The following is a 56083-nucleotide window of genomic DNA, read 5'->3' as shown; positions in this document are numbered from 1 at the left end:
GTGCGCAACGCCTGGCGTGACATCTGGATCAAGCGCCACTACACCGAATTGTGGATGCGCGCCAGCGACTGGCGCACCGGCGAAATGGCCAACCCGCGCCGGCCGGCGGTGGAACGGCGGCGGCATGCGCGCCGCCGCCTCGATTGATGGCCGCGGCGCTATCGACTACCTGGACTACCTGGACTACTGCCAGTTCATCAGGCACGGCGGCACCAGCAGCGCCAGCGCCAGCACCGCGTAGATCAGTTGCAGCGGAATCATCCACTTGGCCCAGGTGATCCATGGAATGCGCGCCAAGGCCAGCACGCCGACGGTGATGCCGGAGGTCGGGATCATCGGCGTGGTGAACTCGCCGAATTGGAACGCCAGGATCGCGGTCTGGCGCGTCACGCCCACCAGATCGGCCAGCGGCGCCATGATCGGCATGGTCAGCGCGGCCTGGCCGCTGCCCGAATGGATGAAGAAGTTGATCACGGTCTGGATGCCGAACATCTTCCACGCCGCGAACACCGGATGCGCCGACTGCACCAGCGGCATCAGCTCATGCAGCATGGTATCGATGATGTGCGCATCGCGCGCCAGCACCAGGGTGCCGCGCGCCAGCGCGATCACCAGCGCCGTGCCCACCAGATCGCGCGCGCCCTGCATGAAGCCCTCGACGATCTGGGTCGAATCGAGCCGCCCCACCAGCCCGATGACGATGGCCATGGTCAGGAACAGCGCGGCGATTTCATCGATATACCAGTCGTAGTGCACCACCCCGGCCACCATCACCACCAGCGCGCCGGCGAAGATCCACAGCACCAGCTTGTGGCGCGCGGTCATACCGTGGAAGTCGGCCACGCCGCCCGCCGGCAGGTCCTTGCGCTTTTCCAGGTCCAGCGCATAGGTCGGGCTGAGCGCGGGATTCTTCTTCACGCGCGCCGCGTACCACATCAGGAACAGCACGGTCACCGTGGTGGCGATGGCCCACACGATCAAGCGGTAGCCCCAGCCGGAAAACACCGGCACGCCGGCGATGCCCTGGGCGATGCCGACATTGAAGGGATTCAGAAACGCCGCCGAAAAGCCCACCTGCGAGCCAAGGAAGGGAATCGAAACGCCGGTCACGGTGTCATAGCCCAGCGCCAGCGCCAGCGGCACGAAGATCAGAATAAACGGTATGGCCTCCTCGTTCATGCCGAAGGTGGCGCCGCCGATCGAGAACATGGTGACGAACACCGGAATCAGCGCCTTCTGGATGAAGACCGAACTTTCGTGCGCCTTGGCCAGCGACTTGATCATCGAGTCGATGGCCTCGGTCTTTTGCAGCACGGCAAACGCACCGCCGACGATCAGCACGAAGCCGATGATCTGGGCGGCCTCGACGAAGCCCTTGATCGGCGCCTTCATCAGCGCCACCAGTCCCTGCGGCGCGCTGGCGATGTAGTGGAAGCTGTCCGGGTTGATCAGCTGCTTGCCGTTGACCAGATGCGTGTCGTACTTGCCGCCCGGCACCAGCCACGTTGCCGTGGCAATCAGCGCCAGAATAATAAACAGCAGAACAAAGGTATGCGGGAGTTTGAATTTTTTATTAGTCATCATGCGCTCAGCAGGTCGCCCTCACGATAAGCCTTGGCGCCGGCGACCTTGCCGACGTTCATGCCGCGGATCACATGGCGGTGCGCGCTGCGCGCGAAGAACACGCCGTCCACCGCCGCGCGCAGCACCGTGGTCTCGCCGCTGACCGGGTCGATCAGGTCGGCCAGCGCATCGCCGGCCGCCACTTGCGCGCCCAGTTCGCGCGTGTAGATCAAAATGCCGGCATGCGGCGCGTACACCGGCTCCACGCCTTCGAGCGGCGTGGCCGCGCACAGCGGCGCCGGCAGCACGGCGGCGGCGGCCTGCGCGGCGGCGTCGCCCGCGTGCAGCACGCCTTGCAGCGTGAGGAATTGCAGCAGGCCCGCGGCGTCCTTGCGCGCCAGCTCGTAGCTGACCTCCATCTCGCCGCGCAGCTCGACCGTGGTCGACAGGCAGGCCGGCGGGATCGGGAACTGATGTTCAAAGTGCTTGTCGAGATCCCACCACAGGCGGCTGCAGGCTTCGTCGAACGGTTCGCCGCCGGCCTCGAACGCCAGCAAGGTGGCGTGCGAGCCGAGGATGGCCGACAGCGGCGCGATGGCCTCGGCCAGCGGCGTCCCGGCATAAATATGCAGCACCGCCTCGTTGTCGCAATGCAGGTCGAGCACGATGTCGGCGTCGATCGCCAGGGTCATCAGGGTTTTCTTCAGCGTTTCCGCGTCGGTGGCCGGCTTCCAGTCGGCGATCGAAGCGCGTGCGTGCTCGCGGATCAGCGCCACGTTGGCGGCCGCGTCCTGCGTCAATTTGCCTTCGAGCGACTTCTTGAGGTCGTTCGCCACGTGCTTGTAGGCGCGGTTGAAGTTGACGCCGGTGGTCAGGTCGAAGCGGCCGAAGGCGGCGCCGTGGATGGCCTGCGCCAGGCCGATCGGATTGGCCGCCGGCACCAGGATGATCTCGCCTTTGATCTTGCCGGCCGCCTCCAGCGCCGTCAGCTCGGTGCGCAGGAATTGCGCCACCAGCATGCCCGGCACCTCGTCGGCGTGCAGCGAGCCCTGGATATACACCTTCTTGCCGGCGCCCGGCGTGCCGAAGTGGAAACTGGTGAGCGCATACGCGGCGTTGGCGTGCGCGCCCGAGAGCGGATGAGTGATGGCTTGCATGGCGTGCCCTGCGTGTTCGTAAAGCATTGAGTATGTAGCACTATTTTCACAAAGTAAATCGTCCACTGGCGAAAGGCGGCGTGCTTTCTTGAGTTTTAGGCTACATGTGCGTACAGTTAGCTGAAATGAATTATTTACATATCGAACATCGGGGAGAGAATATGGGTGCAATGCGGAACATCACCATGCGGCGCGCGGTGCGCCTGGCGCTCGGCGCCGGCCTGGCGGCCGGCGTCTTCGGCCTGTCCGGCCAGGCGGCCGCCCAGAGCAACGACAGCGCCGTGGCCGCCGTGCCGGCCGCGCCGCTGCCGCGCGTGGAAATCACCGGCTCGGCCATCAAGCGCATCGAGTCGGAAACCGCCTTGCCGGTGCAGGTCATCACGCGCGAGGAGATCGACAAGGTCGGCGTCACCACCGCCAGCGAAATCCTGGCCCGGCTGTCGGCCAACGTCGGCGGCCTGACCGACGGCGTCTCGATCACCGACGGCAAGGACCAACGCGGCTTCAACAGCGCCAACCTGCGCGGCATCGGCACCTCCTCGACCCTGGTGCTGCTGAACGGCCGCCGCATGGCCAACTTCGCCTCGCCCGGCGACGACACCGGCGTCGACCTCAACAACATCCCGGCGGCCGCCATCGCCCGCGTCGAAGTGCTGCTCGACGGCGCCTCGGCGCTGTACGGCACCGACGCCATCGGCGGCGTGATCAACTTCATCACGCGCAAGGACTTCCAAGGCGTCGAAGTCAACGCCTACGGCCTGAAAACCCGCGAAGGCGGCGCCGGCAAGCGCACCGCCAGCCTGACCGCCGGCACCGGCGACCTGTCCAAGGACGGCTACAATGTGTTCGCCGTGCTCGACTTCCAGCGCACCGACGCCCTGAGCACGGCCCAGCGCAGCTTCATCAACGACCTGCACATCGCCGAGCGTCTGCCGCACCTGCTGTCGGGCATCACCTCGCCGGCCAACATCCGCCTCACCAGCGGCCAGCGCGACTACCTGAACGACCACGGCTTCACCCTCAACGGCAAGCCGCTGACCAACCGCACCATCAACCTGTCGATCCCGACCTGCTCGGCCCCGGCCAACGTCTACCTGCCCAACGGCACCGGCGGCGTCGACGCCTGCACCTACAACTACATGGGCGACACCGAGCTGTATCCGAAATCGGAAAAGGCCAACCTGCTGTCGCGCGGCGTGCTGCAACTGAACAGCGAGAACCAGCTATACGCCGAAGTGGCGCTGAGCCGCTCGAAAACCTGGTACGCGGCCTCGTCGGCGCGCATCAACGGCGTCTACATCGACTACAGCCGCATCCCGGCCCTGGCCGGCTACGACCTCGGCGGCGAGGAGGCCGGCGACGACGGCGAAGTCGAGCTGCGCCTGCGCCTGAGCGAGGCCGGCCGCCGCACCTCCGAGCTGATCAGCGAAAGCCAGCGCTACGTGCTCGGCTGGACCGGCAGCCACAACGGCTGGGACTACGACGTCGGCTTCAACCACAGCGTCAACGTGGTCAAGGACCGCGACACCCACGGCTACCTGCTGCGCGACAAGCTCGAAGAAGGCATCCAGAGCGGCCTGATCAACCCGTTCGGCCCGTCCAGCCAGGCCGGCCTGGACTTGATCAACAGCATCCAGGTCAACCAGGAAGTGCGCCACGCGCGCGGCACCATGGACTCGCTCGACGGCAAGCTGTCGCACGCGGTCGGCACGCTGGCCGGCGGCGATGCCATGCTGGCCGTCGGCGCCGAGGTGCGGCGCGAGAAGACCGACTACAACCCGTCGGCCCTGCTGATGAGCGACAACATCAACAACGACCCGGCGCCCGACGGCGGCCAGGCCACCAGCTACGCGCGCAACGTCAAGGCGGTGTTCGGCGAACTGCTGCTGCCGCTCACCAAGCAGATCGAAGCGCAGGTGTCGGCCCGCTACGACCACTACCAGGTGGTGGGCGGCGCGGCCAGCCCGAAAATCGGCCTCAGCTACATGCCGACCAAGAGCATGCTGTTCCGCGCCTCGGCCGGACGCGGCTTCCGGGCGCCGTCGATGACCGACCTGTACCGCCCGATGCAGGTGCGCGGCATGGCCATCCTGCCCGACCCGGTGTACTGCGCCACGGTCGACAACAACTACGCCGACTGCGCCGAGGCGTGGGAGACCCACCGCTACTCGAACCCCAACCTGAAACCGGAGCGCAGCCGCCAGGCCTCGGTCGGCATGGTGCTGCAGCCGAGCAAGCAGGTGATGCTGTCGCTCGACTACTGGACCATCAAGCGCACCGACCTGATCGCCGAAATCGGCGACGACGTGCTGCTGGCCAACACCACCAAGTACGCCGACCTGATCCACCGCGACGAAGACCTGTACATCGAGTACATCGACCTGTACAAGGAAAACCGCGGCGCCCAGAAGGCTTCGGGCCTGGACTTGACGATCGACTACAAGGGCGTGAAAACCTTCCTCGGCAACTTCGGCGGCCGCCTGTCGGGCACCTACGTCACCGATTCCAAGCTGCAGAACGAGAAGGGCGGCGCCTATATCAGTAACCTGGGCCGCTTCGTCACCGACGGCGTGGTGCAGCGCTGGCGCCATTCGATCAACCTGGACTGGGACTACGGCCCGTTCGCCGCCACCCTGGCCAACACCTATTCGAGCGGCTACCAGGACCAGAACTCGGCCATCAACCTCGACGACGGCAGCGTGGTCGCGCCCAACCGCGTCAGTTCCTACTCGCTGTGGGACCTGACCGGCAGCTGGCAGGCGACCAAGGCGATCAAGGTGCGCGCCGGCGTGCAAAACCTGGCCGACAAGGCGCCGCCGTACTCGAACCAGGCCTACCACTTCATTTCCGGTTACGACCCGACTTACACCGATGTGCGCGGCCGCCGCCTCTACGCCAGTGTCAATTACGCGTTCAAGTAATTACAACGCGGTAATTTACACCGCAAGTAATGCGGTTTTAAGCAATTGCTTGGTATCATCTGGCATTGGGCAGGCATCATCGGAAGGGGAACATGAAAGTAACGGGTTTGACGCTGGTGCGACTGGGCATGCGCTGGTGCATGCTATGGCTGCTGCTGGCGGCCGGCGCCGCGCAGGCGGCCACCACCACGCCGGTGACGCCTGTCCCCAAGGTCGTGGTGCCGGGCAAGAGCATCAAGCCGGCCAAGGCGGTGCCGCCACCGAAACCGGTGCTGGCGCCGCCGGCGGGCAATCTGGTCATCATCGGCGGCGGCCTGCGCACCGAGAACGCCGAGGTCTGGCAGCGCATCGTGCAGCTGGCCGGCGGCAAGGGCGCGCGCATCGGCGTGTTCGGCTCGGCCTCGATCAACCCGGAAAACGCGGCCCAGGCCACGGTCAACAAGCTCAACCAGTACGGCGCCCAGGCCTTCGCCATCCCGCTCGGCGTCACCTGGCCCAATAGCGACTACCGCAAGGCCGCCGAAGACCCGGAAGTGGTGGCGGCCATCCACTCGGCCACCGGGATTTACTTCACCGGCGGCGACCAGGCCCGCATCACGCGCGCGCTGGTGCGCCCGGACGGCAGCCACACGGCCGCGCTGGACGCGGTGTGGGACGTCTACCGCGACGGCGGCGTGCTGGCCGGCTCCTCGGCCGGCGCCGCCATCATGAGCACCACCATGTTCTACGACGCCAAGTCCACGCTCGACATGCTGAAACAGGGCGTCAACGACGGCCACGAGATCGCGCCAGGCCTGGGCTTCATCGGCGAGGACGTGTTCGTCGACCAGCACTTGCTGGTGCGCGGCCGCTTCGCGCGCATGATCCCGGTGATGCTGAAGAAGGGTTACCAGGTCGGCCTCGGCATCGACGAAAACACGGCGATGATCGTCAACGCCCGCCGCGACGTCGAGATCATCGGCTACAGCGGCGCGCTGCTGCTGGACTTGTCGGCGGCGATCACCGATCGCGGCATCAAGGGCTTCAATATCTCCAACGCCACCATCAGCTACCTGGACCGGGGCGACAAGTTCAACCTGGTCACGCGCGAATTCACGCCGTCGCCGGACAAGGCCGACAACAAGCTCGACCCGAACCAGCCCGACACGCGCGAGCCGGTCTACACCAACGATATTTTGGGCAACAACGCGGTGCTGGACCTGATGGTCAACCTGATCGACAACGCCCAGCAGGACGCCATCGGCATCGCCTTCGGCAACCCGCGCGACTTCAACCCGGAGCTCGGCTTCGAGTTCCGCTTCAGCAAGACCATCAACAGCGTCGGCTACAGCTCGACCGAGGTCGAGGCGTATTCCGTGCTCAAGCTGCGCATGGACATCCGGCCGATCCAGCTGCAGCAGCCGCTGTACCGCTACCGCTAGCGTGGCTTGAGGTATATTAACGGGACGGCGCCGCAGCATGCGGGCCGTCCCGTTTTTCTTTGGAGCCCGTTATGCGGATGCTGTTCCGATTCCTGTTCCACGCCGCGCTGATGCTGGCCGTGCCGCTCGGCGCGGCCGCCGGCCCCACGGCCGCCAAGCCGGCGCCGACGGCCGCTGCGCCGGCGACGCCCGCAGCGGCTGCAAGCGCGACGAAAGCGGCGACTGCGACGACGACGGCCGGCGCAGCCACTGCGTCCGGCGTAAGCGCTGCGGCGCCGGCCGATGCCGCGCGCGGCGCACTCGTCATCATCGGCGGCGGCCTCAAGCCCGACAACGACGCGGTCTGGCAGCGCATCGTCCAACTGGCTGGCGGTCCCGGCGCCAGGATCGCCGTGTTCGCCTCGGCGGCGGCCGATCCCGCCCCGGTGGCGGCCGCCATCGTCGGCTATTTGAACCGCTACGGCGCCGACGCCTTCCAGATCCCGCTGGCGGTCAAGCTGGCCGACAGCGACTACCGCAAGGCCGCCGACGACCCGCTGCTGGCCGACGCCGTGCGCGGCGCCGGCGGCGTGTACTTCTCCGGCGGCGACCAGGCCCGCATCACGCAAGCACTGGTGCGCGCAGACGGCAGCCGCAGCGCCGTGCTGGACGCCGTGTGGGAGGTCTACCGCAAGGGCGGCGTGGTGGCTGGCAACAGCGCCGGCGCCGCCGTCATGAGCAGCACCATGTTCTACGCGCCGAAAACCGTGTTCGCCACCCTGCGCGGCGGCGTGCGCGAGGGCGAGGAAATCGCCCCCGGCCTCGGCTTCATCGGCGAAGACGTGTTCGTCGACCAGCACTTCCTGGTGCGCGGCCGTTTCGCCCGCATGATCCCGGCCATGCTCAAGAAAGGCTATAAATATGGCCTCGGCATCGACGAAAACACCGCCATGGTGATCGACGCCGGCCGCCGGGTCGAAATCGTCGGCAGCAAGGGCGCGCTGCTGGTCGACCTCACGCGCGCCACCACCGACGCCGCCAGCGCCGGCTTCAACGTCAGCAACGCCGTCATCAGCTATCTCGACCGGGGCGACCTGTACGACCTGAATACGCATATTTTCACACCGTCCGAGGCCAAGGCCGCGGGCAAGCTGGGCGCGCGCCGCGACCTGGTGGCCGACCCGGTGTTCTCGTCCGACATCCTGGGCCGCAACGCGCTGGTGGAGCTGATGGAAAGCCTGATGCACAACCGCCGCAGCGAAGCGATCGGCATCGCCACCAGCGGCCGCAACTCGCCGCTGCCGGAGCTGGGCTTCCAGTTCACGCTGAGCAAAACGCGCGACAGCGTCGGCTACGCGGCGGTGGCGCCGTACAGCACCTCCATCCTGCGCATGCGGCTCGACATCCGCCCGCTCGACATCGGCCAGTCGCTCGGCACGCACTAGGCCGGCCCGCCACCGCCCACCGCCGCCTGGCACCGTCCGCCGCCGCCGCCGCCGCCGCCGCCGCCGCCGTCATTCCCGCGCAGGCGGGAATCCATAGACCGCCTGCGTACCCGCTCAGCATGGGCTCCCGCCTGCGCGGGAGCGACGCGGCGGTTTACAATGGCGGTCACTTTTCAACCGACCGCAGGACTCCCATGATCCGTCACCTTGTCTCGCTGCTCGCGCTGTGCGCCTGCACCGCCTCCGCCCTGGCCGCGCAGCCGGCGACCATCCGCCTCGACTACCTCCACAGCGGCAACGCCCTCGACGAGCACTACGCCATCGAACGCGTGGTGGTCGAACCGCTGCCATGGCCCGGTAACATGGCCCAGACCATCGACACCAGCAATCGCGGCAACAACATGGTCGAAGTGGTGGACGCCAAAACCGGCAAGCTGCTCTACTCGCGCGGCTTCTCGACGATTTTCGCCGAATGGCGCAGCACCGAGGAAGCCGCGCGCACCAATCGCGGCTTCCAGGAATCGGTACGCTTCCCGCGCCCCGAGCAGCCGGTCAAGGTCCGCATCCTCAAGCGCGATGAACGCAACCTGTTCTCGGTGGTCTGGACCGCCGACGTCGACCCCAACGCCATGGACGTGATCCGCAAGCAGCCGCCGGCGCCGGTCAAGCCGATCGGCATCCGCGTCAACGGCCCATCTGAAGACAAGGTCGACCTGCTGATCGTCGGCGACGGCTACACCAAAGCCGACATGAAAAAATTCGAAGCGGCCGCGCGCCGCCTGGCCGACCACCTGTTCGACACCTCGCCGTTCAAGGAGCGCGCCAAGGACTTCAACGTCTGGGCCATCGCGCTGCCGACCAGCGAATCGGGCGTCTCGCGTCCCTCGACCGGCAGTCACAAGGAATCGGCGCTGGGCACCCGCTACGACATCTTCGGCAGCGAGCGTTATGTGCTCACCACCGACAACCGCGCCCTGCGCGAGCTGGCGCAATACGCGCCGTATGAATTCATCGAAATCCTGGTGAACAACGACACCTACGGCGGTGGCGGCATCTTCGGCCAATTCAGCACGGCGGCGGCCGACAACGACTGGGCCAACTACCTGTTCGTGCACGAATTCGGCCACCACTTCGCCGGCCTGGCCGATGAGTACTACACCTCGCCCGTGGCCTACGCCACCGGCGGCGAGCGCCGCGAGCCGTGGGAGCCCAACGCCACCGCGCTGCAAGACCCGGCCAATCTGAAATGGAAAAAATTCACCAAGGCCGGCACGCCGCTGCCGACGCCATGGCCGAAAGCGACCTATGAGACGGCCTCGCGCGCCTACCAGAAGGAACGCGCCGCACTGCGCGCCAACAACCGCCCGGAGTCGGAGATGAGCGCCCTGTTCCACAAGGATCTGCAGCAGAGCAGCGCGCTGTTCTCGGCCGATCCGCACCGCCATGAGGTGGGCGCCTTCGAAGGCGCGAACTACGAAGCGACCGGCTACTACCGGCCCGAGATGCAGTGCATTATGTTCGACCGCAGCGATAAATTCTGCTCGGTGTGCGCGGACGCCATCACCACCATCATCGACCTGTACTCGCAGCCGAAAAAATAATCAGCGCTTGCGCGGCGCCGCGCGGGCCTGCAACAGGTGCGCGCTGGCGCGGCGCACCATGTCGCAGAAATATTCGGCCGCCGGCGTCAACGGCAAATCGCCGCGCCGCACGATGCAGATCGGCGCCGCCGGCAACGGCTCCTTTACCTTGATGATATCGAGCGCATTGCGCGTGATCTCGAAATCTGCCCACTGCACCGGCAGCATCAACAGCAGATCGGAATAGGCGATGGCGGTGATATACGTCAGCGTCGAATGCGCGCGCAGCACCAGTTTAGGCGCCGGCAGCCCATGCTGCGCAAACAGCGGCCCCAGTTCCTCGTAGGCCTTGTGCGTGACCGAGGTGGTGGCCCATTCCGCATCCTTCAAATCCTTCAACGACTTCGCCCCGCTCAGCGGATGGCCGCGCCGGCACATGATCACGCGCGTGTTGTCGAACAGCTTCTCGACGATCAGGTCCGAGCCGGGCGGCAGGTCCGGCGCCGGGCCGATGTAGCAATCGAGCGTGCCGCTCTTCAGCAGCGGCTCGGCGTTGGGGAACACGCCGTCGCGCAAATCCATCACCACGTGCGGATAGCGCGCGCGGAACTCCTTCAGCGCATACGGGAACAGCGCGATGTGCGGCACGGTCGACATGCACACCTGCAGCGTGCCGGCGGTGTCGCCCTGCAGCTGGGCGATCTCCTCGTGCGCGCGCCGCACCTCGCTGCTGATGGTGCGGGCGCGCACCAGGAAGCGCTGGCCGGCCTGGGTCAGCACCACGCCGCGCGCGCCGCGCTCGAACAGCGTCACGCCCAGTTCGTGCTCCAGCTCCTGCATGCTGCGGGTGAGCTGCGGCTGGCTCACGTCGAGGTGGCGCGCGGCCGCGCGCACGCTGCCCTGGTCGGCGATGGCCAGCAAATTGCGGATTTGATGTAATTTCATGGTGATACGATTCTAGTATCACTCGCCACATTTTGTCATCTTTTGTGATCGCTCCCCGCTGGCTAGACTTGGTTTCATAAGAGCTAGCAAGGAGACACACATGCAACAGGCAAGCACATATTCGACCGAAGTGCTGATTATCGGCGCCGGGCCGGCCGGACTGGCGCTGGCGATCGAACTCGGTTCGCGGGCGATTTCCTGCATCGTCATCGAGCGCAATGAGCGCGTCGGCGCCGCGCCGCGCGCCAAAACCACCAACGTCCGCACCCGCGAACACCTGCGCCGCTGGGGCATCGCCGGCAAGCTGGCGGCGGCTTCGCCGCTGGGCCTCGACTATCCGTCCGACGTGATGTTCGTGACGCGGCTGGGCGGCTATCCGCTGGCGCGCTTCGACAACGCCTTCAACTGCGCGCCGGAGCGCAATGCCCTGTATTCCGAACACGCGCAGTGGATTCCGCAGTACACGCTGGAGAAGGTGCTCAAGGAGCATGCGCAAAGCCTGCCCGGCGTGCAGTTCCGCTTTCTCACCGAGCTGGAATCGTTCGAGCAGGATGGGCGCGGCGTGCGCGCGGTGGTGCGCAGCGTGGGCGCAGGTGGTGGCAACGGCGACGGCGGCGGCGAGCGCCGCGAAACCATCACCAGCCACTACATCGTCGGCGCCGACGGCGCCCGCAGCACGGTGCGCACGGCCATCGGCGCCAAGATGGAAGGCAGCTACGGTCTGTCGCGCAACTACAACATCGTGTTCCGCGCGCCGGGCCTGGCGGCCGCCCATCCGCACGGCAAAGCCATCATGTACTGGCAGATAAACGCCGACACGCCTAGCCTGATCGGCCCGATGGACGTCGACGACACCTGGTTCTTCATGCCGACCGGCGTGCCGAACGACTTCAAGGTCACCGACGCCGAAGCGGCGGCGCTGATCCGCAAGGCCACCGGCATCGACCTGCCGTACGAAATCAAGAGCACCGACGAATGGGTGGCCAGCCGCCTGATCGCCGACAAGTACCAGGACCGGCGCGCGCTGCTGGTGGGCGACGCCTGCCACCTGCATCCGCCGTTCGGCGGCTACGGCATGAACATGGGCGTGGCCGACAGCGTGGACCTGGGCTGGAAGCTGGCCGCCGTGCTGCGCGGCTGGGGCGGGCCGGCGCTGATCGGCAGCTATGAAGCCGAGCGCCGTCCGGTGCACCAGCGCGTGATGGACGAAGCGGTGGCCAACCATGCGGTGCTGGGCAAGCAGCTGACGCAGGACGGCAGCGAGGACGACGGCCCGCACGGCGTCAAGCTGCGCGCCCAGATCGGCGCCGCCATCCGCGAGGTGAAAGGGCGTGAATTCAATACGCTGGGCGTGGTGCTGGGCTCCCACTATCACGGCTCGTCCATCGTGGTCGCCGACGACAGCGCGCCGCCGCCGGCGCAGGTGCACCAGGCCACGCCGTCGGCCTGTCCCGGTTCGCTGGCGCCGCACGCCTGGCTGGCCGACGGCAGTTCGCTGTACGACGGCTTCGGTCCCGGCTACTCGCTGCTGGCCACCGGCGGCTGGAACGCGGCCGACCTGCTGCAAGCCCGGCGCGACGCCGCCGACACCGGCCTGCCGCTGACGGTGTGCCAGCCCGGCGCCAATGCCAACAGCGACGCCGCCGCGCTGCCCGAACTCTATCAAGCGCGCCTGGTGCTGATCCGCCCGGACCAGCACGTGGCGTGGCGCGGCGACATCTGGCCGCACGACGGCAAGGCGCTGCTGCGCACCATCTGCGGCTGGTAAGCCGCTTCTCAACTCTCAACTGGAAGACACATCATGAAACTGTTACGCGTGGGCGCAGTCGGCGCCGAAAAACCTGCGGCCCTTGACGCACAAGGCGGCATCCGCGACCTCTCGGCACTGGTGCCGGACCTGACGCCGGAATGGATGTCGCCGGAGCGCCTGCGCGCGCTGGCCGCCATCGACCTGGCGCAGCTGCCGCTGATCGACGCCGGCGTGCGCATCGGCGTGCCGGTGGCCGGCATCCGCCAGTTCGTCGCCATCGGCCTGAATTACCGCAAGCACGCGGAGGAAGCGGGCTTGCCGCTGCCGGCCGAACCGATCGTCTTCACCAAGGCCATCACCTCGCTCTGCGGCGCCAACGACGACATCGTGATGCCGCGCGGTTCCGAGCAGACCGACTGGGAGATCGAGCTGGCCATCGTCATCGGCAGCACCGCGCGCAGCGTGGCCGAAGCCGATGCGCTCAGCTACGTGGCCGGCTACTGCGCCGCCAACGACGTGTCGGAGCGCCACTGGCAGATCCACCGCAACGGCCAGTGGGGCAAGGGCAAGAGCTTCGACAGTTTCGGCCCGGTCGGCCCGTGGCTGGTGACGGCCGACGAGATTCCCGATCCGCAGACCCTGGACATGGAGCTGAGCGTGAACGGCGTGACCAAGCAGGCCAGCAACACTTCCGACATGATTTTCTCGGTGGCGCAGATCGTCTCGTATCTGAGCCAGTTCATGACGCTGCTGCCGGGCGATGTGATCGTCACCGGCACGCCGGCCGGCGTCGGCCTGGGCATGAAGCCGCAGCAGTTCCTGAAGAAGGGCGACGTGGTCACGCTCAGCATCGCGCAGCTCGGCGCGCAGACGCAGCGCGTGGTGTGAGGCCGTCATGAGCGCGCTCCACGCCGTCCATGCCGTCCACTCCGTGCATGAATTTGTTTTCAGCGTCCCGGACCTGCAGGCCGCCGCGCACTTTTATTCCAGCTTCGGCCTGGACGTGCGGCGCGAAGAGGGAGGGCTGGGACTGTACACCGACGGCCATCCGCATCGCTGGGGCAGGGTGCTGGAGGGCGGCCGCAAGAAGCTGTTGTGGCTCACGCTGGGCGTGTATGCCGACGATCTGGCGCCGCTGCTGCAGCGCTGCGCGGAGCGCGGCGTGCTCACGGCCGTGCGGCCGCATGCGCTGGCGCCGGACGGTGTCTGGCTGGCGGCGCCGGACGGCGTGGCGATTTGCCTGCAAGTGGCGGACAAGTGTTCGCCCAGCGTCAAGGCGCCGCGCGAGTTTGCGCCGGAAAGCGGCAACGCCGGCCGCGCGCCGTGCCGCAGCGCCATCCGCCAGGTGCGGCCCACGCATCTGTCGCATATTTTGCTGTTCACGCCGGACGTCGGCGCCGCCGTGGCCTTTTATTGCGAGGCGCTCGGGCTGCAGCTGTCCGACAGTTCCGGCGATGTCATCGCCTTCGTGCATAGCCCGCACGGCAGCGACCATCACCTGATCGCCTTTGCCAAGTCGCTTGCGCCGGGCCTGCACCACACCAGCTGGAACGTGAATTCCTTCGACGCCGTCGGCCTCGGCGCGCAGCAGATGGTGCAGGCGGGTTACGCGCACGGCTGGGGCGTGGGCCGGCATGTCCTCGGTTCCAACTACTTCCGCTACGTGCGCGATCCGTGGGGCAGCTACGCCGAGTATTCCTTCGATATCGATTTTATTGCGGCCGGCGTGCAGTGGCCCGCCGCCGACTATCCGCCCGAGGACTCCCTGTATGTGTGGGGCCCGGAACTGCCGGCGGATTTCATCACCAATCATGAGGTTCCAGTCATGTAATGCAGTGCTTTTAAAACTAAAAACTACGGAGACAAAAAATGAACAAAAAGTTCACAGCAGCGCTGATCCTGTCGGCGCTGGCGCCTGCGGCCGCCCTGGCGCAAGGCAGCAATATCACTTTTTACGGCAAGCTCGATGTAGCGTTCGACAGCGTGCGCTTCTCGGCCGCACCGGGCAAGGCCGCGTCGTCGGCGCGCTATCTTTCCAACGACATTTCCTACTGGGGCCTGCGCGGCAGCGAAGACCTGGGCGACGGCACCCGCGCCTACTTCAAGCTGGAGTCGGGCTTCAGCGCCGACACCGGCGTCAGCTCCGGCGGCAACCAGTTGTTCGACCGCGAGGCGCTGGTCGGCTACGGCGGCAAGTGGGGCTCCTTACAGGTCGGCAGCCAGTACGCGCCCAGCCTGTTCGTGCAGGCGCGCAGCGATCCGTTCGGCCGCAATGAGAACGGCAACGGCATCACGCTGACGCAGCAGATTCCCGGCAATCTGCGCGGCTTCGTCGGCCAACTGCCGCTGAATAACGCGGTACAGTATCTGTCGCCGGCGCTGGAGGGCGTGTCGGTGCGCGTGCTGCACAGCTTTAGCGAGCGCGCCGCCGCGCCCAGGGATCTGGGCGAATTCACCGGCGGCAGCATCGACTACTTCAAGGGCGGGCCGCTGTACGTGGGCGCCAGCTACGAGGTGCAAAAGCTGGCCGGCGCCGTGCCGCTCACTGTCTTGTCCAACAAGACCGCCGCGCTGGGCGCCAGCTATGCCTTCCCGGCGGTGAAGGTGTTCGGCTATCTGATGCACAATACGCTGACCAACGCCGCCACCGTCAACGCGCAGCTGATCGGCGCCAGCATTCCGCTCGGCCTGGCCGATATCAAGACCAGCTACGCGCAGCGCAAGCTGGCCGGCGCCGCCGGCGGCAAGACGAATATTTTCGCGCTCGGTTACTTTTACAACCTGTCCAAACGCACGCAGGTGTATACCTCGGTGGCGCGTTTGAACAACGGCGCCGCCACCAACTTCGGCATCTGGCCCAGCGATAAGACCTATGCGCCGCCGGTGGTGGCGGGTGGTTCCGGCTTGCCGGTACTGGGGCAGGACATCACCAGCATGGAAGTCGGCTTCCGCCACTTCTTCTAAGGAGACCTGACATGGTTGCTCAAACAATGACGCCCAGCGCGGTGATGAACGGCGCGAAGATTTCGAGTCTGCAGATCCTGACGCTGGTGCTGTGTTTTCTGGTGGTGGCGGCCGACGGCTTTGATGTCGCCGCCGCCGGTTATGTGGCGCCGCTGCTCAAGCGCGAGTGGATGCTGACGGCGCCGCAGATGGGGCCTATCTTCGGCGCCGGCCTGTTCGGCCTGGCCATCGGCAGTTTTATTTTCGGGCCGCTGGCCGACCGCATCGGCCGCCGCCGCGTGATCGTGGTGTCGATGCTGTTGTTCGCGATTGGCAGCATCGCCTGTGGTTATGCCAATTCGGTGTCGTCGCTGGTGACGCTGCGCTTCCTCACCGGGCTGGGACTGGGCGGCGCCATGCCGGCCGCGCTGACCTTGTCGTCGGAGTTTGCGCCGGAACGCAACCGCGCGCTGCTGGTGACGCTGATGTTTTGCGGCTTTACATTGGGACTGGCGTTTGGCGGCGGCATTGCCGCGCTGCTGATTCCGCGCTTCGGCTGGCAGGGCGTGTTCTTCTTCGGCGGCGCGGTGCCGCTGTTGCTGGCGCCCGTGGTGTGGTTGCTGCTGCCCGAGTCGCTGCGCTTCATGGCCGGCAAGCCGAAATACGAGGCCGAGGCGCGCTCCGTGCTGCGCCGCCTGACCGGGCGCGATGATGTGCGCCTGGAAGTGGTGGTGCCGGGCGAGCAGGCCGCAGGCAAGGGCGTAGGTGCTGGCGCCGGCGCCGGCGGCACGGCCAGTGTGGCCGCCACGCTGTTCAATTCCCACTACCGCGCCGGCACGCTGCTGCTTTGGCTGGCCTTCTTCTGCACCTTGTGGGTGTACTACCAGGTCAGCAGCTGGCTGCCGACGGTGATCACCGACAGCGGCATCGCGGTGACGGAGGCGGCCACCATCGGCGCCATGATGCCGGTCGGCGGCACCATCGGTTCGCTGATCAATGCGCGCCTGATGGACCGCTACAACCCGTTCTTCGTGCTGACCTGTTCCTATGTGGTGGCGGCGCTGTCGATTGTGCTGATCGGCGCGGCGATTGCGCACCCGGGCTGGCTGTATCTGGCGGTGTTCTGCACTGGGCTGGGATTATCCGGCGCGCAGACCGGCGCCAATGTGCTGGTCTCCGGTTTTTATACGACGGCGGCGCGCGCCACGGGCGTCAGCTGGGCGCTGGCGGTGGGACGGGTTGGCTCCATCGTTGGTTCGGTCACCGGCGGCCTGCTGCTGGCGGCGCTGGCGACCAAGCAGACCGCGTTCATTGTGTTTGCCATCCCGGCGGTGATTGCCGGTTGCGCCATGCTGGTCACGGGCCGGCTTTACAAGGAAGGGAAATGAATCATGCGTAAATTGATCAACTACCTGGTGCTGGCGCTGGCCTGCATCTTGGCCGGTCCGCTGCGCGCGGCCGATCTGGGATCGCAGGAGGAGGCGGTGGCGATGGTGCACAAGGCCGTGGCCATGCTGGCGGAAAGCGGCAAGGACAAGACCATCGCGGAGGCCAATAATCCCAAGGGCCGCTTTGTCGACCGCGATCTGTATGTGGTGATCCACGACCTGCACGGCAAGGTGCTGGCCAATCCGGTGCTGCCGCGCATGGTGGGCGTCGATCTGTCGGGGGTGAAGGATGTCGACGGCAAGATGTTCATCAAGGAGCGCCTGGACATGCTGAAGACTGCGACCAGCGGCTGGATCGATTTCAAGTGGCCCAACTCGGTCACCAAGAATATCGAGAAGCGCTCGGTCTACTTTGAACGCGCGGGCGATCTGGTGATCACCTGCGGCATTCTGAAACAATGAAGGATGGTTATGGACGTCACAAAATATACTGGCCCCGGCGGCATGCAGGTCGAGGAGATGGGCGCGGGACGGCGCATCGTGTTCGTGCACGGCGGCGGCGCCGGCGGCGCGCTGGCGTGGAAGGCGCAGGCGCCGCTGGCGGTCGACTGGCTGCTGGTGATGCCGTCGCGGCCCGGCTACAACGGCAGCGCGCCCAATCCGTCCGGGCGCGAGGATTTCGCTTATGACGCCGGCCTGCTGGCCGAGCTGATACAGCCGGACGATCACGTGGTGGCGCATTCCTACGGCGCGGCGGTGGCCATGCTGGCGGTGGCGCAGGTGGCCCGCAAGGTGGCGTCCTTGACCATCATTGAGTCGGGCACCAGCGACATCGCCAAGGATGATGCGGCGGTAACGGCGTTCCATTACGCCGTGCTGGGACTGGCGGCGCATGCACCGGCCGATGATGAGCAGTATCTGCGGGCGCTGTTCCGCATCATCGAACCGGCGCGCGCGCTGCCGCCGGTGTTGCCGCCGCCCTTGCAGGCGTTTGCGCGGCATCTGCGGGATTTCCGTTTTCCGGCGGAGGCGGTGGTGCCGGCCGAAGCGCTGCGCAATGCCGGCGTGCCTTACCTGCACGTCTCCGGCGGCCATAGCGCGGCGTTCGAGGCCATCACCGACCGCCTGCAGCAGCGCCTCGGCGGCGAGCGCGTGGTGATCGAAGGCGGCGGCCACGCGCCGCAGCAGACCGGCGCGCCGTTCAACGCCGCGCTGGAGCGCTTCCTGCGCGGAGGTGCGGCATGACCGGCGCCCGCACGCGTACCTGCGGCAGGTTGTTGGCGGCGGCGCTGGCCGTCGGCGGCCTGGCGTCCTGCGCCGGCCATGGCGCTCCTGTCGGCCCCCTCGTCGACAGCGGCACGGTCATCCGCAACGTCACCGTGGTCGACACCCGCGACGGCGCGCTGCGTCCCGGCCAGACGCTGGTGATTGATGGCGGCAAGATCCAGCGCATCGTCGCCGGTCCGGTACGCACCGGCGGCGCCGCGCGCGAGATCGACGGCGGCGGCAAGTTCGTGGTGCCCGGCTATCTGGACATGCACACCCACGCGCTGCTGACGGCCAACAAGCCGGTCACCGCCTGGCCGCAGCTGGTGGCCCACGGCGTCACCGGCGTGCGCGAGATGGCCGGTTCGGCGCAGCTGATCCAACTGGCCCGCGCCCTCAACGCCGAGCGTGCGGCCGGCAAGTTGGTCGCGCCCGAGATCCTGGCCGTGCCCGGCGACATCCTGGCCGCGCCGTTGACGCCGGAGCAGGCCGCGCTGCGTGTGCAGCAGCAGAAAGCCATGGGCGCGGACTTCATCAAGATCGCCGGCGGCAACCATGACGGCACCTTGGCGGCACTGGCCGAAGCGCGCAGGCAGGGCCTCACCGTTTCCGGTCACATGCCGCTGGCGCTGCCGGCCGGTGAGGCGGCCGATGCGGGCTGGCACGCGGTCGAACATCTGGGCTCGGGACTGGGCATGGTGCTCGACTGTTCCAGCGCGGAAGACGCGGTGCGCGGTGCGCTATTGCGCGGGCAGGGCGCGGCGCCGCCAGCGCCGGCCATGCTGCCGCTGGCGATCGCCAGCCCGATGCTGTTCCGCGCCGCCGACGCGCCGTTCTATCAGCAGGCCATGGACGGCTACGACGAAGCCAAGTGCACGGCGCTGGCGCGTCGCCTGGCCGCGCACGGCGTATGGCAGGTGCCGACCCTGATCCGTCTGCGCACCGCCGCTTTCAGCACGGCGCCGCAGTACCGCAACGATGCGGCGCTGGCCGGTGTCGATGCCGCTACGCGCGCGTTGTGGGAGCGTCTGGCGCAGCAGTATGAGGCCACGGTGCCGGCATCGGCGGCGGCCACCTTCCAGCGTTACTACGGCCGTCAGCAGCAACTGGTGGCGCTATTGGCGCGTAACGGCGTGCCGCTGCTGGCCGGTTCGGACCTGGGCGGGATCTGGGTGATACCGGGCGTCAGCCTGCATCAGGAGTTCCGCGAGCTGGCGACGGCCGGACTGTCGCCGCTGCAGATTTTGCAGATGACGACCCTGAACGGCGCCCGCTTCCTGCAGCGCGAGGCGAGCATGGGCACGGTGGAGGCAGGGAAGAATGCGGATCTGGTGCTGCTGGACGCCAATCCGCTGGAGGATGTGGGCAACCTGTCGCGCATCTCGGCGGTGGTGCTGGGCGGGCGTTATCTGGATCGGGCGGCGATTGGGGTTTTAGTACGCTAGCGTACAGAGTGCGTAGCTCAGCAGGCATAAGATGTTTCTCACGCACTCAAACAACACCGAAAGGGATATGACCATGAATAAAATTATCGCCACTCTGATCGCCGGCCTGTTCGCCACCGCCGCCTTTGCTCAAACCTCGGATGTTGCCAAGGCCCAGGCCGAAGCCAACCAGGACGTCGCCAAAGCCCAGCAAAAAGAAGCCAAGGTCGATGCCAAGGCTGACAAGAAAGCCAACAAAGCCATCGCCAAAGCCGACAAGGCCCATGACGAAGCCCAGGCCAAAGTAGCCGTGGAACAAGCCAAAGCCAACGAAAAAGTGGCCAAGGCCGATCCTGAAGACAAAGCCAAAGCCGCCGCCAAAGGCGAAAAGTCGGTAGCCAAAGCGGAAGAGAAAGCGGAAAAGAAAACCGTGAAAGCTGACGCCAAAGCCATCAAGACCGCCGTTGACGCGACCGAAGACAAAGCCCTGGCCGCCAACAAGACCGCCGCCGTCAAAGCCAAGTCGGACGCTGAAGTGAAAGAAGCCGCCGCCAAGCACTAAGAACTAGCCCCAATCCGGGGTCAGTTCTGCCAAACGGACACGGGCCCTACCGTAGCGACAAACTACGGTAGGGCCCGTGTACCATTGGCAGAACTGACCCCGGTTTTAGACGATAGGCACCAACCCGGTCGGCTTGATCTTGGTCGCCAGCTCCTTGCCCTTGCGCGCGCGCTTGCCGAAGTGGACCGCCAGCGCCGACGCCGACAGCCGTTCTTCCTGCGCCTTGCCGCCGCGCCCCGTGCCGTACACGGTCACGCCTTTTTGGCTGATCGGCTTGGCCGCCAGCAGCGTTTCCTTGTCCGCCAGCTCGATCAGGATCACGCCGCGGCCGCCGTTGGTCAGCACCTTCATTTCATCCATGCCGAACACCAGCACCCGCGCGCCCGAGGACAGCACCGCTACCGCGCTGGCCGTGTCCGGAATCACCGTCGGCGGCAGCGGTACGTCGCCGTCGTCGAGCGTGATGAAGGACTTGCCGCCCTTGATGCGGCTGACCATGTCGCCGGCCTTGGTTTCGAAGCCGAAACCGGCGCTGGTGGCCAGCAGCAGGCGGGTCGAGGCCGCGCCCGAGAAGTAGTGCAGGATGCGCGCGCCCGGCGCCAGGTCGATCAGGGTGGTGATCGGCACGCCGTCGCCGCGCGCGTTCGGCAGCGCCGCCACCGGCACCGAGTAGACCTTGCCGTTGCTGCCGAAGGCCAGCAGGTTGTCCACCGTGCGGCATTCGAAGGCGCCGTATAGCGTGTCGCCGGCTTTGAAGGTGAATTGCGCGGCGTCGTGGCCGATGCCGGTACGTGCGCGGATCCAGCCTTTTTCCGAGATGATGACGGTGACCGGTTCGTCCACCACCTTCTGTTCCACCACCGCTTTTTGCGCTTCTTCGATCAGGGTGCGGCGGGCGTCGCCGTAGGTCTTGGCGTCGTTCTCGATTTCCTTGATGATGGCGCGTTTCATCGACGACGGGTTGTCCAGCAGGTCTTGCAGCGTCTGGCGTTCCTTGCGCAGTTCGGCCAGTTCCTGCTCGATCTTGATCGCTTCCAGCCGCGCCAGTTGGCGCAGGCGGATTTCCAGGATGTCTTCGGCCTGGATTTCGCTCAGGTTGAAGCGTTCCATCAGCGCCGCTTTCGGTTCGTCCGAGTTGCGGATGATGTGGATCACTTCATCGATGTTGAGCAGGATGGTCTGGCGGCCTTCCAGGATGTGGATGCGGGCGTCGACCTTGCCCAGCTTGAACTGCGTGCGGCGGGTGACGGTGGCGAAGCGGAAGGTGATCCATTCCTGCAGGATGTCGGTCAGACCCTTCTGGCGCGGACGGCCGTCGCCGCCGATCATCACCAGGTTGATCGAGGCCGACGATTCGAGCGAGGTGTGCGCCAGCATCATCAGCATGAATTCGGTCTGGTCCTGGTTTTTCGATTTCGGTTCGAACACCAGGCGCACCGGCGCCGCGCGGCCCGATTCGTCGCGGATGGTGTCGAGCGAATTCAGGATCAGCGATTTCAATGCCAGCTGTTCCGGCGACAGGGCTTTCTTGCCCAGCTTGATTTTCGGGTTGGTCAGTTCTTCGATTTCTTCGAGCACTTTTTGCGACGAGGTGCCCGGCGGCAGTTCGGTCACCACCGCCTGCCACTGGCCGCGCGCCAGTTCTTCGATCTTCCAGCGCGCGCGCACCTTCATCGAGCCACGGCCGGTGGCGTACATGTCGGCGATCTGCTGCGCCGGCGTGATGATCTGACCGCCGCCCGGGAAGTCCGGGCCGGGGATCAGCGCCATCAGTTCGCTGTGGCTGATTTTCGGATTGCGGATCATGGCGACGGCCGCTTGCGCCACTTCGCCCAGGTTGTGCGACGGGATTTCCGTCGCCAGGCCGACCGCGATGCCGGAGGCGCCGTTCAGCAGCACCATCGGCAGGCGGGCCGGCAGCAGGCATGGTTCTTCGGTCGAGCCGTCGTAGTTGGCCTGGAAGTCGACGGTGCCGAGGTTGATTTCGTCCATCAGCACTTTGGCGATCGGCGTCAGGCGCGCTTCGGTGTAGCGCATCGCCGCCGCGCCGTCGCCGTCGCGCGAGCCGAAGTTGCCCTGGCCGTCGACCAGCGGGTAGCGCAGCGAGAAGTCCTGCGCCATGCGCACCATGGCGTCGTACACCGATTGGTCGCCGTGCGGGTGCAGTTTACCGAGCACGTCGCCGACCACGGTGGCCGATTTGCGCGGCTTGGCGGTGCTGTTCAAGCCCATTTCGTTCATCGCGTACAGGATGCGGCGCTGCACCGGCTTCTGGCCGTCGCAGACGTCGGGCAGCGCGCGGCCCTTGACCACCGAGATGGCGTAGTCGAGGTAGGCGCGTTCGGCGAAGGTGGACAGGGTCAGCGTGTCGCCGCCGTCGCCATCGTCGCCGCCGCCCAGTGGGCCGCCGAAGCCGTCGTCGCCACCGCCGCCGTTACCGCCGTTGCCGCCGCCGAAGCCGCCGTCGCCGCCGTTGGCGGGGGCGGGCTGGCCGTGGGCGTGCGCTTCGGCGGCGGCGTGGGCCGCCGCTGCCGCCGGTGCGTGGACCGGCGCGTGCGCCGTGGCGGCCGTGGTCGCCGGCGCGGCTTGTTCTGGCTTGCCGGCCGCCGAATTCGGCGCCGGTTCGTCAAAGAGATTTGCTTGAGTCATAGTTCGGTTCTAGATTAGATATCTGCTTCGGCTTCGTTGCCGTGTTCTTCGATCCAGGCGCGGCGCGCGGCTGCTTCGCCTTTGCCCATCAGCATATTGAAGCGGGCGGCCGATTCGTTGTGGCCGAAGCCGCCCAGCGACACCGGCAGCAGGCGGCGCGTGTCCGGGTTCATGGTGGTTTCCCACAGCTGTTCGGCGTTCATCTCGCCCAGGCCTTTGAAGCGCGAGATCGACCAGGCGCCTTCCTTCAGGCCGTCCTTGCGCAGCTTGTCCTCGATGGCCACCAGCTCGCCGGCGTCCAGCGCGTACAGCTTCTGGATCGGCTTCTTGCCGCGCGCCGGCGCGTCGACGCGGTACAGCGGCGGACGGGCGATGCAGATATTCCCGTTGGCGATCAGGCCGGGGAAGTGGCGGAAGAACAGGGTCAGCAGCAGCACCTGGATGTGCGAGCCGTCGACGTCCGCATCGGACAGGATGCAGATTTTGCCGTAGCGTAGGCCCGACAGGTCGGGCGTGTCGCCGACGCCGTGCGGGTCGACGCCGATCGCCACCGAGATGTCGTGGATCTCGTTGTTGGCGAACAGGCGGTCCTTGTCGGTCTCCCACGAGTTCAAGACCTTGCCGCGCAGCGGCAGGATGGCCTGGAATTCCTTGTCGCGGCCCATTTTGGCCGAGCCGCCGGCCGAGTCGCCCTCGACCAGGAACAATTCGGTGCGGTCGGCGTCGTTCGATTCGCAGTCGGTCAACTTGCCCGGCAGGACGGCCACGCCCGAGGATTTTTTCTTTTCGACTTTTTGCGCCGAGCGCAGGCGCGACTGCGCCTGCTTGATGACCAGCTCGGCCAGCTTCTTGCCGTAGTCGACGTGGTGGTTCAGCCACAGTTCCAGCGCCGGCTTGGAGTAGGTCGAGACCAGGCGCACGGCGTCGCGCGAATTCAGGCGTTCCTTGATCTGGCCCTGGAATTGCGGGTCCAGCACCTTGGCCGACAGCACGAAGGAGGTGCGCGCGAACACGTCTTCCGGCAGCAGCTTGACGCCTTTCGGCAGCAGCGAGTGCATTTCGACGAAGTTTTTCACCGCGCCGTACAGGCCGTCGCGCAGGCCCGATTCGTGGGTGCCGCCGTTGGGCGTGGGAATCAGGTTGACGTAGGATTCGCGCACCACGGCGCCTTGCTCGGTCCACGCCACCACCCACGAGGCGCCTTCGCCCTCGGCGAAGCCTTCGGCGTCGGGGCCGGCGAACTGCTCGCCTTCGAACAGCGGGATCAGGGTTTCGCCGTCGGTGGCTTGCGCCAGCGCTTCGGTCAGGTAGCCGCGCAGGCCGTCGTTGTATTGCCAGGTCTGCGATTCGCCGGTCTTGGCGTTGTTCAGCGTGACCGAGACGCCCGGCAGCAGCACCGCTTTCGAGCGCAGCAGGCGTTGCAGCTCGGTCTGCGAGATGGCGGCCGAGTCGAAATACTTGGCGTCCGGCCAGGCGGTGACGCGGGTGCCGGACTTCTTGCCGTCGCGCGGGGCGGGCACGGAGGTCAGCGGCTCGACCACGTCGCCGTGCTCGAAGACCAGGTGGTGCAGGCCGGTGCCGTTGGGCTCCTTGCGCCAGACGGTGATCTCCAGGCGCTTGGACAGGGCGTTGGTGACCGACACGCCGACGCCGTGCAGGCCGCCGGAGAACGCATAGGCGCCGCCGCTGCCCTTGTCGAACTTGCCGCCCGCGTGCAGGCGCGTGAACACGATTTCCACCGTCGGCACGCCTTCTTCCGGGTGCAGGCCGACCGGGATGCCGCGGCCGTCGTCTTCGACCGTGATGCTGCCGTCGGCGTTCTGGGTGACGATGATGGTGTTGCAGTTGCCGCCCAGCGCTTCATCGGCGGCATTGTCGATCACCTCCTGGATGATGTGCAGCGGGTTCTCGGTACGGGTGTACATGCCCGGTCGCTGCTTGACGGGTTCCAGGCCCTTGAGGACGCGGATGGATGATTCGCTGTAGTCGGAAACGGGTTTTTTAGTGGCCATACGTGCAAGCTTGTTTTCTTGATACTGGGTTTATGTACAGTTCATGCATTGTTTTGCGTATTCTATCCTCAACTGCGGGCGCTGGCGGGCAAAAATTGCGCACCGCGCAATTTATACACGATGTTTACAACGCCGGCCCGCCTTTTTAGACCGTTTTTACGGCGCGGTCGATAAGCTTTCCGGTATTGAAACGATCAACCGGAGGTTCGTCATGCACGCCTTTTTCCCTACCAAAGCCGCTCAACGCCGCGTCCAGGCGCCGCGCCCGTACCTGATGCAGCTGACGGTGGACGCGGCGGCGGTGACCGATTTGCGCGCGCTGGTGGTGCGCACCTGCGGCGACGCCATGGAATTCATGCGGGTGGAAGCCTGCGACCACGGCGCCCGCGTCAAGGTCTGGCTGTGCCTCTCGCGTGCCTTGGCGGGGCAGGTGATGGAGGCGGTGATGCGCGCCTTGCCGGGCGCCGAATTCGGCCGCATGACCACAAAATTTTCCCCCACTGATAGGAAGTAATATGATGCAAAAATTAGTGCTCGCTGCGGCCTTGGCCGCTGCTTTTTCCGTCCATGCCGAGGAAGCGGCCGTGCCGGACAACGCGGTCAGCTTCAACGTCGCGGCCATCAGCGACTACCGTTATCGCGGCATTTCGCAAACGCGCTTGCAGCCGGCGTTGCAGGGCGGCGCCGATTACGTGAATAATCCGACCGGTTTCTACGCCGGCGCCTGGGCCTCGACCATCACCTGGATCAAGGATGCGGGCGGCGACGGCAGCGTGGAGCTGGACCTGTATGCCGGCAAGCGCCGACAGGTGAGCGAGGCCGTGTCGTATGACGTGGGCGTGCTGACCTATGTATATGCAGCGAATGCGCTGGCGGTCAGCGCCAACACCACCGAAGTCTACGGCCAGCTCGGTTACGGCCCGGCGTATGTGAAGTACTCGCATTCGGTGACCAATCTGTTCGGCTTTGCAGACAGCAAAAACAGCGGTTACCTGGACCTGGGCGCCAACATCGACGCCGGCGATGGCTACACGGTCAACCTGCACGCCGGCCGTCAGGACGTCAAGCACAACGACGCAGCTTCCTACAGCGACTGGAAGCTGGGCGTGACCAAGGACTTCGGCGTGGTCACCGGCGCGCTGGCCGTCATTGGCACCAACGCCAACGAATCGGCCTACACCTCCGCCGCCAACGGCAAATTCCTCGGCAAGACCGCGCTGCAGCTGACCATCAGCAAAGTGTTCTAAGAGGTCGGCGGGCGCGCTGCGGCATGCTGCTTGCCGTGTTTGTCGCGTTTGTTTTTCCGGCGATGCTTGCCGGCCTTGCCGGACGCCCCGGGCCGGCCTGACTGTCTGGCTGGCGCCGCCGGCATGGCAGGCGGTGCCGGCATCAAGGGGCCGGGCGCTGTCGACTGCTGCGGTTCGGCGGCGCCAAACAGGCGCGCTATCAAGGCTTTCTGCTGCGCGCGGCAAGTGTCGGCCAGTATCCATTGTTCGCTGCCGGGAAAACGCAGCCAGACGGCTTTCCAGGCATTGCGATTACCGCTGCCCTGCAAGTTGGCGAAGGCGGACGGTGATAGCGATTGTTCGCCACAGCGGATTTCACTCCCCTGCACGACCGCGAAATACTGCACGCGGCCAAAGCTGGCGCGTAGCCGGGTACCTTCCGGCAGGAAGACCTGCTTCCATTGATAGCCGGTGTCATAGCCAGCGTCATTGCCGGTGCCGGCCACGGCGGCTTGCTGCTGGGGCGACGCGGACTTGGGCTGCATGTAGGCGCGAATGGCGTCGCAAATGACGGGTTCTATCTCCCAGCCGCACCAGTGCACGCCGCTGAAAGCACCTAATTCTTCCAACACTTCGTTCGGCAGGCGAACGGGAAAGCTGACCATACCCATGGTGGGTCTCCAAAAAAAGCGGTTTTGCTAAACGCTGCTAGTTTCGGCTAAGCGTTACTACAGCGCGCTATGGCTTACTAAAATATCGAGGGAGCATGAGTATTAGAGTAAGCGCACGGGCTGTTAGTTCCCTTTATAAGCAATGAGTAGTGGATAGCACGTTATAGGAAATTTTAGTAAAACGCCGAAAAAAAAGACCCCCACCCTATATCCTCCCAGCGGGTCGGAAGATTTCGCGGTAGAGATGGCGTACTTCCGGCGCGCACAATTTGCGCTCCTGCTTGTGGGCCGGGAGTTCAAGTTCGCTGTGGCGCGTGTGATAGGTATCGGCGCTGTCGTCGAGCACCAGCATATCGGCCAGGCGGGCTTGCGGCAGCTGGGCGACGAAGACCAGCAGACAGCCGGTTTGATACGCAGTCAGGGGACGGCGACCATGCGCGACAGCCACGAGCAGGTGGGCGGCGGGATTGGCGCGCTGCGCCAGTTGCAGGCGCGACAGCAAGGAGGCACAGGCGTCCGGTTGTTTCAGCGATTCCGGCTGCAGCAGCGTCAGGATGACGCTGGCGCGCGTCAGCGATGCATCGGCCTTGAGCGCGACATTCAGCGCGCCTTGCGGCGAGGCGTCGATCACCAGATCATCGTATAGCTGCGCATCGTAGGCGCAGGGATGGGGCGAAACCAGCAGCACGCGTTTGCCAGCAGCCACGCGCAACATGGCGAGATCCTCGGCCAGATCGGCGACGGCGCTGTCGCCATCCATGCCCGTCAGGGCGACGATCATACGGCCGCCATCGCGTGGGCCAGCGAATAGCGCACCGAATCCGGCTTCGCGCCCGCCGCCGCCGGGCGGTACGGCGGCATGCCGTCCAGCGCTTCCAGCGCGCCGGCCAGTTTTTCCTTGCAAGCCAAGGTGGCAGGCACCATCGGCAAGCGCAGTTCCTCGCGCATCGAGCCCTGCATACTCAGCGCAGCCTTGAGCGGCGCGGGATTCGGCTCGGAGAACAGCAACTGCATCATCGGCAGCAGCGCGTTCGCCAGCGCCCGCGCTTCGGCCAACCGCTGCGCGCGCACCAGATCCGTCATCTGCCGCAGACTGCCGCCGGCTTCCTTGATGGCGGCAAATTGCGGCCGCTGTGCCAGCCGGCACGCCGTGGCGAGTTCCAGTTTGACGCCGGTGCGCGCCGGCACGTTGTACAACACAATCGGCCGCGCGGTCGCATCGGCGATGGTCTCGAAATGCCGCAGCAAACCCTCCTGCGACGGCCGCACATAGGCCGGCGTCGACACCAGGTAACCGGCCAGATCGGCATCGTCAAACTCCAGCAGCCGGCTGGCGGCGTCAAAAGTATCGCTGCCGCCTATGCCCATCAGCACCGGAGAACGCCTGCGCGCCACCTCCAGCACCGCCGCCAAGGCCGCGCTCTGCTCGGCCAAGTCCAGCTGCGGCGCCTCGCCGGTGGTGCCGCACACCACCAGCCCGTGGACGCCGTCGTCCACCACGCGCTCGGCCAGCCGTTGCAGGCCCTCCAGATCGATCTCGCCGTGGTGCATCGGCGTCACCAGCGGCACCCAGATGCCGTGTAAAGAAGTCAGCATGATGTTTCCATGTAGTTGCGATGGATTCAGCGTAGCCAAGCGCCCGTAAAAACGTTCTAAAGAATCCCCCATCGTCCGTAAACAAAACATAAATTTTTACGCTTTGTTTACACCCCGCCGGAAAGTCTTTACAAAATCTTTAGACCCTTCTGGCTAAGCTTCACCGTATCAAAACAAGACCTGTGAGGGTGTGATGGACTTAGTATTTATCGGAGCAACGCTGCTCTTCTTCATCGTGACCGCGGCCATGGCCGCCGGCTGCGACAAGCTGGGAGGCCAGCCATGAACACGTTCTACGTCATCGGCGCCATCGCGGCGGCCGGCCTGCTGGTCTACCTGGTGGTGGCCCTGTTGAAAGCGGAGGAACTCTGACATGACCATGCAATCGATCCTGCTGCTGGTGGTCTTCCTGGCCGTGCTGCTGGCACTGGCCTGGCCGCTCGGCATCGTGCTGGCCCGCGTCGGCGAGGGCGCCGACGCCCGCGTGCCCGGCCTTGGCTGGCTGGCCAAACTGGAACACTTGATCTACCGCGCCGCCGGCGTCAACCCGAAGGAAGGCCAGGGCTGGAAATCCTATGCCGTCGCACTGCTGTTGTTCAGCGTGATCGGCGCGTTGGTCACCTACGGCCTGCAACGGGTGCAAGTCTGGCTGCCGCTCAACCCGCAGGCGCTGGGCAACGTCAGCCCCGACTCCGCTTTCGACACCGCCGTCAGCTTTGTCGCCAACACCAACTGGCAAGGCTACAGCGGCGAACAGACCATGAGCTACCTGACCCAGATGCTGGCGCTGGCCGCGCAAAACTTCTTCTCGGCCGCCACCGGCATGGCCGTGGCGTATGCGCTGATTCGCGGCTTCGCCTCGCGTTCGGCCAAATCGATCGGCAACTTCTGGGTCGACATCACCCGCGCCACCCTGTACGTGCTGCTGCCGCTGTCGTTGCTGCTGGCGGTGTTCCTGATGGGGCAGGGCGTGATCCAGAACTTCTCGGCGTATAAGGACGTGACGCTGCTCGACCCGGTCACCTACAGCCAGCCGAAAGCCGACGGCAGCGGCAGCGAAACGCTGACCGCCACCACGCAGACCATCGCCATGGGGCCGGTCGCCTCGCAGGAAGCGATCAAGATGTTGGGCACCAACGGCGGCGGCTTCTTCAACGCCAACTCGGCCCACCCGTATGAAAATCCGACCGCGCTGAGCAACTTCGCGCAGATGCTGGCCATCTTCCTGATCCCGGCCGGGCTGTGCTTCGCCTTCGGCCGCATGGTCGGCGACCAGCGCCAGGGCTGGGCCGTGCTGGGCGCGATGACCATCCTGTTCGCCGCCTGCACGCTGGTGGTGCTGGGCGCCGAGCAGACCGCGCATCCGGGCCTGCAGGCGCTCAACGTCGACCAGAGTGCCAGCGCCCTACAGTCCGGCGGCAACATGGAAGGCAAGGAAACCCGCTTCGGCATCAGCGCCTCGGCCCTGTTCGCGGCCGTCACCACCGCCGCCTCCTGCGGCGCGGTCAACGCCATGCACGACTCCTTCATGCCGCTGGGCGGCATGATCCCGATGCTGCTGATCCAGTTCGGCGAAGTGATCTTCGGCGGCGTCGGCTCCGGCCTGTACGGCATGCTGATCTTCGCCATCATGGCCGTCTTCATCGCCGGCCTGATGATAGGCCGCACGCCGGAATACCTGGGCAAGAAAATCCAGGCCTACGAAATGAAGATGACCGCCATCGCCATCCTGGTCACGCCGACCCTGGTGCTGGCCGGCACCGCGATCGCCGTCATGTCCGAGGCCGGCCGCGCCGGCATCGCCAACCCCGGCGCCCACGGCTTCTCGGAAATCCTGTACGCCTTCAGCTCGGCCGCCAACAACAACGGCAGCGCCTTCGCCGGGCTGTCGGCCAACACGCCGTTCTACAACACCCTGCTGGCCATCGCCATGTGGTTCGGCCGCTTCGCCATGATCGTGCCGATCCTGGCCATCGCCGGCTCGCTGGCCGGCAAGCAGCGCCTGGCCGCCAACGCCGGCACCATGCCGACCCACGGCGCCATGTTCATCGGCCTGCTGTGCGGCGTGGTGGCCCTGGTCGGCGTACTGAATTATGTCCCGGCGCTGGCGCTCGGCCCCGTGGTCGACCACCTGCAGCTGTTTGCCAAATAAGGAAGCATCATGTCATCTACAACGCAAAAAGAGGCCACGCTGTTCACCAATCCGCCGGCCAAAAAGCTCAACATGTTCGACTCGCAGCTGGTGCTGCCGGCGATCGCCGACTCGTTCCGCAAGCTGCACCCGCGCACCCAGTTGCGCAGCCCGGTGATGTTCGTGGTCTACGTCGGCAGCATCATCACCACCTTGCTGGCGGCGCAGGCGCTGGGCGGCAAGGGCGAAGCCTCGTTCGGCTTCATCGCCGCCACCGCCGTCTGGTTGTGGTTCACGATGTTGTTCGCCAACTTCGCCGAAGCGCTGGCCGAAGGCCGCAGCAAGGCGCAGGCGGCCTCGCTGCGCAGCCTGAAACAAAGCGTCACCGCCAAGAAGCTGGCCACGCCCAAGCACGGCACCACCTGGCTGCCGCAGCCGGCGCTGGAGCTGCGCAAGGGCCATTACATCCTGGTCGAAGCGGGCGACGTCATCCCGATCGACGGTGAAGTGATCGAAGGCGTGGCCTCGGTCGACGAAAGCGCCATCACCGGCGAATCGGCGCCGGTGATCCGCGAGTCCGGCGGCGACTTTTCGTCCGTCACCGGCGGCACCCGCGTGCTGTCGGACTGGCTGGTGGTGCGCGTGACCGCCAATCCCGGCGAGACCTTCCTCGACCGCATGATCACCATGGTGGAAGGCGCCAAGCGCCAGAAGACGCCGAACGAGATCGCCCTGACCATCCTGCTGGTGGCGCTGACCATCGTGTTCCTGGTGGTGACCGTGACGCTGCTGCCGTTCTCGCTGTTCGCGGCCGATGCCGCCAGCGCCGCCGGCGCGGCCAGCAGTCCGGTCACCATCACGGTGCTGATCGCGCTGCTGGTGTGCCTGATTCCGACCACCATCGGCGGCCTGCTGTCGGCCATCGGCGTGGCCGGCATGAGCCGCATGATGCAAGCCAACGTGATCGCCACCTCGGGCCGCGCGGTGGAAGCGGCCGGCGACGTCGACGTGCTGCTGCTCGACAAAACCGGCACCATCACGCTGGGCAACCGCCAGGCCTCGGCCTTCTTCGCCGCGCCGGGCGTCAGCGAACAGCAGCTGGCCGACGTGGCGCAACTGGCCTCGCTGGCCGACGACACGCCGGAAGGCCGCAGCATCGTGGTGCTGGCCAAGCAGAAGTTCAACATCCGCGAGCGTGAAATGGCGACGCTGAACGCCAGCTTCGTGCCGTTCACCGCGCAAACCCGCATGAGCGGCATCGACATCGGCGATGCTGGCGCAGCCGGCGAGGGCGCCGCGCCGCGCCGCATCCGCAAGGGCGCGGCCGACACGGTGCGCCTATATGTCGAATCGCTGGGCCAGCCGTATCCGGCCGAGGTGGCGCGCAACGTCGACGACATCTCGCGCCGTGGCAGCACGCCGCTGGTGGTGGTCGACGGCGGCCGCGTGATGGGCGTGGTCGAGCTGAAGGACATCGTCAAGGGCGGCATCAAGGAGCGCTTCGCCGAACTGCGCCGCATGGGCATCAAGACCGTGATGATCACCGGCGACAACAAGTTGACCGCCGCCGCCATCGCCGCCGAAGCGGGCGTGGACGACTTCCTGGCCGAAGCCACGCCGGAAGACAAGCTGAAACTGATCCGCAGCTACCAGGCCGAAGGCCGCCTGGTGGCCATGACCGGCGACGGCACCAACGACGCCCCGGCGCTGGCGCAGGCCGACGTCGCCGTGGCCATGAACTCCGGCACCCAGGCCGCCAAGGAAGCCGGCAACATGGTCGACCTGGATTCGAACCCGACCAAGCTGCTGGAGATCGTCGAAATCGGCAAGCAGATGCTGATGACGCGCGGCTCGCTGACCACGTTCTCGATCTCCAACGACATCGCCAAATACTTCGCCATCATCCCGGCGGCGTTCGTGGGCACCTTCCCGCAACTGAAGGCGCTGGACGTGATGCAGCTATCCAGCCCATCGTCGGCCATCATGTCGGCGGTGATCTTCAATGCGCTGATCATCGTGGTGCTGATCCCGTTGGCGCTGAAAGGCGTGCAATACCGCGCCATCGGCGCCGTCGCACTGCTGCGCCGCAACCTGCTGCTGTACGGCGTGGGCGGCATCATCCTGCCGTTCATCGGCATCAAGGCCATCGACATGCTGCTGGCCGCATTCAACCTGGTTTAAGGAGTTCAACATGACCTCGCAACTTCGTCCCGCCGTCACCGTGTTTGCCGCACTGACCCTGCTCTGCGGCGTGCTGTACCCGCTGGCAGTGACCGGCATCGGCGCCGCCGCCTTCCCGGCGCAGGCGGCCGGCAGCATCGTTGAAGTCAACGGCAAGGCGATCGGCTCGTCGCTGATCGGCCAGGCCTACACCTCGCCGCGCTACTTCTGGGGCCGCCCGTCGGCCACCGGCCCGATGCCGAACAACGCCGCCGGCTCCGGCGGCGCCAACCAGGGCCCCAACCACCCGGCCCTGATGGACGCCGTCAAAGGCCGCATCGACGCCCTGCGCGCGGCCGAATCGGCCGCCGGCGCGGTCAACACGGCGCCGATCCCGGTCGACCTGGTGACCGCCTCGGCCAGCGGCCTCGATCCCGAGATCAGCCTGGCGGCCGCGCGCTACCAGGCCGGCCGCATCGCCGCCGCGCGCAAGATCAGCCATGAGCAGGTACTGGCGCTGATCGCGCGCGAAGCGCAGAAACAGTGGTTCGGCTTCTTCGGCGAAGCGCGCGTCAACGTGCTGGCGCTCAATCTCGCGCTCGACTCGGCGCTGAGTTCGGCCCCTGCGCGCAGCGCGCAGCACGCGCAGCCGTCCGCCAAGGGGTAAAATCCGCGCATGGCCATGTTCCCCTCCGACTCGATAAGACCCGACCCCGATGCGCTGCTGGCGCAGGTGCAGGCGCAGGAGCGCAAGGCCGCGCGCGGCAAGCTGCGCATCTACTTCGGCGCCTCGGCCGGCGTCGGCAAAACCTACGCCATGCTGGCCGCCGCCCGCAAGCTGCAGGAAGCCGGCCAGCCGGTGCTGGTGGGCGTGGTGGAAACCCACGGCCGCGCCGACACCGCCGCCATGCTGGCCGGCCTGCCGCTGCTGCCGCCGCGCGTGGTGGACTACCGCGACAAGCGCATCGCCGAATTCGACCTCGACGGCGCGCTGGCGCTGCGCCCACCGCTGATCCTGATGGACGAACTGGCGCACTCCAACGCGCCCGGCTCGCGCCATCCCAAGCGTTGGCAGGACGTCGACGAACTGCTCGACGCCGGCATCGACGTGCTCACCACCGTCAACGTCCAGCACCTGGAAAGCCTGAACGACGTGGTGGGCGGCATCACCGGCGTGCGCGTGGCCGAAACCCTGCCCGACACCGTGTTCGACCAGGCCGACGAAGTGGTGCTGGTCGACGTGCCGGCCGACGAACTGCTGGCGCGCCTGCGCGGCGGCAAGGTGTACCAGGCCGCGCAAGCCGAGCGGGCCGCCAAGCACTTCTTCCGCAAGGGGAACCTGATCGCGCTGCGCGAGCTGGCGCTGCGGCGCACGGCCGACCGCATCGAAGACGACGTGCGCGCCTACCGCGTCGAAAAATCCATCGGCGACATCTGGAAAACCGGCGCCGCGCTGCTGGCCTGCATCGGCCCGCGCGCCGACGGCGAACACACGGTGCGCAGCACGGCGCGGCTGGCCGGGCAGCTGGGCACGGGCTGGCACGCCGTGTACGTCGAAACGCCGGCGCTGCAGCGGCTGCCGGATTCCCAGCGCGAACAGATATTGAAAACGCTGAAACTGGCCGAAGACCTGGGCGCCAGCACCGCCGTGCTGTCGGGGTCCGACATCGCGCTGACGGCGCTCGACTACGCGCGCAGCCACAACCTGTCCAAGCTGGTGCTGGGCCGCGCGCACCGCAGCTGGCCGTGGCGCACGCCGCACCTGAAACGGCTGGCCGGCTACGCGCCGGACCTCGACCTGATCGAAATCGGCGTCCCCCGCAACGGCCCGCCGGCCGCCGGCGCGCAAGGCGCAGCCCAGCGTCCCGTCACCGATGGCGTGGATGGCATGGATGGCTTGAGCGGCGGCGCGGCGCCCGACCAGCGGCACCGCGCTACCGGCTACCTCGTCGCGGCGGTGGCCAGCATCGCCACCGCGCTGGCCACCACGCCGTTGCTGACCTATCTCGACCTGGCCAACATCGCCATGCTGTTCCTGCTGGTGGTGGTGCTGGTCGCGGTGCGCTACGGTCGCGGACCGTCGGTGCTGGCGACCTGCCTCAGCGTGGCGAGCTTCGACTTCTTCTTCGTGCCGCCACGCTTCACCATGGCCGTCAGCGACTTTCAATACGTGATCACCTTCCTGGTGATGCTGGCGGTGGGCCTGATCACCGGCCACCTGACGGCCGGCCTGCGCTTCCAGGCGCGCGTCGCCTCGCACCGCGAACGGCGCTCGCGCGCGCTGTACGAATTCGCCCGCGAGCTGTCCGGCGCGCTGCAAACGGAGCAGGTTTTCGAGACCACGCAAAGCGTCATCCAGCGCGCCTTCCGCGCGCGCGCCACGCTGCTGCTGCCGGACGCCGACGGCCGCCTGCAGCCGCCGCCGCCCGACCCGGCTCCGATGTCGTCGCTGTCGTCGCTCGATAGCGGCATCGCCCAATGGGCCTTCGACCACGCCGAACCGGCCGGCCTGGGCACGGACACGTTGCCGGCCAGCCGCATCTTCTACCTGCCGCTGGTGGCGCCGATGCGCACGCGCGGCGTGCTGGCGATCGAGCCGGTGCAGCGGCGCTGGATCCTGATCCCCGAACAACGCCAGCAACTCGACGCCTTCGCCGCGCTGGCCGCCATCGCGCTGGAGCGGGTGCACTACATCGACGTCGCCCAGAACGCGCTGGTCAGCATGGAATCGGAACGGCTGCGCAACTCGCTGCTGGCGGCGCTGTCGCACGACCTGCGCACGCCACTGACCTCGCTGGTCGGCCTGTCCGAGGCGCTGGCCGGCTCCCGGCCCGCGCTGGACGCGGCCCAGCTGGACACCGCGCGCGCGCTGCACGCCGAAGCCCTGCGCATGAGCACCCTGGTCACCAACCTGCTCGACATGGCGCGCATCCAGAGCGGCGACGTGCACCTCAACCTGCAATGGCAGCCGCTGGAAGAAGTGGTGGGCAGCGCCTTGCGCGCCAGCGCCGCGCAACTGGGCGCGCACCGCGTCGGCACGCGCCTGCCGCCGGACCTGCCGCTGCTGCGCTACGACGCCGTGCTGATCGAACGCGTGCTGGCCAACCTGCTGGAAAACGCCGCCAAATACACGCCGCCCGGCGCCCGCATCGAAATCGGCGCGGCGCTGCACGGCGCCTGGATCAACGTCATGGTTTATGATGACGGCCCGGGGCTGCCGGCGGGGCGCGAAGAAGCGCTGTTCGAAAAATTCACCCGCGGCGAGCGCGAATCGGCCAAGCCGGGCGTGGGACTGGGGCTGGCGATCTGCCGCGCCATCGTCGAAGCGCACGGCGGCAGGATCACCGCCGCCAGCGGACCGGGCGCCTCGCCGCTGGGCGGCGCCGCCTTCACCATCACCCTGCCGCTGGGCACACCACCGGCCATGCCGGACGAGGAAAGCAATGAATGACAGCGCACCGACCGCCCTGCTGGTCGAAGACGAACCGCAGATCCGCCGCTTCGTGCGCGCCGCGCTGGAAGAGGAGGGCTGGCAGGTGCACGAAGCGCCGGGCCTGCAGCGCGGCCTGATCGACGCCGGCACGCGCAAACCGGACCTGATCGTGCTGGACCTCGGCCTGCCGGACGGCGACGGCATCGACTTCGTCACCGACCTGCGCAAATGGTCGACGGTGCCGGTGATCGTGCTATCGGCGCGGGTGGGCGAGGCCGACAAGATCCGCGCACTCGACGCCGGCGCCGACGACTATCTCACCAAGCCGTTCGGCACCGGCGAGCTGCTGGCACGCGTGCGCGCCACCTTGCGCCGGCAGCGCCAGCCGGCGGCCAGCAACGATGGCGTGGTGCGCTTCGGCGAGGTGGCGGTGGACTTGCAGAACCGGCGCGTGACGCGCGGCGGCGAGAACGTGCATCTGACGCCGACCGAATACCGCCTGCTGGCGGTACTGGTGGCCAACGCCGGGCGCGTGATGACCAACCCGCAGTTGCTGCGCGCGGTGTGGGGGCCGTCGCAATCGGAAAACGGCCACTACCTGCGCATCTACATGGGCCATTTGCGCCACAAGCTGGAAGCCGATCCCACCCAACCGCGCTACCTGCTCACGGAAACCGCCGTCGGTTACCGCCTGCAACTGCCGTAAACCGGGGTCAGTTCTGCCAATCGCACACGGGCTCATGTACCATTGGCAGAACTGACCCCGGTTTACTTGCTGAGGGTGCGCATGGCGCGTTCGAGGCCGTCCATGGTCAGCGGGAACATGCGGTTGTTCATCAACTGGCGCATGATGCCGATCGACTGGCGGTACTGCCAGATATTCTCCGGCTCCGGATTGAGCCAGACGAATTTCGGAAATGCCGCCGTGAAGCGCGCCAGCCAGGCGCTGCCCGCTTCCTCGTTGTTGTACTCGACCGAGCCGCCCGGCTGCAGAATCTCGTAGGGACTCATGGTGGCGTCGCCGACGAAAATCAGCTTGGTGTCAGGCGGGTACTTGCGCAGGATGTCCCAGGTCGGAAAGCGCTCCGAATGGCGGCGCCGGTTGTTCTTCCACATGTAGTCGTACACGCAGTTGTGGAAGTAGAAGAACTCCATGTTCTTGAACTCCGTCTTGGACGCCGAAAACAGCTCCTCGGTGCGCTCGATATGGTCGTCCATGGTGCCGCCGACGTCGAACAACATCAGCACCTTGATATTGTTCTTGCGCTCGGGCTGCATCTTGATATCGAGGTAGCCGGCGTTGTTGGCGGTGGCGTGGATGGTGGCGTCGAGCGCCAGCTCCTCGGCCGCGCCCTGGCGCGCGAACTTGCGCAGGCGCCGCAGCGCCACCTTGATGTTGCGGGTGCCGATCTCGCGCTCGCCGTCGTAATCCTTGTAGCTGCGCGCCTCCCACACCTTGACCGCCGTGCGGTTGCCGCCCTTGCCGCCGATGCGCACGCCCTCGGGATTGGTGCCGCCGTGGCCGAAGGGCGACGTGCCGCCGGTGCCGATCCACTTGTTGCCGCCCTCGTGGCGCTCCTTCTGCTCGGCCAGCAGCTCCTTGAGCCGGTCCATCAGCTTGTCGTAGCCGAATTTTTCCAGCGCCTCGATCTGCTCGGGCGTCAGTTCGCGCTTCATGCGCTGCACCAGCCAGTCCAGCGGCACGCCGCCGTTTTCCTCGAAGGCGGTGCTGATGCCCTTGAAATACAGGCCGAAGGCGCGGTCGAACTTGTCGAAGTGGGCCTCGTCCTTCACCAGCGTCAGGCGCGCGAGGTAGTAGAAATCGTCGAGCGAGGTGGTGATCACCTGCTTTTGCATGGCTTCGAGCAGGGTCAGGAACTCCCTGATCGTCACCGGGATCTTGGCGTCCTTCAGGGTGAAGAAGAAATCGATCAGCATCTCAGTGCACTCCGTGCTGCGCCAGCTTGTAGCGCAGGTGCGCCTTGATCTCCGGCCACTCGCCGGCCGCGATGCTGTACATGACGGTATCGCGCACGGTGCCATCGCGCCGCGCCGCGTGGTGGCGCAGCACGCCGTCCTTCTTCGCGCCCAGGCGCTCGATGGCGGCCTGCGAAGCGTGGTTGAAGTTGTCGGTGCGCAGGCCGACCAGCGCCGCGCCCAGGGTCTCGAAGGCGTGCGTCATCAGCAGCAGCTTGCAGGTGGTGTTGACGTGGCTGCGCTGGCGGCTCTGCGCGTACCAGGTGTAGCCGATCTCCAGGCGGTCGATCTCGGGCACGATGTCGTGGTAGCTGGTGGTGCCCATCACGGCGCCGCTGCCGCTATCGATCACGGCGAAGGCCAGCCGGGTCGGGCGCTGGGCCATGGACTTGAGGATGTAGGCGTCCACCTCGTGCGGCTCGGGCACCGAGGTGATGCGCAGGCGCCACAGCTGGCCATCTTCGGCGGCGGCGCGCAGGCCATCGGCGTGGTGGGGCCCCAGCGGCTCCAGGCGCACGCCGTGCAATTCCAGCGCCACGGGCAAGATCGTGTTCATCGGTTGGTCCGCGCCATGAACACCAGGCGCTCGAACAGGTGGATGTCCTGCTCGTTCTTGAGCAGCGCGCCGTGCAGCGGCGGCACGATGGCATTCTGGTCCTGGCTGCGCAGCGCCTCGGGCGGGATGTCCTCGGCCATCAAGAGCTTGAGCCAATCGAGGAACTCGGAGGTGGACGGCTTCTTCTTCAGGCCCTGCACCTCGCGCACCTGGTAGAAGGTCTGCAGCGCCTGGGCCAGCAGTTCCTGCTTCAGGTTCGGATAGTGCACGCGCACGATCTGCTCCATGGTGTCGCGGTCGGGGAACTTAATATAGTGGAAGAAGCAGCGGCGCAGGAAGGCATCCGGCAGCTCCTTCTCGTTGTTGGAGGTGATGATCACCAGCGGGCGGTGCTTGGCCTGCACCATCTCACGCGTCTCGTAGACGTAGAACTCCATGCGGTCCAGCTCGCGCAGCAGGTCGTTGGGGAACTCGATGTCGGCCTTGTCGATCTCGTCGATCAAGAGCACCACCGGTTCCGGCGCGGTAAACGCCTGCCACAGCACGCCCTTGACGATGTAATTGTGGATATCGCGCACGCGCTCGTCGCCGAGCTGGGAATCGCGCAGGCGCGAAACGGCGTCGTACTCGTACAGGCCCTGCTGGGCCTTGGTGGTCGACTTGATGTGCCACTGCATCAGCGGCATGTTCAGGGCGGCGGCAACTTCCTCGGCCAGCATGGTCTTGCCGGTGCCCGGCTCGCCCTTGATCAGCAGCGGGCGCTGCAGGGTGAGGGCGGCGTTGACGGCCAATTTCAGGTCGGCGGTGGCGACGTACTGGGCGGAACCTTCAAAGCGTTGTGGGGCGTGCATGGGCGTGTATCCGGGGCGGAAAGATCAAATAGAGGAAATAGTATACGGGCAAACGCTAGAGGCGGTGCTCGGGACGGCACGGCGGTTGTGTTGTTTCTAAAAAATACTTAGGTTAGAATCCCAGCACAAATAGTAGAAAAGTCAATATAGTGACACCGTGGCAGAAGTATCCGATATTGCTGTATCCGATCACTTACTTAGAGACACCATGAAAAAACTCACCGCACTCCTCGTGCTCGCAGGCTTGTCCCACGTCGCCGTCGCTGCGGACGTCGTCGGCAACGCCCAGAATGCCAAAGCCAAGATAGAAATGTGTATTGGCTGCCACGGCATTCCCGGCTACAAAGCCACCTTCCCCGAAGTGTTTTCGGTGCCGATGATCGGCGGCCAGTCGGCCAAATACATCGAAAGTGCGCTGCAGGCCTACAAAAAAGGTGATCGCAAGCATCCGTCCATGAAGGGCATCGCATCCAGCCTGTCGGACCAGGACATCGCCGATGTGGCGGCGTTCTATTCGCAACAGACCCGCAGCGCCGACCCGAAATGAGGACCGAATTCATGAACAAACTGATGTTGAAAATGACTGCGGCCGTGGGCGTGGTGATGTTGGCCGGCGCCGCGCAGGCGGGCGGCAACGTGGACGCGGGCAAGGCGCTGACGGAAAAATACGCGTGCTTCAGCTGCCACGGCAAGGACTTCAACAGCCCGATCGACCCCAGCTATCCGAAGCTGGCCGGCCAGCACCGCGACTACCTCGAGCACGCGCTCAAGACCTACAAGCGCGGCGACGGCGCCAACGGCCGCAACAACGCCATCATGACCGGCCAGGTCAAGCCGCTGAGCAACCAGGACATCAAGGACGTCGCCGCCTACCTGCACAGCCTGCCAGGCAACCTGGCGGTCCACCGCTAAAATTCGGGGTCAGTTCCGACATTCGGACACGAGCCCAACCCTAGCGGTCGCTACGGTTGGGCTCGTGTCCGAATGTCGGAACTGACCCCGAATGTCGACCCCGAATGTCAAAGGCGGCGCTTGATGGCCTCGATGTAGGCCAGGCCGTCGGGCGGGGTGCCGGTGCGCTGGGCGTTCCAGATCATCTCGCCCAGGCATTCCATGATTTCGTGCTGGGCCGCGTGGGCGTCGTCGCGCTTGAGCGTGAGCTCGGTCGCCAGCGCGCGGATGCCCGGCGGCTGGTCGATCGAGATCTGCTCGTCGATCGATAGGTGCATCGACAGGTGCAGGAAGGGATTGGCTTGCGCGCCTTCCACCTGGTAGTTGCGCGTGAGCGCCGTTTCCACGTCGGCCAGCACCTCGTGGTACTCCGGATGGTGGTGGATCCAGTCGGACGCCATGGTCTCGAGCGGGGTGAGGATTTCGCCAGCCTGCTGCTTGCGGTAGGTCTCGCAGAAGAATCGGCGGACGTCGTCGGAAGAGGGATTAAACATAGCCGATATTGTACCTCCTGCAGCAGATCACCATCCGGCGCGGCTGGTAAGATGGCGTTTTCATCCACTCGACTGCCTTCCCATGCTGAACCAATCCGCCCTCGATACGCTGTTCTTCAACGCCCACACCCACAACGGCTGGCTCGACCGTCCTGTGACCGACGCGCAGCTGCAGCAGCTGTACGATGCCCTGCGCTGGGCGCCGACCGCCGCCAACGGTTCGCCGGCGCGGCTGGTGTTCGTGCGTTCGGCCGAAGCCAAGGCCAAGCTGGCGCCGGCGCTGTCGGCCGGTAACCTGGACAAGACCCTGGCCGCGCCGGTCACCGTGATCGTCGGCATGGACCTGGAGTTCTACGAGCAGCTGCCGCAGCTGTCGCCGGCGGTGGACGCCCGTTCCTGGTTCGCCGGCAACGACGCGGCCATCCAGTCGACCGCCTTCCGCAATTCCTCGCTGCAGGGCGGTTATTTGATCCTGGCGGCGCGCGCGCTGGGCCTGGACGTGGGGCCGATGTCCGGTTTCGACAATGCCAAGGTCGACCAGGCCTTCTTCGCCGGCACCGCAGTCAAGTCCAATTTCATTTGCAACATCGGCTACGGCGACGCCGCCAAGATCCGCCCGCGCGCACCGCGCCTGTCGTTCGAGCAGGCTTGCCGGATCGTTTGACGAAAAAAACGGGACAGTCAGACTGTCCCGGTTTTAAATCAAGCGCCGTTCTTGTCGCCGTCAGCCGCCGCGCAGGCCGGCTGTTCTGCGCAAGCAGCCGATTCCTGCGCCGCCGTGCCGGCCCCCGCGCGTGGCGGATGCGGCTGGCGCAGGTAGCGCGAGCCGTGGTGCCGCCGTTCGTGGCCGTTGGCCGGCCAGGTCAGGAAGCGCGACAGCTCCTGCAGCGCGCGTTGATACACATCGCGCTTGAATTCAATCACGACATCGAGCGGGACCCAGTAATCATGCCAGCGCCAGGCGTCAAATTCCGGATGGTCGGTCAGGCGCAGGTTGACGTCGTTGTCGCGCGCACACATGCGCAACAAGAACCAGATCTGCTTCTGACCACGGTAGTGGCCGCGGATTTCCCGCTTGATGAAATGGTCCGGCACCTCATAGCGCAGCCAGTCGCGGGTGCGACCGACTATCTTGACGTGCTCGGCACGCAGACCGATTTCCTCTTCCAGCTCCCGATACATCGCCTGTTCCGGCGTTTCTCCATATTTGATGCCGCCTTGCGGAAACTGCCATGAGTGCTCGCGCACCCGCTTGCCCCACCACACCTCGTTCTGGGCGTTTAGCAGGATGATGCCGACGTTGGGGCGAAACCCCTCCCGATCGAGCATATTGCACCTCAAACTTTCTGCGACTGAGCCCCCGTCTTATATTTTTGCCCACAAAACGGCACACCGGCACGGTTTTCGGGGTACGAAAACGGCCGGAGGGCCCTGATTTGAACGCATTTGTATAAAGTATGGACGCATCAGCCAGCTAATCCTTTAAAATTAGGTTGATTATAACCCTCTCTTTTTAAAAAGAATTCACCGTATGCGCGCGTCACGTTTTTTTATTTCCACGCTTAAAGAAGCACCTTCCGATGCCGAGATCGTCAGCCATCAGTTAATGATGCGCGCCGGCATGATCAAACGCCTGGGTTCGGGCATTTACACCTACATGCCGATGGGCTTGAAAATCATCCGCAAGGTGGAAGCCATCGTGCGCGAAGAGATGAACCAATCGAACGCCATCGAGCTGCTGATGCCCCTGATCCAGCCTGCCGAACTGTGGCAGGAGACCGGCCGCTGGGACAAGATGGGCGCCGAACTGCTGCGCATCAAGGACCGCCACGGCCGCGAATTCGCCTTCCAGCCGACCGCCGAGGAAGTGATCACCGATGTTGTTCGTTCGGAAATTAAATCGTACCGTCAACTTCCGTTGAATTTTTACCACATCCAGACCAAATTCCGCGACGAGCGCCGCCCGCGTTTCGGCCTGATGCGCGGCCGCGAGTTCACCATGAAGGATGCGTACTCGTTCGACCGCGACCTGGCCGGCATGCAGGCCTCGTACAAGATCATGTACGACGCCTACACCCGCATTTTCAACCGTTTCGGTTTGAAGTTCCGTGCGGTGGCAGCCGATAACGGCGCCATCGGCGGCACCGGCTCGCACGAATTCCACGTCATCGCCAGCACCGGCGAGGACGCGCTGGTGTACTGCCCAAGCTCGGACTACGCGGCCAATATGGAAGCGGCCGAAGCGCTGCCGGTGAACGCCGAGCGCGCCGCCGCCGCCCAGCCGCTGACCAAGGTCGAGACGCCGAACGCCACCAAGTGCGAGCTGGTGGCCGAGCAGCTCAAGCTGCCGCTGGCGCAGACCGTCAAGACCCTGGCGCTGACCGTCGAGACCGAGCAGGATGGAAAACCAGCTAAACAGTATTTCATGTTGTTGTTGCGTGGCGACCACGAACTGAACGAAGTCAAGGTCGGCAAAGTGCCGGGCCTGGCCGCGCACCGCTTCTCGACCGAAGCCGAGATCCTGGAAGTCTACGGTTGCGTGCCGGGCTACCTGGGCCCGATCGGCACCAAGGCCCAGGTCACCGTGGTGGCCGACCGCACGGTCGCCAACATGGCGGACTTCGTCTGCGGCGCCAACGACGCCGGCTACCACTACAGCGGCGCCAACTGGGGCCGCGACTGCGCCGAGCCGGACCTGGTGCTGGACCTGCGCAACGTGGTCGAAGGCGACGCCTCGCCGGACGGCCAGGGCGTGCTGGCGATCGAGCGCGGCATCGAAGTCGGCCACGTATTCCAGCTGGGCACGGCCTATTCGGAAGCCATGAAGGCCACTTTCCTGGACGAGAACGGCAAACCGGCGCCGCTGCAGATGGGGTGCTACGGCATCGGCATCACCCGCATCCTGGGCGCCGCCATTGAGCAGAACTACGACGACAAGGGCATCATCTGGCCGGCCTCGCTGGCGCCGTTCGAGCTGGTGCTGTGCCCGATGGGCATGGACCGCAGCGAAGCGGTCAAGCAAGCGGCCGAGCAGCTGTACGCGGACGCGCAGGCGGCCGGCATCGACGTCATCCTCGACGACCGTGGCGCCCGTCCGGGCCAGATGTTCGCCGACTGGGAACTGATCGGCGTGCCGCACCGCGTGGTGATCGGCGACCGTGGCCTGAAGGAAGGCAACCTGGAATACCAGGGCCGCCGCGACACCGAAGCGACCGCCGTGCCTGTGGCCGACATCCTCGGCTTCATCAAAGGCAAAATGGCGCAGTGATGAGCCTGTTGCGGTGCCGGCGCTGGCTGGCGATGGTGGTGCTGCTCGTTGCGGCGCCGCTGGCGCCGGCCGGCAACCAGAAGGAAGAAGCGCTGGCCGACTCGGTGCGGCTGGCGCTGTCGAACGCCATCAAGGACGCCACGCCGCCCACGCCCAGCTTCCGCAACCCGTCCGAGCAGGCGCGCTACCAGAACTGGCTGGACACCATGTCCTACCGGCTCCAGCGCAAGCTGCCGGACGAACAGACCCGCAAGGAATTCCTCGCCACCGTGTGGTACGAATCGCGCCGCGCCGGGCTCGATCCCGGCATGGTGCTGGGCCTGATCCAGGTGGAATCGGCCTACCGCAAGTACGCGGTATCGATCGTCGGCGCGCGCGGCTACATGCAGGTGATGCCGTTCTGGACCAACGTGATCGGCGACCGCAACCGCCGCGCCCTGTTCGACATGCAAACCAACCTGCGCTACGGCTGCGCGATTTTGCGCATGTACCTGGACATGGAAGCGGGCAACCTCTACCTTGCGCTGGGCCGCTACAACGGCAGCCGCGGCAAGCCCGACTACCCCAACGCCGTGCTCAAGGCCTGGAACAACTGGAAATAAAATCCGGGGTCAGGTCCTCCATTGCTACACGAGCTGTGCCGTAGGCACGCCTACGGCACAGCTCGTGTAGCAATGGAGGACCTGACCCCGGATTTTGGACGTAAAAAAACCGGGAACATCCCGGTTTTTTTTCGTCAGCGTATTTCAGCTTATTTCAAATGGTCGGAAATGAGCTTGGTCATTTCGAACATGGAGACTTGGGCTTTGCCGCCGAATACTGCTTTCAGCTTGTCGTCGGCGTTGATCATGCGGCGGTTGGCCGGATCTTGCAGGTCGAGCTTCTTGATGTAATCCCACACTTTCTTGGTCACTTCGGTGCGCGGCAGAGGTGCTGCGCCAACGACGGCGGCCAGGGAGGCGGATGGCGTCATTGCTTTCATGAAGGCGGCGTTCGGTTTGCGCGCTGCCGGTGCTGCTTTTTTCACTGCCGCTGGTTTGGCTGCTGCTTTTGCTGGTGCTGCTGCTTTCTTTGCGGCCGGTTTGGCCGCAGCCTTTTTAGCTGGTGCTGCTGGGGTTTTTTTGGCTGTTGCCATATTCGAGCCTCCTTAACGAACACATGGAAAATTGCGCAATTGATCGCACCGGCTAATATTGGTGGGGATTTAACTCACACGCAACTGTTTTTTGCGTTTTTTCCCGGAAACACGACGTAATGGCCGCGTTTCCGGGGCGTGCGCACCGTCCAAGGGCGTAAACCCGGCTTTTCACCGCTTTAGCGCAGGCCCGGCATCATGCCTTTCATCGAGCGCATCATCTTCATCATGCCGCCGCCCGAGAGCTTTTTCATCATGGTTTGCATCTGCTCGAACTGGTTCAGCATGCGGTTCACTTCCTGCACCTGGACGCCGGCGCCGGCCGCGATGCGGCGCTTGCGGGTGGCCTTGATCAGCTCCGGCTTGGCCCGCTCGGCCGCCGTCATCGAGTCGATGATGCCGACCATGCGGCGCACCTGCTTGTCGGCCTGGTCCATGTTGGCGTTGCCGGCCGCTTGCTGGAACTGCGCCGGCAGCTTGTCGACCAGGCTGGCCATGCCGCCCATTTTCTTCATCTGACCCAGCTGGGCCTTGAAGTCGTTCATGTCGAACTTGCCGCCCGACTTGACCTTGGCCGCCAGGTCGGCCGCCGCCTTGGCGTCCACGCCTTTGCGCGCTTCTTCCACCAGCGCCAGAATGTCGCCCATGCCCAGCACGCGATTGGCCATGCGTTGCGGGTCGAAGGCTTCCAGGCCGTCCAATTTTTCCGAGACGCCGGCGAACTTGATCGGCTTGCCGGTGATGTGACGCACCGACAGCGCGGCGCCGCCGCGCGAGTCGCCGTCCAGCTTGGTCAGCACGATGCCGGTCAGCGGCAGGGCGTCGTTGAAGGCCTTGGCGGTGTTGATGGCGTCCTGGCCCAGCATGGCGTCGACCACGAACAGGGTCTCGATCGGCTTGACCGCGCCGTGCACGGCGGCGATCTCTTTCATCATTTCTTCATCGATGCCGAGACGGCCGGCGGTGTCGATGATCAGCACGTCGTGGTAGTGCTTCTTGGCCCAGTCCAGCGCGGCCAGCGCGATGTCGACCGGCTTGTCCTGCGCGGTGGACGGGAAGAAGTCGGCGCCGACCTGGGCCGTCACCGATTGCAGCTGGGCGATCGCGGCCGGACGGTAGACGTCGGCCGAGACGGTCAGCACTTTCTTTTTCTTCTCTTCCTTCAGGTACTTGGCCAGCTTGCCGACGGTGGTGGTTTTACCCACACCTTGCAAACCCGCCATCAGGATGATGGCCGGCGGCTGCTGGGCAAAGCTCAGCTGGGTCGCTTCCGGGCCGAGGTCGGCGCCCATCAGGGCGGCCAGCTCGCGCTGCACCACGCCCACCAGCGCCTGGCCAGGCGAGAGCGAGGAAATCACTTCCTCGCCCAGGGCCTTTTCTTTGACGCGGGCGATGAATTCGCGCACGGCCGGCAGGGCGACGTCGGCCTCCAGCAGCGCCATGCGCACTTCGCGCAGCATTTCGGCGGTGTTGGCTTCGGTCAGGCGGGCCTCGCCGCGCATGGTCTTGACGACCTTGGCGAGGCGTTGAGTCAGATTGTCTAGCATGTTGTTGAACCTGTTGGCAGATGGTGGCGTCCGGCGCGGCCGGACCAAGTGCGCCATTTTACCGCATGGCCGTGCCGCCGCCGCCAATCCGGTACGTCGGCACGGTTCGGAATCTGCTGATAGGCAATTGCTTTACAGCTTGGTATGATTTCCCCACCACTACAAAGGAGAGACGGATGAAACTGAAAGCGATATGCACCGCCGTAGCCATGACCGCCACGTTCGGTTCCGCCCAGGCGCAAGAGGTCGTTCGCCTCGGCAACCTGAAGTTCGCTCACTATGGCGCCGTCTCCTATATTAAAGAAATCGCGCCCAAGTGCGGCATCAAGGTCGAGGAACGGGTGTTCGCCAAGGGCCTGGACGTGATGCAGGCGATTATCGCCGGCGAACTGGACGTCGGCACCACCGCTTCCGAAGCCGCCATCTCGGGCCGCGCCGGCGGCGCGCCGATTTTTGTGGTGGCAGGTTTCGCCAAGGGCGGCGCCCAGCTGGTCAGCCACGCCGACCTGAAACTCAAATCCGTCAAGGAACTCAAGGGCAAGAAAGTCGGCGTCACGCGCGGCGGCATCCAGGAAGTGCTGCTGCTGGCCGAGCTGCAGCAGAACGGCCTGACCGTCTCCGACCAGCCGGGCAAGGACGTGCAACTGGTGTTCCTGGCCTACGCCGATTTGAACCAGGCGCTGCTCGGCAAGCAGATCGACGCCATGATGCAGTCCGAGCCGCAATCCTCGCAGGCCATCAACAAGGGCTTCGGCACCGAGATCATCAAGCCTTACGACACGCCGATCGGCGAGCCGGTGCGCACCATGGTGATGACCGAGAAGTTCTATAAAGAGAAGCGTCCGCTGGCGGAAAAATTCATGAACTGCTTCGTGCAGTCGACCAAGCTGTTCATCGAGAACAAGGCGGTGGCCGAGAAATATGTGCGCGAAGTCATCTTCAAGGGCCAGATCACCAAGGACGATTTCGACGACGCCATCGGCAATTCGCCGTACAGCTACGACATCACGCCCGAGCACATCCAGACCACCACTGACGTCATGGTCAAGACCGGCGTCGGCCGTATGGCCAAGCCGCCGGTGGCCAAGGACTGGGTCAAGACCGATCTGCTGGACGCCGCCAAGAAGTCGCTGGGCGTTAAATAATGGCGACCGCCTCGTCTTCGTCCTGGCGCCAGGTCGGCGTCGGGCTGGTGCTGCCGGTCGTGGTGGTGGCGCTGTGGCAGGCGGCGGCCACGCTGGGCTGGGTCAATCCACAGGTGCTGCCGTCGCCGCTGGCGGTGGCGGAGAAGTGGATCGCCTACCTCCTGCCGCTGCAACCGTATGATCCGGCGGCCGGCAGCTGGCTGCATTGGGCCGTCTCCGGCGAGCTGATTACCGATTCGCTCAGCAGCTTGTACCGCGTGGTGGTCGGTTTCCTGATCGGCGGCGGGCTGGCCTTGCCGCTCGGCCTGGCCATGGGCATGAGCACCCGCGTCTACGACTGGTTCAACGTGCTGGTGCAGATGGTGCGGCCGATTCCGCCGATCGCCTACATCCCGCTGTCGATGCTGTGGTTCGGGCTCGGTAATCCGCCGGCCGTGTTCCTGATCGCGCTGGGCGCTTTCTTCCCGGTGCTGATGAACACCATCGCCGGCGTGCGCCAGGTCGACGCCATCTATATCCGTGCGGCGCGCAACCTGGGCGCTTCCGGCTACACCATGTTTACCCGCGTGGTGCTGCCGGCGGCCGTGCCCTACATCCTGTCCGGCGTGCGCATCGGCATCGGCACCGCCTTCATCGTGGTGATCGTGGCCGAGATGGTGGCGGTGAACAACGGCCTCGGTTTCCGCATCCTCGAAGCGCGCGAGTACTTCTGGTCCGACAAGATCATCGCCGGCATGATCTCGATCGGCCTGATCGGCCTGGCCATCGACGTCGGCATGAACAAGCTGAATAACCATTTGCTGCGCTGGCATCGCGGCCTGGAGAACCAATGAGCGCGACGCATATCGCCGTATCGCAGGTAAACAAGGTGTTCCAGACCGCCGAACGCGAGGTGGTGGCGCTCAAGGACATCAACCTGGAGATCCCGCAGGGGCAGTTCGTCTGCCTGCTCGGGCCATCGGGCTGCGGCAAGTCGACCCTGCTGAACGCGGTGGCCGGCTTCGCGCCGCCGTCGTCCGGCACCATCCACGCCGACGGCAAGCTGGTGACGGCGCCGGGTCCGGAGCGCGGCATGGTGTTCCAGGAGTACGCGCTGTTCCCGTGGATGACGGTGGCCGACAACATCGCCTTCGGCCTGGAGATCAAGGGCCAGCCCAAGGCGCAGATCAAGGCCAAGGTGGACCAGCTGCTCGACATGCTGTCGCTGCAGGACTTCCGCAACCGCTATCCGAAAGACCTGTCGGGCGGCATGCGCCAGCGGGTGGCGATCGCCCGCGTGCTGGCGCTCGATTCGCCCATCATGCTGATGGACGAGCCGTTCGGCGCGCTCGACGCGCTCACGCGCCGCAACCTGCAGGATGAATTGCTGCGCATCTGGTCCGAGCTGAAAAAGACCATCATCTTCGTCACCCACTCGATCGAAGAGGCGATCTACTTGGCCGACCGCATCGTGGTGATGACCTACCGCCCCGGCACCGTCAAGCGCGACATCCTGGTGGAGCTGCCGCGCCTGCGCGACCCGGCCGCCGCCGAGTTCAATGCCCTCAAGCGCGAGCTGGGGCAGCTGGTGATGGAGGAGCAGGAGCGCCACCACCATGACGAACTGCGCATGGCAGCCGTGGATTGAGCGATGGTGTAAACTGCGGGGATGCAGATCTATTCTTTTATCGCAGCCATCGTGCTGTATATAGTGTGCGCCGGCCTGCCATCGCGGCGCGGCGGGCTGATCTCCGCCGTCACGCTGGCGGCCTGGCTGCTGCACGGCGTTGGCCTGTGGTCGGAAATCGCCGGCGGCGGCGCCTTGCGCTTCGGCTTCGCCGCCATGCTGTCGTCGGCGCTGTGGGTGTCGGTGGCGGCCTACTGGCTGGAGAACCGGAACTTCAGCCTCGATGGCCTGCGCCGCCTGGTCATGCCCAGCGCCGCCGTCGCCGCCGCGCTGCAGCTGATCTTCCCCGGTAACCTGGTGCCGATGGAGGGCAAGTCGCCGCTGTTCGGCTGGCACATCGCCATCGCCACCATGGCTTATTCCACGCTGACCATCGCCGCCTTCCACGCGGTGCTGATGGCGTTGCAGGAGTCGCGCCTGCATGCGCGCTCCGACACCAAATCCTTCCTGTCCGGCGCGCTGGACCAGCTGCCGGCGCTGCTGACCATGGAAAAACTTCTGTTCCGCATGATAGGCTTCGGCTTTGCTTTACTCAGCCTGACGGTGTTGTCGGGCATCGTATTCTCGGAACAGCTGTTCGGCCAAGCCCTGAAGTGGGACCACAAGTCGGTGTTTACACTGCTGTCGTGGGTGTTGTTCGCCGCGCTGCTGGCCGGCCGGCGCCTGCGCGGCTGGCGCGGCAAGACGGCGTTGAGCTTCACGCTGGTCGGTTTCGCCACGCTGGCGCTGGCCTACGTCGGCAGCCGTTTTGTCTTTGAAGTGGTTTTGCATAAAGGTTGGGCATGATTACCAAGATTGTGATGTGGCTGGCGTTGATATTCCTGGTGATCTTCGCGATCCGCTCCAAGATCCGCCAGGCGCAAAAGCGCTACCAGCAGCAGTTCCAGCAGCAGCAACAGCAACAGCGTCCGCAGGCGGCGCAGGCCGAAGCGCCGTCGCAGCAAACCTACAAGGCGCGCGCCGCCGCGCAGGCCGCCAACGACGCCGAAGTCATGCTGCAATGCGCGCACTGTGGCGTGTTCTATCCGGCCGGCGAAACCGTGCAGGCCAACGGCCGTGACTATTGCAGCGCGGCTCACGCCGCCCTGCCGGCCGCCTAAGCCATCGCGCCGTGATCGCGCGCCTGCAAGCCCTGTCGGCCGAAGCGCGCGCAACCTTCTGGCGTTCGCTGCAAACGCTGAACGCTACCCGCGTGGTGATCGCGCTGGTGCTGCTGGTTTATCTGAGTTTCGACAGCCGCGGCCTGCGCGCCTCGGGCCAGTACCTGTACCTGCAAATCTGCCTGGTTTATCTGGGATTGTCGATCGGCTTCGCGCTGTCGGCCGTGTATGTGCAGCGCCGCTTCGTGCTGCAGCTGCTGTCGCAGATCGCCTGCGACCTCACCATCATCTCCCTGTTGTACCTGGCCGGCGGCGGCATGCGCAGCGGCCTGGCGATTCTGTATCTGTTCCCGCTGGCCGGGCTGGCCATCCTGACGCCGCTGACGGTGTCGCTGTTTTGCGCTTCGCTGGTGGCGCTGTTCCTGCTCGGCGACACCACCTGGCAGATCTTCCTGACCGATAGCGACCGCGATGTGATGCAGGCCGGCTTGTACGGCGCCGCCTTCCTGGCCGCCGTGTTGGTGGTGAACCGCATGGCCGCCAAGTTGATCGGCCAGGAGGAGCTGGCGATCCAGCGCGGCGTCGAGATCAATGTGCAGCAGGCGGTCAACCGGCTGGTGATGGCCAACATTGGCGACGGCATCCTGGTGGTCGATGCGGAGGGCCAGGTTTTCGCCGGCAATCCGGCGGCGCAGCAGATGCTCGGCCTGGTCGGGCCGGAATTGAAATTCAAATTGTCGGCCGCCGTGGCGTTGGCGCCGCTGGCCCAGGCCTACCAGGCGTGGCGCGAGGACGCCGCGCGCGCCACCGTTTTCCTCACCATCAAACCGTTCAACGACGCCGCGCTGGAAGGCATGACCGCCGCCTGGAGCGCGCGCCGCGACCTGGCCGCGCACCTGAAAGTGCGCTTCGCCGCCGCCGATACCCATGAACTGGGCGCGCAGCGCAGCGTGATCTTTTTGCAGGACGTGACCGGCATCGAGAATCAGGCGCAGCAACTCAAGCTGGCCTCCATGGGCCGGCTCACCGCCAGCATCGCGCACGAGGTGCGCAATCCGCTGTCGGCCATAGGCCACGCCAACTCGCTGCTGGCCGAGGATTTGACCGACCCGGTGCATCAGCGCCTGCTGAAGATCGTCGGCGACAACGTCACCCGCGTGAACCGCATGGTGGAGGACATCCTGCAACTGTCGCGCAAGGCGCAGGCGCATAGCGGGCCGCTGGCGCTGGATGTCTTCCTGGCCGAGCTGCGCGCGGAATTCATCGAGATCCACAGCCTGGCGCCGGACATCCTCGGCCTGACTGTGGCGCCGGGCACGCAGGTGCGCTTCGATGCGCTGCACCTGCGCGAAGTGATCCTCAACTTGCTCAACAACGCGGTGCGCTACGCCAGCGGCGGTCCGTCCTCGATCCGCCTGGACGTGGTGAGCGACACGGCGCAGCGGCTGGAGCGCCTGGAACTGCACGTGCAGGACGACGGCCCCGGCATCACTCCCGAGGTGCGCGCCCACTTGTTCGAGCCGTTTTACACCACCTCCAGCAAGGGCACGGGACTGGGACTGTATCTGGCGCGTGAATTGTGTTTGAATAACGAGGCGCGTCTCGACTATGAATACCGTTTTGACAACAAGGACAGCGCCGACGGCAGCCCGGCGTTGAGCGGGCGCTTCGTAATCACCTTTGCCTCGCCAGGGCAGAAGCAAGGAAAGGCCGCTTGATGAATGTTCGTTCCCCGCGCGCTCCGCGTGTGCTCGTCGTCGACGACGAGGCCGACCTGCGCGAATTGCTGGAACTGACCCTGCTCAAAATGGGCCTGGACGTCGACAGCGCCGCCACCTTGGGCGAGGCGCGCGCGCTGCTGGCCACCCCCGAACGCGAGTACCAACTCGTGCTGACCGACATGCGCCTGCCCGACGGTCTTGGCCTGGAACTGGTGCGCGAAATCACCGCTGCATATAAGAACACGCCGGTGGCGGTGGTCACCGCCTTCGGCAGCGCCGACAACGCCGTGGTCGCGCTCAAGGCCGGCGCTTTCGATTACATCTCCAAGCCGGTGGCGCTGGACCAGTTGCGCGTGATGGTGCAATCGGCGCTGCGCCTGAACGCCGGACCGGCGGCCGGCCAGGCGCCGAGCGCCGCGCAACCGGCGAGCCGCCTGAAGGGCGACTCCGCCGTGATCCAGGCGCTGCGCGCGCAGATCGCCCGGCTGGCGCGCTCGATGGCGCCGATCGCCATCAACGGTGAATCGGGCAGCGGCAAGGAACTGGCGGCGCGCGAAATCCACGCCCAAAGTTCGCGCGCCGGCAAGCCCTTCATCGCCGTCAACTGCGGCGCGATTCCGGAAGCGCTGATGGAGGCGGAGTTCTTCGGCTACCGCAAGGGCGCTTTCACCGGCGCAGTCGACGAACGCGAAGGCTTCTTCCAGGCGGCCAACGGCGGCACCTTGATGCTGGACGAAGTGGCCGACTTGCCGCTGGCGATGCAGGTCAAGCTGCTGCGCGCCATCCAGGAGCGGCGCGTGCGCCAGATCGGCGCCACCGCCGAGGAGCCGGTCGACGTGCGTATTATTAGTGCGACCCATAAGAACCTGGCGCAGTGCGTGGAGCAGGGCAGCTTCCGCCAGGATTTGTTCTATCGTTTGAACGTGATCGAACTCAGTCTGCCGCCGCTGCGCGAACGGCTGGACGACCTGGGCGTGCTGACCGGCGCCATCCTCGATCGCCTCGGCACCTTCGAGCACAAGGTGGTGCTGGGAGCGGGCGTGCTGGAGGCGCTGCGCGGCTACTCCTTCCCCGGCAATGTGCGCGAGCTGGAAAATATCCTCGAACGCGCGCTGGCGTTTGCCGACGACGGCGTGATCGAAGTGGGCGACCTGGCGCTGAAGGGCGCGCGCATGGGCGAGCCTGTGCCGGCCGTCGCCGCCGCCGCGCCGTCCTTGGCCGCCGCGCCGCAACCGCCGCAATCTCCCGACAGCCTGCCGGCCAGCCTGCCCGATTACCTGAACCAGATCGAGCGCGACATCATTCTGCGCGCGCTGGCGCAGACGCAGTTCAACCGCACCCAGGCCGCGCAACTGCTGGGCATCAGCTTCCGCCAGCTGCGCTACCAGATGCAGAAACTGAACATCCAGGAGCCGGAGGCGTGAACGATTTCGACGGCTGGCTGCCGCAGGCGCTGCGCTACGACAGCCCGTATTTCGACGCCCGTCCTGGTTCCGCACCGGCCGACATCACCCTGCTGGTGGTCCACAACATCTCGTTGCCGGCCGGCTGCTTTGGCGGTCCGCACGTGTCCGACCTGTTCACCGGCCGGATCGACTATAATGCTGACCCCTCGTTCGAAGACCTGCGTGGCCTGAAAGTCTCCAGCCACTTTTTTATCCGCCGCGACGGCAGGATCATTCAATACGTATCCGCTAACGATCGCGCCTGGCATGCCGGCGCGTCCAGTTTCTGCGGCCGCGATAAATGTAATGATTTTGCTATCGGCGTGGAGCTGGAAGGCAGCGACTTCGTGGCCTTCGAAGCGGCGCAATATGCGGCGCTGGCGCAGTTGACAACCGCGCTACAGCAGCACTATCCGCTGACCGAAGTGAGGGGACACGAGCACATCGCGCCGGGCCGGAAAACCGACCCGGGACCATTGTTCGATTGGGAATATTATCAAAAACTGCTTAAGAAACAGGCAATGTTAGTAGGTGCTAGCGCTGAACTTGGCTTCCCTATTGGGCTTCCTTAATGTCAAGAGCAAAATTGCTTGGATCATCAAAATTTCTCACTTGCCGTGCTACGGTGTGACCACTACAATCAGTGGATAGGTTCTAGCCAATCACTAGATATAGTAGTTCTCGTGATACTGAATATTAAGTAACAAGCAAGTATTGAAGGTCGGTTCAACACCGTTTTTTACACAAACATAGCCGCGCAGCCATGACTGCACGCTGTTATCGGGGAGCTTAAATGCAATCTACTCAGGACATCACCATCAATCCAGCGCTGGTACCAGCAGTCGCTGCGAGCACCGCCAGCAGCCCTGCAACGGCAGCGAGCGACCTCGGTGACTACCGCATCATCCGCCGTAACGGCGCGGTTGTCGCGTTTGAACCGTCGAAAATTGCAGTCGCCATGACCAAGGCCTTCCTGGCCGTGAACGGCGGCCAAGGTGCAGCGTCGGCTCGCATCCGCGAGCTGGTGGAAGAACTGACCAACAACGTCGTCGGCGCCCTGGTGCGTCGTCAGCCATCGGGCGGCACCTTCCATATCGAAGACGTGCAAGACCAGGTGGAACTGGCCCTGATGCGTTCGGGCGAACATGACGTGGCCCGCGCCTATGTGCTGTACCGCGCCAAGCAAATGGAAGAGCGCCGCGCCGCCAAGGAAGCCGCCGGCACCTCCACCATCGCCGCGCCGCAGATCCACGTGCTGGAAAACGGCGAGCGCAAGCCGCTGGAACTGAACCGCGTCACGAGCCTGATCAACGCCGCTTGCATCGGCCTGGAAAAACACGTCGACGCCGACGCCATCGTCGCCGAGACCCTGAAAAACCTGTACGACGGCGTGCCGGTCGAAGAGCTGCACAAATCCGCCATCCTGGCTGCCCGCGCGCTGATGGAAAAGGATCCGGCCTACTCGCAAGTGACCGCTCGCATCCTGCTGCACACGATTCGCAAGGAAGTCTTCGGCAAGGAAGTGGCGCAGGGCGCCGCTGCGGCCGAATACGTGACCTACTTCCCGCAGTACATCGCCAAAGGTATCGCCGCTGAACTGCTGGACGTCAAACTAGGCGAATTCGACCTGGCCCGCCTGTCGAAAGCCATCGTCGCCGACCGCGACCTGCAGTTCGGCTACATCGGCCTGCAAACCCTGTACGATCGCTACTTCCTGCACATCCGCGACACCCGCATCGAAATGCCGCAGGCGTTCTACATGCGCGTCGCCATGGGCCTGGCCCTGAACGAAAGCGACCGCGAAGCGCGCGCCATCGAGTTCTACAACCTGCTGTCGAGCTTCGACTTCATGTCGTCGACTCCGACCCTGTTCAACTCGGGCACCCTGCGTTCGCAGCTGTCGTCGTGCTATTTGACCACCGTGTCGGACGACCTGGAAGGCATCTACGACGCCATCAAGGAAAACGCCTTGCTGGCGAAATTCGCCGGCGGCCTGGGTAACGAC

Annotated in this window: 51 protein-coding genes (2 of these 51 only partly in view); 36 read left to right on the top strand and 15 right to left on the bottom strand. The window is 65.4% G+C overall.

Annotation, left to right across the window (positions count from 1 at the left end; all coding sequences use genetic code 11):
* Positions 1–147: the 3' portion of a hypothetical protein gene (locus tag ACXZ1M_RS09690; protein ID WP_459052954.1), read on the top strand. The gene continues 318 nt to the left of window position 1, outside the view; 147 of the gene's 465 nt are visible here — the last part of the coding sequence; its start codon lies off the left edge, out of view; it ends in the stop codon at positions 145–147.
* 36 nt (positions 148–183) lie between these two features.
* Here the strand turns inward: ACXZ1M_RS09690 and ACXZ1M_RS09685 are convergent, their stop codons facing one another.
* Both ACXZ1M_RS09685 and ACXZ1M_RS09680 read right to left on the bottom strand, forming a co-directional pair.
* On the bottom strand, positions 184–1584 hold the full coding sequence (locus tag ACXZ1M_RS09685; protein WP_459052953.1) for a YfcC family protein: 1401 nt from the start codon (positions 1582–1584) through the stop codon (positions 184–186).
* Positions 1581–2720 (bottom strand): succinylglutamate desuccinylase/aspartoacylase family protein, encoded by a 1140-nt coding sequence (locus tag ACXZ1M_RS09680; RefSeq protein WP_459052952.1) that lies wholly within the window; start codon positions 2718–2720, stop codon positions 1581–1583. The genes ACXZ1M_RS09685 and ACXZ1M_RS09680 overlap by 4 nt, the downstream gene beginning before the upstream one ends.
* Before the next feature lie 170 nt (positions 2721–2890).
* Here ACXZ1M_RS09680 and ACXZ1M_RS09675 point away from each other — a divergent pair, with 170 nt between their 5' ends.
* The 4 genes from ACXZ1M_RS09675 (at position 2891) to ACXZ1M_RS09660 (ending at position 10087) form a co-directional block, all read left to right on the top strand.
* Positions 2891–5641, top strand: coding sequence for a TonB-dependent receptor (locus ACXZ1M_RS09675; RefSeq protein WP_459053990.1), 2751 nt, complete (start codon positions 2891–2893; stop codon positions 5639–5641).
* A gap of 92 nt (positions 5642–5733) precedes the next feature.
* Positions 5734–7062: a cyanophycinase gene (locus ACXZ1M_RS09670; RefSeq protein ID WP_459052951.1), complete on the top strand. Its 1329-nt coding sequence runs from the start codon at positions 5734–5736 to the stop codon at positions 7060–7062.
* A gap of 71 nt (positions 7063–7133) precedes the next feature.
* The gene (locus ACXZ1M_RS09665) at positions 7134–8486 is read left to right on the top strand and encodes a cyanophycinase (protein ID WP_459052950.1); all 1353 of its coding nucleotides are present in this window, start codon (positions 7134–7136) and stop codon (positions 8484–8486) included.
* A 194-nt stretch (positions 8487–8680) separates the two neighbouring features.
* Complete coding sequence (locus ACXZ1M_RS09660) at positions 8681–10087, top strand: IgA Peptidase M64 (RefSeq protein ID WP_459052949.1); 1407 nt, start codon at positions 8681–8683, stop codon at positions 10085–10087.
* Here ACXZ1M_RS09660 and ACXZ1M_RS09655 read toward each other — a convergent pair whose 3' ends face one another.
* On the bottom strand, positions 10088–11011 hold the full coding sequence (locus ACXZ1M_RS09655; RefSeq protein WP_459052948.1) for a LysR substrate-binding domain-containing protein: 924 nt from the start codon (positions 11009–11011) through the stop codon (positions 10088–10090).
* 100 nt (positions 11012–11111) lie between these two features.
* Here ACXZ1M_RS09655 and ACXZ1M_RS09650 point away from each other — a divergent pair, with 100 nt between their 5' ends.
* The 9 genes from ACXZ1M_RS09650 (at position 11112) to ACXZ1M_RS09610 (ending at position 20344) form a co-directional block, all read left to right on the top strand.
* The gene (locus ACXZ1M_RS09650) at positions 11112–12779 is read left to right on the top strand and encodes an FAD-dependent monooxygenase (RefSeq protein ID WP_459052947.1); all 1668 of its coding nucleotides are present in this window, start codon (positions 11112–11114) and stop codon (positions 12777–12779) included.
* Positions 12780–12812: 33 nt separating this feature from the next.
* Entirely contained in the window at positions 12813–13649 is an 837-nt protein-coding gene (locus tag ACXZ1M_RS09645; RefSeq protein WP_459052946.1) for a fumarylacetoacetate hydrolase family protein, read from the top strand.
* 7 nt (positions 13650–13656) lie between these two features.
* Entirely contained in the window at positions 13657–14592 is a 936-nt protein-coding gene (locus tag ACXZ1M_RS09640) for a VOC family protein (protein WP_459052945.1), read from the top strand.
* A gap of 38 nt (positions 14593–14630) precedes the next feature.
* Positions 14631–15725: a porin gene (locus tag ACXZ1M_RS09635; RefSeq protein ID WP_459052944.1), complete on the top strand. Its 1095-nt coding sequence runs from the start codon at positions 14631–14633 to the stop codon at positions 15723–15725.
* Between the two features lie 11 nt (positions 15726–15736).
* Positions 15737–17092 carry an MFS transporter gene (locus tag ACXZ1M_RS09630; RefSeq protein ID WP_459052943.1) on the top strand — a complete coding sequence of 452 codons (1356 nt, stop codon included), beginning with the start codon at positions 15737–15739 and terminating at the stop codon, positions 17090–17092.
* A gap of 3 nt (positions 17093–17095) precedes the next feature.
* On the top strand, positions 17096–17554 hold the full coding sequence (locus ACXZ1M_RS09625; protein WP_459052942.1) for a cache domain-containing protein: 459 nt from the start codon (positions 17096–17098) through the stop codon (positions 17552–17554).
* 9 nt (positions 17555–17563) lie between these two features.
* Positions 17564–18337: an alpha/beta fold hydrolase gene (locus ACXZ1M_RS09620; RefSeq protein ID WP_459052941.1), complete on the top strand. Its 774-nt coding sequence runs from the start codon at positions 17564–17566 to the stop codon at positions 18335–18337.
* A complete protein-coding gene (locus tag ACXZ1M_RS09615) occupies positions 18334–19803 on the top strand; it encodes an amidohydrolase family protein (RefSeq protein WP_459052940.1) in 1470 nt (489 codons plus the stop codon). Before ACXZ1M_RS09620 ends, ACXZ1M_RS09615 begins: the two co-directional genes overlap by 4 nt.
* 73 nt (positions 19804–19876) lie before the next feature.
* Entirely contained in the window at positions 19877–20344 is a 468-nt protein-coding gene (locus ACXZ1M_RS09610) for a hypothetical protein (RefSeq protein WP_459052939.1), read from the top strand.
* Positions 20345–20449: 105 nt separating this feature from the next.
* On the opposite strand, the gene parC is transcribed toward ACXZ1M_RS09610, so the two are convergent.
* Together parC and ACXZ1M_RS09600 are read right to left on the bottom strand one after the other, a co-directional pair.
* Positions 20450–22993, bottom strand: a complete 2544-nt coding sequence (parC, locus tag ACXZ1M_RS09605; RefSeq protein WP_459052938.1) for a DNA topoisomerase IV subunit A — start codon at positions 22991–22993, stop codon at positions 20450–20452.
* A gap of 14 nt (positions 22994–23007) precedes the next feature.
* Positions 23008–25005 carry a DNA topoisomerase IV subunit B gene (locus ACXZ1M_RS09600; protein ID WP_459052937.1) on the bottom strand — a complete coding sequence of 666 codons (1998 nt, stop codon included), beginning with the start codon at positions 25003–25005 and terminating at the stop codon, positions 23008–23010.
* A gap of 211 nt (positions 25006–25216) precedes the next feature.
* Between ACXZ1M_RS09600 and ACXZ1M_RS09595 the strand changes: the two genes are divergently transcribed.
* On the top strand, positions 25217–25519 hold the full coding sequence (locus ACXZ1M_RS09595; protein WP_459052936.1) for a hypothetical protein: 303 nt from the start codon (positions 25217–25219) through the stop codon (positions 25517–25519).
* A 4-nt stretch (positions 25520–25523) separates the two neighbouring features.
* Entirely contained in the window at positions 25524–26252 is a 729-nt protein-coding gene (locus ACXZ1M_RS09590) for a TorF family putative porin (RefSeq protein ID WP_459053989.1), read from the top strand.
* Here ACXZ1M_RS09590 and ACXZ1M_RS09585 read toward each other — a convergent pair.
* From ACXZ1M_RS09585 to ACXZ1M_RS09575, 3 genes are all read right to left on the bottom strand, one after another.
* On the bottom strand, positions 26249–26902 hold the full coding sequence (locus ACXZ1M_RS09585; protein WP_459052935.1) for a hypothetical protein: 654 nt from the start codon (positions 26900–26902) through the stop codon (positions 26249–26251). The two genes, ACXZ1M_RS09590 and ACXZ1M_RS09585, sit on opposite strands and share 4 nt — an antisense overlap.
* Before the next feature lie 205 nt (positions 26903–27107).
* The gene (locus tag ACXZ1M_RS09580; protein ID WP_459052934.1) at positions 27108–27683 is read right to left on the bottom strand and encodes a hypothetical protein; all 576 of its coding nucleotides are present in this window, start codon (positions 27681–27683) and stop codon (positions 27108–27110) included.
* Positions 27680–28498, bottom strand: a complete 819-nt coding sequence (locus ACXZ1M_RS09575; protein WP_459052933.1) for a dihydrodipicolinate synthase family protein — start codon at positions 28496–28498, stop codon at positions 27680–27682. The genes ACXZ1M_RS09580 and ACXZ1M_RS09575 overlap by 4 nt, the downstream gene beginning before the upstream one ends.
* Positions 28499–28780: 282 nt before the next feature.
* Between ACXZ1M_RS09575 and kdpF the strand changes: the two genes are divergently transcribed.
* The 6 genes from kdpF to kdpE are packed head-to-tail and all read left to right on the top strand — an operon-like array spanning position 28781 to position 36928.
* Complete coding sequence (kdpF, locus tag ACXZ1M_RS09570; RefSeq protein WP_459052932.1) at positions 28781–28870, top strand: K(+)-transporting ATPase subunit F; 90 nt, start codon at positions 28781–28783, stop codon at positions 28868–28870.
* A gap of 1 nt (position 28871) precedes the next feature.
* On the top strand, positions 28872–30650 hold the full coding sequence (gene kdpA / locus ACXZ1M_RS09565) for a potassium-transporting ATPase subunit KdpA (protein WP_459052931.1): 1779 nt from the start codon (positions 28872–28874) through the stop codon (positions 30648–30650).
* Positions 30651–30659: 9 nt separating this feature from the next.
* On the top strand, positions 30660–32810 hold the full coding sequence (kdpB, locus tag ACXZ1M_RS09560; protein WP_459052930.1) for a potassium-transporting ATPase subunit KdpB: 2151 nt from the start codon (positions 30660–30662) through the stop codon (positions 32808–32810).
* Positions 32811–32820: 10 nt separating this feature from the next.
* The gene (gene kdpC, locus ACXZ1M_RS09555; RefSeq protein ID WP_459052929.1) at positions 32821–33456 is read left to right on the top strand and encodes a potassium-transporting ATPase subunit KdpC; all 636 of its coding nucleotides are present in this window, start codon (positions 32821–32823) and stop codon (positions 33454–33456) included.
* Between the two features lie 15 nt (positions 33457–33471).
* Positions 33472–36240, top strand: a complete 2769-nt coding sequence (gene kdpD / locus ACXZ1M_RS09550; RefSeq protein WP_459053988.1) for a two-component system sensor histidine kinase KdpD — start codon at positions 33472–33474, stop codon at positions 36238–36240.
* A complete protein-coding gene (gene kdpE / locus ACXZ1M_RS09545) occupies positions 36233–36928 on the top strand; it encodes a two-component system response regulator KdpE (RefSeq protein ID WP_459052928.1) in 696 nt (231 codons plus the stop codon). Before kdpD ends, kdpE begins: the two co-directional genes overlap by 8 nt.
* A 62-nt stretch (positions 36929–36990) precedes the next feature.
* Here the strand turns inward: kdpE and ACXZ1M_RS09540 are convergent, their stop codons facing one another.
* From ACXZ1M_RS09540 to ACXZ1M_RS09530, 3 genes are read right to left on the bottom strand one after another with little or no spacing between them, the layout of a single operon-like run.
* The gene (locus ACXZ1M_RS09540; RefSeq protein WP_459052927.1) at positions 36991–38160 is read right to left on the bottom strand and encodes a vWA domain-containing protein; all 1170 of its coding nucleotides are present in this window, start codon (positions 38158–38160) and stop codon (positions 36991–36993) included.
* Between the two features lies 1 nt (position 38161).
* Entirely contained in the window at positions 38162–38755 is a 594-nt protein-coding gene (locus tag ACXZ1M_RS09535; protein WP_459052926.1) for a GNAT family N-acetyltransferase, read from the bottom strand.
* Positions 38752–39606 carry an AAA family ATPase gene (locus ACXZ1M_RS09530; RefSeq protein ID WP_459052925.1) on the bottom strand — a complete coding sequence of 285 codons (855 nt, stop codon included), beginning with the start codon at positions 39604–39606 and terminating at the stop codon, positions 38752–38754. The genes ACXZ1M_RS09535 and ACXZ1M_RS09530 overlap by 4 nt, the downstream gene beginning before the upstream one ends.
* Positions 39607–39814: 208 nt before the next feature.
* Here ACXZ1M_RS09530 and ACXZ1M_RS09525 point away from each other — a divergent pair, with 208 nt between their 5' ends.
* Positions 39815–40153, top strand: coding sequence for a c-type cytochrome (locus tag ACXZ1M_RS09525; RefSeq protein WP_459052924.1), 339 nt, complete (start codon positions 39815–39817; stop codon positions 40151–40153).
* Between the two features lie 11 nt (positions 40154–40164).
* Positions 40165–40518 (top strand): c-type cytochrome, encoded by a 354-nt coding sequence (locus ACXZ1M_RS09520; RefSeq protein ID WP_459052923.1) that lies wholly within the window; start codon positions 40165–40167, stop codon positions 40516–40518.
* A gap of 107 nt (positions 40519–40625) precedes the next feature.
* On the opposite strand, the gene ACXZ1M_RS09515 is transcribed toward ACXZ1M_RS09520, so the two are convergent.
* Positions 40626–41051: a DUF1841 family protein gene (locus tag ACXZ1M_RS09515; protein ID WP_459052922.1), complete on the bottom strand. Its 426-nt coding sequence runs from the start codon at positions 41049–41051 to the stop codon at positions 40626–40628.
* An 82-nt stretch (positions 41052–41133) separates the two neighbouring features.
* Between ACXZ1M_RS09515 and ACXZ1M_RS09510 the strand changes: the two genes are divergently transcribed.
* Positions 41134–41715 (top strand): malonic semialdehyde reductase, encoded by a 582-nt coding sequence (locus ACXZ1M_RS09510; protein WP_459052921.1) that lies wholly within the window; start codon positions 41134–41136, stop codon positions 41713–41715.
* A 38-nt stretch (positions 41716–41753) separates the two neighbouring features.
* Here the strand turns inward: ACXZ1M_RS09510 and ACXZ1M_RS09505 are convergent, their stop codons facing one another.
* Positions 41754–42380 (bottom strand): RNA pyrophosphohydrolase, encoded by a 627-nt coding sequence (locus ACXZ1M_RS09505; RefSeq protein ID WP_459052920.1) that lies wholly within the window; start codon positions 42378–42380, stop codon positions 41754–41756.
* A gap of 202 nt (positions 42381–42582) precedes the next feature.
* Here ACXZ1M_RS09505 and ACXZ1M_RS09500 point away from each other — a divergent pair, with 202 nt between their 5' ends.
* Both ACXZ1M_RS09500 and ACXZ1M_RS09495 read left to right on the top strand, forming a co-directional pair.
* Positions 42583–44319, top strand: a complete 1737-nt coding sequence (locus ACXZ1M_RS09500; protein ID WP_459052919.1) for a proline--tRNA ligase — start codon at positions 42583–42585, stop codon at positions 44317–44319.
* Positions 44319–44921 (top strand): lytic transglycosylase domain-containing protein, encoded by a 603-nt coding sequence (locus ACXZ1M_RS09495; protein ID WP_459052918.1) that lies wholly within the window; start codon positions 44319–44321, stop codon positions 44919–44921. Before ACXZ1M_RS09500 ends, ACXZ1M_RS09495 begins: the two co-directional genes overlap by 1 nt.
* Positions 44922–45070: 149 nt before the next feature.
* Here ACXZ1M_RS09495 and ACXZ1M_RS09490 read toward each other — a convergent pair whose 3' ends face one another.
* Positions 45071–45454, bottom strand: a complete 384-nt coding sequence (locus ACXZ1M_RS09490) for an SWIB/MDM2 domain-containing protein (RefSeq protein WP_373988984.1) — start codon at positions 45452–45454, stop codon at positions 45071–45073.
* A gap of 179 nt (positions 45455–45633) precedes the next feature.
* Positions 45634–47001, bottom strand: coding sequence for a signal recognition particle protein (ffh, locus tag ACXZ1M_RS09485; RefSeq protein WP_459052917.1), 1368 nt, complete (start codon positions 46999–47001; stop codon positions 45634–45636).
* A 176-nt stretch (positions 47002–47177) separates the two neighbouring features.
* On the opposite strand from ffh, the gene ACXZ1M_RS09480 reads away from it, so the two are divergent.
* The 9 genes from ACXZ1M_RS09480 to ACXZ1M_RS09440 form a co-directional block, all read left to right on the top strand.
* Complete coding sequence (locus tag ACXZ1M_RS09480) at positions 47178–48146, top strand: ABC transporter substrate-binding protein (protein WP_459052916.1); 969 nt, start codon at positions 47178–47180, stop codon at positions 48144–48146.
* The gene (locus tag ACXZ1M_RS09475) at positions 48146–48979 is read left to right on the top strand and encodes an ABC transporter permease (RefSeq protein WP_459052915.1); all 834 of its coding nucleotides are present in this window, start codon (positions 48146–48148) and stop codon (positions 48977–48979) included. Before ACXZ1M_RS09480 ends, ACXZ1M_RS09475 begins: the two co-directional genes overlap by 1 nt.
* Positions 48976–49773, top strand: a complete 798-nt coding sequence (locus tag ACXZ1M_RS09470) for an ABC transporter ATP-binding protein (RefSeq protein ID WP_459052914.1) — start codon at positions 48976–48978, stop codon at positions 49771–49773. The genes ACXZ1M_RS09475 and ACXZ1M_RS09470 overlap by 4 nt, the downstream gene beginning before the upstream one ends.
* Positions 49774–49794: 21 nt before the next feature.
* A complete protein-coding gene (locus ACXZ1M_RS09465) occupies positions 49795–50598 on the top strand; it encodes a cytochrome C assembly family protein (RefSeq protein WP_373988979.1) in 804 nt (267 codons plus the stop codon).
* Complete coding sequence (locus ACXZ1M_RS09460) at positions 50595–50912, top strand: PP0621 family protein (RefSeq protein WP_459052913.1); 318 nt, start codon at positions 50595–50597, stop codon at positions 50910–50912. Before ACXZ1M_RS09465 ends, ACXZ1M_RS09460 begins: the two co-directional genes overlap by 4 nt.
* Before the next feature lie 11 nt (positions 50913–50923).
* A complete protein-coding gene (locus ACXZ1M_RS09455; RefSeq protein WP_459052912.1) occupies positions 50924–52630 on the top strand; it encodes a sensor histidine kinase in 1707 nt (568 codons plus the stop codon).
* Positions 52630–54057, top strand: coding sequence for a sigma-54-dependent transcriptional regulator (locus tag ACXZ1M_RS09450; RefSeq protein ID WP_459052911.1), 1428 nt, complete (start codon positions 52630–52632; stop codon positions 54055–54057). The genes ACXZ1M_RS09455 and ACXZ1M_RS09450 overlap by 1 nt, the downstream gene beginning before the upstream one ends.
* Entirely contained in the window at positions 54054–54650 is a 597-nt protein-coding gene (ampD, locus tag ACXZ1M_RS09445; protein WP_459052910.1) for a 1,6-anhydro-N-acetylmuramyl-L-alanine amidase AmpD, read from the top strand. Before ACXZ1M_RS09450 ends, ampD begins: the two co-directional genes overlap by 4 nt.
* 221 nt (positions 54651–54871) lie before the next feature.
* Positions 54872–56083: the start of a ribonucleoside-diphosphate reductase subunit alpha gene (locus ACXZ1M_RS09440; RefSeq protein ID WP_459052909.1), read on the top strand. It continues 1713 nt past the right edge of the window; only the first 1212 of its 2925 coding nucleotides appear in the window; the start codon lies at positions 54872–54874; the stop codon falls past the right edge of the window.

The sequence above is a fragment of the Duganella paludis genome, assembly GCF_054461335.1.
The sequence above is the reverse complement of the archived record's forward strand: the minus strand, read 5'-3'. Positions and strand labels throughout refer to the sequence as shown.

Excerpts from the sequence above, each read along its gene's own strand:
- ACXZ1M_RS09685 (WP_459052953.1), bottom strand. The coding sequence starts at position 1,584 with ATGATGACTAATAAAAAATTCAAACTCCCGCATACCTTTGTTCTGCTG.
- ACXZ1M_RS09680 (WP_459052952.1), bottom strand. The coding sequence starts at position 2,720 with ATGCAAGCCATCACTCATCCGCTCTCGGGCGCGCACGCCAACGCCGCG.
- ACXZ1M_RS09675 (WP_459053990.1), top strand. The coding sequence starts at position 2,891 with ATGCGGAACATCACCATGCGGCGCGCGGTGCGCCTGGCGCTCGGCGCC.
- ACXZ1M_RS09670 (WP_459052951.1), top strand. The coding sequence starts at position 5,734 with ATGAAAGTAACGGGTTTGACGCTGGTGCGACTGGGCATGCGCTGGTGC.
- ACXZ1M_RS09665 (WP_459052950.1), top strand. The coding sequence starts at position 7,134 with ATGCGGATGCTGTTCCGATTCCTGTTCCACGCCGCGCTGATGCTGGCC.
- ACXZ1M_RS09660 (WP_459052949.1), top strand. The coding sequence starts at position 8,681 with ATGATCCGTCACCTTGTCTCGCTGCTCGCGCTGTGCGCCTGCACCGCC.
- ACXZ1M_RS09655 (WP_459052948.1), bottom strand. The coding sequence starts at position 11,011 with ATGAAATTACATCAAATCCGCAATTTGCTGGCCATCGCCGACCAGGGC.
- ACXZ1M_RS09650 (WP_459052947.1), top strand. The coding sequence starts at position 11,112 with ATGCAACAGGCAAGCACATATTCGACCGAAGTGCTGATTATCGGCGCC.
- ACXZ1M_RS09645 (WP_459052946.1), top strand. The coding sequence starts at position 12,813 with ATGAAACTGTTACGCGTGGGCGCAGTCGGCGCCGAAAAACCTGCGGCC.
- ACXZ1M_RS09640 (WP_459052945.1), top strand. The coding sequence starts at position 13,657 with ATGAGCGCGCTCCACGCCGTCCATGCCGTCCACTCCGTGCATGAATTT.
- ACXZ1M_RS09635 (WP_459052944.1), top strand. The coding sequence starts at position 14,631 with ATGAACAAAAAGTTCACAGCAGCGCTGATCCTGTCGGCGCTGGCGCCT.
- ACXZ1M_RS09630 (WP_459052943.1), top strand. The coding sequence starts at position 15,737 with ATGGTTGCTCAAACAATGACGCCCAGCGCGGTGATGAACGGCGCGAAG.
- ACXZ1M_RS09625 (WP_459052942.1), top strand. The coding sequence starts at position 17,096 with ATGCGTAAATTGATCAACTACCTGGTGCTGGCGCTGGCCTGCATCTTG.
- ACXZ1M_RS09620 (WP_459052941.1), top strand. The coding sequence starts at position 17,564 with ATGGACGTCACAAAATATACTGGCCCCGGCGGCATGCAGGTCGAGGAG.
- ACXZ1M_RS09615 (WP_459052940.1), top strand. The coding sequence starts at position 18,334 with ATGACCGGCGCCCGCACGCGTACCTGCGGCAGGTTGTTGGCGGCGGCG.
- ACXZ1M_RS09610 (WP_459052939.1), top strand. The coding sequence starts at position 19,877 with ATGAATAAAATTATCGCCACTCTGATCGCCGGCCTGTTCGCCACCGCC.
- parC (WP_459052938.1), bottom strand. The coding sequence starts at position 22,993 with ATGACTCAAGCAAATCTCTTTGACGAACCGGCGCCGAATTCGGCGGCC.
- ACXZ1M_RS09600 (WP_459052937.1), bottom strand. The coding sequence starts at position 25,005 with ATGGCCACTAAAAAACCCGTTTCCGACTACAGCGAATCATCCATCCGC.
- ACXZ1M_RS09595 (WP_459052936.1), top strand. The coding sequence starts at position 25,217 with ATGCACGCCTTTTTCCCTACCAAAGCCGCTCAACGCCGCGTCCAGGCG.
- ACXZ1M_RS09590 (WP_459053989.1), top strand. The coding sequence starts at position 25,524 with ATGCAAAAATTAGTGCTCGCTGCGGCCTTGGCCGCTGCTTTTTCCGTC.
- ACXZ1M_RS09585 (WP_459052935.1), bottom strand. The coding sequence starts at position 26,902 with ATGGGTATGGTCAGCTTTCCCGTTCGCCTGCCGAACGAAGTGTTGGAA.
- ACXZ1M_RS09580 (WP_459052934.1), bottom strand. The coding sequence starts at position 27,683 with ATGATCGTCGCCCTGACGGGCATGGATGGCGACAGCGCCGTCGCCGAT.
- ACXZ1M_RS09575 (WP_459052933.1), bottom strand. The coding sequence starts at position 28,498 with ATGCTGACTTCTTTACACGGCATCTGGGTGCCGCTGGTGACGCCGATG.
- kdpF (WP_459052932.1), top strand. The coding sequence starts at position 28,781 with ATGAACACGTTCTACGTCATCGGCGCCATCGCGGCGGCCGGCCTGCTG.
- kdpA (WP_459052931.1), top strand. The coding sequence starts at position 28,872 with ATGACCATGCAATCGATCCTGCTGCTGGTGGTCTTCCTGGCCGTGCTG.
- kdpB (WP_459052930.1), top strand. The coding sequence starts at position 30,660 with ATGTCATCTACAACGCAAAAAGAGGCCACGCTGTTCACCAATCCGCCG.
- kdpC (WP_459052929.1), top strand. The coding sequence starts at position 32,821 with ATGACCTCGCAACTTCGTCCCGCCGTCACCGTGTTTGCCGCACTGACC.
- kdpD (WP_459053988.1), top strand. The coding sequence starts at position 33,472 with ATGTTCCCCTCCGACTCGATAAGACCCGACCCCGATGCGCTGCTGGCG.
- kdpE (WP_459052928.1), top strand. The coding sequence starts at position 36,233 with ATGAATGACAGCGCACCGACCGCCCTGCTGGTCGAAGACGAACCGCAG.
- ACXZ1M_RS09540 (WP_459052927.1), bottom strand. The coding sequence starts at position 38,160 with ATGCTGATCGATTTCTTCTTCACCCTGAAGGACGCCAAGATCCCGGTG.
- ACXZ1M_RS09535 (WP_459052926.1), bottom strand. The coding sequence starts at position 38,755 with ATGAACACGATCTTGCCCGTGGCGCTGGAATTGCACGGCGTGCGCCTG.
- ACXZ1M_RS09530 (WP_459052925.1), bottom strand. The coding sequence starts at position 39,606 with ATGCACGCCCCACAACGCTTTGAAGGTTCCGCCCAGTACGTCGCCACC.
- ACXZ1M_RS09525 (WP_459052924.1), top strand. The coding sequence starts at position 39,815 with ATGAAAAAACTCACCGCACTCCTCGTGCTCGCAGGCTTGTCCCACGTC.
- ACXZ1M_RS09520 (WP_459052923.1), top strand. The coding sequence starts at position 40,165 with ATGAACAAACTGATGTTGAAAATGACTGCGGCCGTGGGCGTGGTGATG.
- ACXZ1M_RS09515 (WP_459052922.1), bottom strand. The coding sequence starts at position 41,051 with ATGTTTAATCCCTCTTCCGACGACGTCCGCCGATTCTTCTGCGAGACC.
- ACXZ1M_RS09510 (WP_459052921.1), top strand. The coding sequence starts at position 41,134 with ATGCTGAACCAATCCGCCCTCGATACGCTGTTCTTCAACGCCCACACC.
- ACXZ1M_RS09505 (WP_459052920.1), bottom strand. The coding sequence starts at position 42,380 with ATGCTCGATCGGGAGGGGTTTCGCCCCAACGTCGGCATCATCCTGCTA.
- ACXZ1M_RS09500 (WP_459052919.1), top strand. The coding sequence starts at position 42,583 with ATGCGCGCGTCACGTTTTTTTATTTCCACGCTTAAAGAAGCACCTTCC.
- ACXZ1M_RS09495 (WP_459052918.1), top strand. The coding sequence starts at position 44,319 with ATGAGCCTGTTGCGGTGCCGGCGCTGGCTGGCGATGGTGGTGCTGCTC.
- ACXZ1M_RS09490 (WP_373988984.1), bottom strand. The coding sequence starts at position 45,454 with ATGGCAACAGCCAAAAAAACCCCAGCAGCACCAGCTAAAAAGGCTGCG.
- ffh (WP_459052917.1), bottom strand. The coding sequence starts at position 47,001 with ATGCTAGACAATCTGACTCAACGCCTCGCCAAGGTCGTCAAGACCATG.
- ACXZ1M_RS09480 (WP_459052916.1), top strand. The coding sequence starts at position 47,178 with ATGAAACTGAAAGCGATATGCACCGCCGTAGCCATGACCGCCACGTTC.
- ACXZ1M_RS09475 (WP_459052915.1), top strand. The coding sequence starts at position 48,146 with ATGGCGACCGCCTCGTCTTCGTCCTGGCGCCAGGTCGGCGTCGGGCTG.
- ACXZ1M_RS09470 (WP_459052914.1), top strand. The coding sequence starts at position 48,976 with ATGAGCGCGACGCATATCGCCGTATCGCAGGTAAACAAGGTGTTCCAG.
- ACXZ1M_RS09465 (WP_373988979.1), top strand. The coding sequence starts at position 49,795 with ATGCAGATCTATTCTTTTATCGCAGCCATCGTGCTGTATATAGTGTGC.
- ACXZ1M_RS09460 (WP_459052913.1), top strand. The coding sequence starts at position 50,595 with ATGATTACCAAGATTGTGATGTGGCTGGCGTTGATATTCCTGGTGATC.
- ACXZ1M_RS09450 (WP_459052911.1), top strand. The coding sequence starts at position 52,630 with ATGAATGTTCGTTCCCCGCGCGCTCCGCGTGTGCTCGTCGTCGACGAC.